Here is a 54,958-nt window from a genome sequence, read left to right as displayed (position 1 = left end):
GCGGCGGCGGCGGGATGGACATTGTCTCTCCGGTAGAAGATCCAGACCGGCAAGTTATCAGCGCAGATCAGGCTGCGCTCAACGAGGCCCTGAACGTCACGGCAGAGGTTCTGCAGAAAGCCGGTGTTGCGTCCGGCATCGCGACTGCCAGCGGCAACGACTACGGTTTGCTATCAACCTCGTTTGCGATCGGTGGCAATGGAGGAAAAGGCGGAAATGGCGGCAAGGTGAGCGTGATCGGCCGTGGCAGTCTCGCTACCACGGGAGACGGGTCCTTCGGAATTTTCGAGCAATCGATCGGCGGCGGAGGCGGCAACGGCGCCGTCGACCAAGCACGGCAGGCTGACATTCCGACCAACACGCACTTTATATTTGGCGGCCGGAACGGCGCGTCGGGTGATGGCGGCAGCGTCAACCTCGATTTCACCGACCTCAGCGTCACCACATCCGGACAGAGGGCCACTGGTATCATGCTGCAGTCGGTTGGCGGCGGCGGCGGTCAGGCAAACAGCGCTAAGGACACGACGGTCGCCGACGGAATTGCCTCCGGCAATGGAGGTGTCATCAAGGTGACCGGCAGCGGCCTCATATTGCGAACCAGCGGCGCAGAGGCATCCGGCCTTTTCGTGCAGAGCATCGGCGGCGGCGGTGGGATTGTATCCGGAACAACGATAGTCACACCCGGCACGGTACGCTACGGCGCCAGCGGAACCGGCGGGAAGATAGACATCGACGCAGGTGGCAGCATCGTCGTCAGCGGTGACGGATCCGATGGTATCCGGGCACAGAGCGGCACACAGACCACCACCGGTGCGCTTGACCCGAACCGCAAAGGCGGTGGCATCGCCATGACCTGGTCGGGTCAGGTGCAAGGCGGCGCTGGAACTGGCACGGGTATTCGAATGGACAGCGTCGCCGACAACACGCTGACGCTGAAATCTGGCTCAAGCATCAACGCGCTCTCAGGCAATGCCATCGTTGCCAGCTTCGGAAAGAACGAGGTCATGAACCATGGCACGGTGACCGGCAACGTCCTCCTGGCAGGCGAAGGCAGCACCTTCAACAACATGTCTGGCGGCGTCTTTCTTACGGGCTCAGCCGTTACTCTGTCAGGCGGCAATCTTTTGAACAGCGCGGGAACACTTGAGATTGGCGGCGCCGGAACAATCGCCTCGACACGTCTGGTCGGCAATCTCGCCAACAATGCAACCATGAACGTGGACGCCGACTTCGACAGGGGGGTGGCAGACCACATCACGGTCACCGGTGGTGCTGCCATTGGCGGCACGGTCAATGTTCGTCTCCTCGGGCTACCGGATACGTTCGACCCCAAGAACATGCCGATGCTCACCTTCGTCAGCGCCGATAGGCTCGACTTTGCCCAGCCCACACTCGGTTCGACGGTTGTCCTGAACTACCAAACGGCACGCGCCGGCAACGATCTATCGGTCGGCATCAAACGCGCCGATTTCGCCCCAGCCCGGGTCATGGACATGCCTGGGACCACCGACAACATGCGAAACGTTGCCGATTACTATCAGAAGGTTTGGGACTCCGGGCAGCTCGGTGGACAGGCCGAGCAGTTCCGCAATCTGGCGAGTTTCACTGATCCTGTTCAGTATCAAGCTGAATTGTCGGACGCAGCGGCCGACCAACAGGCTGTTCCCGGGGCCATTGAAGTCCTCGACGCCAACCATTTCCACAACACGCTGCATAGCTGTCCCGTCTTCATCGAGAACGGAACCCTGCTCGGCGAGCAAAGCTGCTTCTATCTTCGCACAATCGATACCGCCTCAAATTTCTCAGGCGGAGATGGCGGACCCGGTTTCAAACAGACCAGCGTGACGACTGAGATCGGCGGACAGATCATGGTAGCGCCGAACTGGTTCCTCGGTGGAGCGGTAGCACCAGGCAATAGCTGGACCCGGGGTTCCGAAAGCGGTGTCGCCATCAACAGCCGGTCGGTCGATATCGGCCTTGTCGTCAAGCATTTCGTCACCCCGCGCCTGCTCGTCGGCGCCTCTTTCAGCTATGGCCATGAACATTCCGACACCAGCCAGATCGTCGACGATATCGATACACCCGGGATAGCCAGAGCAAATCAGACGTTACACCGCGTGACCGGCCGCCTTCGTGCCGAATACGATATTCCACTCGGTCAAGCTTACGTGCGTCCGAAGGCTGACATCGATGTCAGCCACATCTCCATGCCCGCCTACAAGGAGACCGGTGCCAGCTTCATGGACATGGTATTCGACAAAACCAGCAAGACGGTCGTCGCTCTGACGCCAACACTCGAACTGGGTGGAAGGGTCGGACACGGCTCGACGATAGCCCGGCTCTACAGCGATGTCGGTCTCACCTACGTCGTCAATCCGACTTGGTCTCAGCAAGGACGTTTTGAAGGTGCCCCTGACGATGCCGTTTTCGCCACTGAATACCGAAGCCCGCAACTGGTCGGAAACCTTTCGATAGGCTCGGAGATCATCGCCTGGAAAAAGTTCGCTATTCAGGTCGAATATAATGGCACGTTCAACAGAAATTACGTCGAGCATGCAGGAACCGGACGTGTGAGCTACCGCTTCTGACGTCGCTCGAACGCATAGCACCCGAACGCAGCGTCATGCGCTCGGGTATGCTGCCGCATAACCAAGAAAATCCGTCTATCAACTTTCCTAAGGCGAAGGAATTTAGTTGACGACTTCCGTTGCAAAACCCTCCGCCAGGATTCTGAGAGTTGTTGAACCGCCGTATCCGCGCCGCGTCCGAGGGCAGGCAAAAGGCGAGAGATGTTACGAGCCAACCCGACACACGAATCATCGTCCCCTGCGATCCGAGGTACCAACAGGCTAGGCGTCCGGCACGAGGTCCAGATTAACCCATACCTCTATCACCTCCCCGGACTACCTCCTGACGTTGCTATCCGTTCTGCATGTAGACAGGACGTGCTATGGACATGGGGAGCGCTCTCCGTTCCGGTAGCGCGTTCCTCCAAAGTTCGGCGGTTCAAAGCGCTGGACGCTTCGGTGCGCGCTCGAACATCGGCCAACCCGCCGGTACCGCGCGGCGCTGCTTGATCGCCACGACGTAACCGGCCTCGTTGAGCGCATCGGCGATCAGTTCGGCGATCTCGCCTTGCAACGTGGCGTCCACCTTGTCCTGCACCGGGCCATGATGACGCATGCCCAAGGCCTGGCGCACGGCAAAGGCGGCATCGCGTCGGTCGAGCGGCAGAAGCGAACGGCGATCCTGAGTGGCGAACATGAGAAAGTTCCTTCCTGGAGTGGAAGGAACCCTAGCGGCCCTGAAGCGAACGAATCAAGAACAAAAGAACGTCGGTGTCCTCGTTAGTGCGCCAGCGACAGCTCCGATACGCGCCGGCTGGCAGCCAAGTCCCAGACCAGAATGCGATCCGGGCCGCCACCGGTGAGCGTGATGGACAGCATGGTGTCGGACTGGCGGGTGACGGCCTGGATATGCGTGCCGGCGGGCTCGTCCAGCGTGACCCTGCCCCCATCGGCCAAGCCTGGCACAGGAGTCGGGATCGCAGCCACCGCCTTGTGCGGCGTGCTCAGCCGATGCACGACCACACCGATCAGCCCCGCCGTGCCCGCCAGGATCAGCACACCCATGCCGATCACCAACCCCAACAGCGCTTTTTGTCCCTGCATTTCCACCACACGGTTTGAGCGTTAAGCCGGTCGGATGAACGAAGCACCCGAACCGATCGAGATCGTCGTTGGCCCGGAGCATGACGGACTCCGCACCGACCGATTCCTGGCCGAGACCACGGGTAGCCTGTCGCGCTCGCGCATCAAAGGCTTGATGGAAGCCGGGCACCTTCTGCGCGACGGCCAGGTGCTGCGCACCCCATCCGAACCGGTGCGCGCCGGAATGCGCTTCACCCTGGCGCCACCCGCTGCCGTGCCCGCACAGCCGCAGGCGCAGGCGATCCCGTTTCCGATCCTGTTCGAGGACGAACACCTTCTGGTTCTCGACAAACCCGCCGGCCTTGTCGTGCATCCGGCGCCCGGCAACGAGGACGGCACGCTGGTGAACGCGCTGCTGTCCCATTGCGGCGACAGCCTGCCCGGCATCGGCGGAGAGAAGCGGCCGGGGATCGTGCATCGTCTGGACAAGGACACTTCGGGCATCATGGTGGTGGCGAAGACCGAGCACGCATTGGCCACGCTGTCGGAGAACTTCGCCGCCCGCACGGTGGAGCGCTCCTATTTGGCCCTGTGCTGGGGAATGATCACCCCCTCTTCAGGCACGTTCGAGGGGCCGATCGGCCGCGATCCACGCGACCGCAAGCGCATGGCGGTGGTCGAACGCGGTGGCAAACCGGCTCTTTCGCATTACCGCACCCTGGCCGTGTCCTCGGGTTCGGTCAGTCTGGTGGAATGCCGTCTGGCCACCGGGCGGACGCACCAGATCCGGGTACATTTCTCCCAGGCAGGCCATCCCCTGCTGGGCGATCCGGTTTATCTTCGTCGCATTCCGGCAGCCGCCAAGCTATTATCCCCTGTAGCGAAAGGGGCGGCGCTGGATTTCCCGCGCCAAGCCCTGCATGCCGCGACACTCGGTTTCATCCATCCCGAAACCGGCGAAACGCTCAGGTTCGAGACCGCGCCCCCGGAGGATTTCGCGACACTGCGGCGCAGCTTGTTTGAATGAACGTTGTTTCATGACGGATTAAATTGACAGGACCGCAGCGGTCCTGTTACTGAATCGGGCAACAGCGAAGGGCGGGCGTGCCCTTCCGCCAGGACGTTCCGGGATGCTTCGCCGCCGGGCGGGAAGGGTCTCGGGGACGTGAAGTCCTTCCCCCGCGCCCATGCGCTGCGCTGCGAAACCCGCTTCGCACTGTGCCGTAAGGACAGTCGAATGCCTGCAGCTTCCAGGCGAAAGGAGCCGCTCACATGGTCTCTGCCGTCATCAATGTCAGTCCGGAGGGGAACCTTTCCCGCTATCTCCAGGACATCCGCAAATTCCCCATGCTGGCTCCGGAGGAGGAGCTGGCACTGTCCCGCGCCTGGCGCGACCACGAGGACAGCAAGGCCGCGCACAAGCTGGTCACTTCGCATCTGCGCCTCGTCGCCAAGATCGCCATGGGCTATCGCGGCTACGGACTTCCGATCGCCGAACTGATCAGCGAGGGCAATGTCGGCATGATGCAGGCCGTGCGCCGGTTCGACCCGGATCGCGGCTTCCGTCTGGCGACCTACGCGATGTGGTGGATCCGTGCCGCGATCCAGGAATACATCCTGCATTCCTGGTCTCTCGTGAAGATGGGCACGACCGCTGCGCAGAAGAAGCTCTTCTTCAACCTGCGCCGCTTGAAAGGCCAGATGCAGGCGATCGAGGACGGCGACATGCAGCCGGAACAGGTCGATCACATCGCCACCACCTTGGGCGTGTCCAGCACCGATGTGGTGAACATGAACCGACGCCTCGCTGCACCGGACCACAGCCTGAACGCCCCGGTGCGCGCCGACAGCGAGGGCGAGTGGCAGGACTGGCTGGTGGATGAGGCCGACAGCCAGGAAGAAACCCTGGCCGAAAGCGAGGAATTCAGCGGCCGAAAGGCTCTCCTCAGCAACGCGCTGAAGACGCTGAACGATCGCGAGCGGCATATCCTGACCGAGCGCCGGTTGAACGAAGAGCCGTCCACGCTTGAGGATCTGTCGCAGCACTACAACATCTCGCGCGAGCGCGTTCGCCAGATCGAAGTGCGCGCCTTCGAGAAACTGCAGAAGGCGATGAAGACCCAGGTGGCAACGCGGCGCCTGGAAGATCAGGCCGCCTGACGATCCCCGGCCCGGCATCGCGCCGGGTCGGGCGATAGGGTGCGATGTCTACCGACAGCCCGGTCGCAAGACGCGGCTGTTTTCGTTCGTGGTCCTTGCGAAGCTCCGAGACGGCGTCTCGGTCAAAGCGGCGGCAACGGCGCCGCCGCTGGCATCGGACCCCACTCGTCCTCGATTTCGCCGATTCGTGCCATCATGCGCCGTCTCTGCGACGCAGCGGCGATGTCGGACTGGATGCGTAAGGCCGCCGTTGCCAGTTCCGACACCAACCAGCCGGCCAGCAGCGCGATCCAGCCGACAGGCACCACCATGGGCTGGCGAAGGAGGACTATCGCCGCGGCCGGCGTGGTGTCGCCGCCCCACAGAACGTGAAGCGGGTGCACGCAACTGGCCAACCCGAACAGCAGCGACGCCTGGATGGTGCGGCCGCCGCCATTGCGGCTCATCGCCAAGGCGAGGCCGGCCAGGGGCAACAACAGGACTCCCACCAGAATCGCGCTGCCCGGCGTCAGCATCAGGATGACGCCACAGACCAGTCCTCCCCCCCAGAGTCCGGCGAAACCGGGCGTGTCGGCCTTCTCCTTCTTCGCCCGTTTCTCTTTTCTCTTGCCGGCAGCACCGCTCACAGGACGAGTTCCGTAATCACGGCGAGCAGCAGACCGATCACGCCGGCGGCGATGCCGAGATCCTGCCCACCGATACGGGCATTCCGCGCACGCTCCTGACCGGCATCGATGCTGGCCTGGTGCCCGGCACGCAACGCCTCGACCTGTCCGCGCGCGTCTCTAAGCGCCTGTTCGTCCAAGGCGCGCGCTTCGTTGTGCTCCACCAGGGCCAGTATCGCGGGCAGATCACCGGCTTCCGCAACGCGCTCGAGGCGCTCCAGGCGTCGAGCGCGCCGCCCTTTTCCGGGCCAGGACTTCAGCCGCTCACGGGCTGCCGGTAGCAGACGTGCGGCGAGACGGGGGCAGCCGCTGTTTTGCCCGGTCTTCTCCGATTTCTGTTTCTGCGCCCCCGCCAGAAGCGTGAGATCGAGCATGGCGGAATCCTTGTCCGCGATCGCTGGCAATGGACCCGAATGATCATCCGTCCCGACTCTGGCGGCGAGCAAAGCCAGCATATGCGTATCGAGCAGGCGACCAGACCCTGCCTGCTCGCCTTCCTGCGCCTCCAGCGCTGCCAGCAGCTGCTCGGCGCCCAGAACCCAGCTGCGCTGCAGAACCGGCGACAGGCATGGCAACAGCGGGTTCAACGCGTAGCACAGACCGGGCAGGCGCAACCCTGCGGCCAGTTCGGCCACCCGGCTATTGCGCCGCTCCACCTCCTCTACCGCAGCCGAAACGACGCGGCCGGACACGAAGCACCACCGCCGCAAGGCGCGGACTTTCAACATCTCCGCGACGGGTGCGAGATCACCGCCCTCGGAGACGAGGCGCGCCAGCATGGTCGGCACGGCGTCCGGCCAGATCCAGACGCCTTGCCAGAACATCGGCGCCAGCGGGTCCAGCATGGCGATCACCTGCATCAGCAGCATGGCATCGCTGCCTTCGAACGTTCGATCCCGCCCCGTTCGCAGCGTTTCCTCGATCCTCATCGCGATCGCCGGCTGCTCCAGCGCTCGTCTCAGCCACTGGTCCACGGTTCCAGCACGCAGAAACGCCAGTGCCTCCGTCGGCTGCCGGCTGAAGGCCTGGGCCAGCATGCGGGCGGTGTAGACCGGCGTCCTGCCCAGCATCAGCGGACGCGGCGCACGTGCATCCGGCCGCGCCGTCTTGGGACGCTCCGCACCGACACCCTGGTCGGCCAAACTCGACAGGGACGGACGCCCCACCGGATCGTCCGACAGCATGGTACGCAGCAGCGATGCCAAGGCCGGCGGCATGCGCTCGTTTCCGGCCAGCAGCTGGAACGAGCCGATTTCCAGCTTGCGTTGGACGATCTGGCCATCGGTCATGTCGGTCAGAAGCGGACGCCCGAGCAGCAGTTCGAGCAGAACCACGCCCAGCGCATAGACGTCATCGGCGGCCAGGCCGGGGCCGCGGCAATGCGGTGTGCACAAGCCGCTCGATGGCGGCTCGTAGAGCACCGGCTGGTCGAACGCGAATGGCACAAGGCAGCCCGGGCCGAGCAGGACCCGGCCGCTCTCGGACCGGAACAGATTGGCCGGGCGCACGGCGCGGTGCGTCAGCCCTGCGGAATGAAGCCGGCCCAGGGCCTGCGCGAGCGGCTTCATCACGGTATTGACCAGTTCCGCTTCACTCAGAGGCTGGGCGAACGGCGCATCCAACAAGGACGGCCCAAGCGGCGCATCGCAGACGATCCAATAGGCGCCGCCGCCGGTCCCATGCGCCACGGGCATCAGCAGGCCGGAATTGAAGGTGTGGATATAGTTCTGCAGATTGGCTGGCGGCGGGGCGTCGCGACGGGCCCGCACCGCCACCAGAGGCGGCGCCGTCACCTGATCGATGGCGGTCGCGGCATAGTCCACTGCGCATGAGAACAAGCCGCCGTAACCGTCCCGCGGCTGATCCGGCAGGACCCGGTAGCGCCCGCCGATCACGATGGAGCCCGACTCCGCGTCCCCGTTTTCCGTCATTCCCCGTCGCCGCCTTGCCTGGGCGCGAGAATGGACGCGGTGTGATGAAGAAACCGTAAACGGTGCCGGTCACGAGCCCGGCACCGCCCTCGTTCCGACCGGCGCTTCAGCCCTCGAACGGGTCGCGCATCAGAATGGTGTCGTCGCGCTCCGGGCTGGTGGAGAGCAGCGTCACCGGCGCTTCCACAAGCTCCTCGATCCGCTTCACGTATTTGATCGCCTGCGCCGGCAGTTCGGCCCAGGAGCGGGCGCCGCGCGTGCTGTCCTTCCAGCCTTCCAGCGTCTCGAAGATCGGCTCGACCCGGGTCTGCGCCATCGGCGCGGACGGGAAATGGCTCAGCTCCTTCCCGTCCAGGCGATAGCCGGTGCAGATGCGGATCTCGTCGAGCCCGTCCAGAACGTCGAGCTTGGTTAGAGCCAACCCGTTAATCCCGCCCACGCGCACGGCGCGACGCACCAGAGCGGCATCGAACCAGCCGCAACGGCGCGGACGGCCGGTGACGGTGCCGAATTCATGACCGCGACGGCCGAGTTCGGCACCGGTTTCGTCGAACAGCTCGCTCGGGAACGGTCCTGCGCCGACACGGGTGCAGTACGCCTTGGCGATGCCCAGAACGAAGCCCACCGCACCCGGCCCGACACCGGCGCCGGTACCGGCATTGGCGGCCACGGTGTTGGACGAAGTCACGAACGGATAGGTGCCGTGATCCACATCCAGCATCACCGCCTGCGCGCCCTCGAACAGGATGCGCGTGCCGGCACGACGCGCCTCGTCCAGACGGTCCCAGACCGGTTCCATGAACGGCAACAGCTTCGGGGCCAGGGACAGCAGATGCGACAGCAGCGCGCTCTTCTCGAAGGTCTCGGCGCCGAGACCGGCCAGCAGCGTGTTGTGATGGAGCAGGATCTCGTCGAGCTTCCAGTCCAGCGTTTCCGGCTCGGCCAGATCGCAGATCCGGATGGCGCGACGGGCCACCTTGTCCTCGTACGCCGGGCCGATGCCGCGCCCGGTGGTGCCGATCTTGCGATCGCCGCGCGCCGCCTCGCGGGCACGGTCGATGGCGCCGTGCACCGGCAGGATCAGCGTCGCGTTCTCGGCGATGCGCAGCGTGTCCGGCCCGACCGGCAGACCCTGCGCACGGACGCGGTCGATCTCGCCCAGCAGCGCCTCGGGGTCGACCACCACGCCGTTGCCGATGATGCCCATCTTGCCGCGCACCAGACCGCTCGGCAGCAGGCTCAGCTTGTAGGTCTGGTCGCCCACAACCAGCGTGTGACCGGCATTATGCCCGCCCTGGAAGCGCACGACGATCTCGGCGCGGCTGGCCAGCCAGTCGACGATCTTTCCCTTGCCCTCGTCGCCCCACTGGGCGCCGATCACGGTGACATTGGACATTGGGCGGCTCCGGAAACGAGGTTCAGAGGGCGACGGCGTCGTCGCCGCGAAGAAGATGGGTGCAATGGAGGCGGCGCGCTTCGGCCTCCTCCGCCACAGCGGCAGTCGCGACCGTGGCGTAGCCCTCGGCGCGCAAACGGGTCAGCAGCGCCGGATCGGCCCCGCGCGTCACCAGCAGCCGCGGACGCGACGGCTTCGGCGGAGCCGCACGCAGCAGCGCCTCGGTGCGCAGCGTCAGACCACAGGCCGGCTCGTTGTTTCCCCCCAGATACCGCCCGCCACGACCAAGCTCTTCATGGCGACCGGCGGCATACACCGTCACGCACACGCCCGTATGGTAGCGCCAGCCGCGGAACTCGATCGGGTCGATGGTCAGGCGCAAACCGGGTGCGGCGCGCTCGATCGCCGACACGGTCTCGGCCAGACGATCGCTCAGCGCCCGTGCGGCCGGCGGCAGAGGCTGGGCGCGCAAGACCTCCAGCGCCTTTGCAGCCGGACCGGCGGACAGCAGAAGCTCGGACAGAATCGGCGCCATGCGACCGCCCAGACGCGAAACGTCCGCGGCGTCCTTGCGGTCGAGCGCCCGCATCAGCACAACGCGATCCGCCTCCGCCACGCCGGCCTCGGCGATCAGGGCGGGTGCCAAAGGCGGCATGGTCAGGTCGAAGGAGATGCGCTCCAGCCCCAAGGCCGAAAGAGCCTCCGCGCCGATGGCGACGATCTCGGCATCGGCCTCAGGCGAATCCTCGCCCAGCAGTTCGATCCCAGCCTGACTCACCTGGCGGTCTGACGACAGCGAACCGCCCTTCACCTGCACGCAGGCGCCCGAATAGGACAGACGCAGCGGGCGCGGCGCGTTCACCAGACGGGTGGCGGCGATACGCGCCACCTGCGGCGTCATGTCCGGACGCAGACCCATCATCCGATGCGTGTCGGGATCCATCAGGCGGAAAGTCTGCTCGGCCACGGCGGCACCGGAACCGGACAGAAGGCTGTCCTCGAACTCCAGCAGCGGCGGCTTCACACGCTCGTAGCCGTGCGAGGAGAACACGCCCATCAGCGTTTCCACGCCCTGCGCCTCGATCTCGGCATCGGGCGCCAGCAGGTCGCGCAGGCCGGCAGGCAACAAGGCACGGCTGAAGCCGCTCGGCTCCTCGCTGCCGGGATGGGTGTCGTCGCTCATGAGGCGTCCTTACCATCGGCATCCGCGCGGATGAAGCACCGCGGCGTGGAAGCGGTCCTGCACCGAAACGATAGCGACTTAGCCGCCATGGGCGCGGCGCGTTTCCGCCCAGGCCCAGTCTAGCCACGGCAGTGCGGCCTGGAGATCACTCGTTTCCACCGTCGCCCCGCCCCAAAGGCGCAAACCGGGCGGCGCGTCGCGATAGGAGCCGGCGTCCAGAGCAGCCCCTTCTTTATGAAGAAGAGCAGCGAGCGATTTCGCCACCGCGGCCTGCTCGGCTGCAACAAGCCCCTCGAACCAGTCGCCGCTGAGACGCAGGCAGATGGAGGTGGACGAGCATGTCGCAGGATCGGCGGCCAGGAAGGACGCCCAGGGGCATGTAGCCTCCCATTCGGCGATCGCGGCGAGATTGGCCTGCGAGCGCCGGATCAGTGCCGGCAGGCCGCCGATGCTCTCCGCCCAGCGCAGCCCGTCCAGCGCATCTTCCACGCAGAGCATCGAGGGCGTGTTGATGGTGTCCCCGCGAAAGATCCCCTCGATGAGCTTGCCCTTGTTGGTCAGGCGGAAAATCTTCGGCAACGGACGCAGCTTCGGCGCAGCTTCCAGACGCTCGACGGCCCGCGGCGACAGAGCCAGCATACCGTGTGCGGCTTCCCCGCCCAGCACCTTCTGCCAGGACCAGGTCACCACATCGAGCCGGTCCCAGGGCAGATCCATGGCGAAGGCGGCGGAGGTGGCATCGCAAATCGCCAGACCGTCATGCTCGGCCGGGATCGCCTCTGCGCCCGGCATGCACACGCCCGAGGTGGTGCCGTTCCAGGCGAAGACGACGTCACGCGACCAGTCCACGGCGCCAAGATCGGGCAACGAGCCGTACTCGGCCGACAGCACGCGAGCCTCCGTCGGTTCGAGCTGGGCGGTGATGTCGTTAGCCCATTGGGCGGAAAAACTCTCGAACGCCAGCACGTCCACAGGGCGCGTACCGAGCAGCGACCAGAGCACCATCTCCACGGCGCCGGTGTCGGAGGCCGGAACGATGCCGAGACGCCAATCCTCCGGCATGCCGAGCAGAGCCCGCGACCGGTCGATCACCTCGCGAAGAGCGGCGGCGGTATCGGCGGCGCGATGCGACCGGCCGAGCACCGCTCCCCGGAGTGCATCGAGAGTCCACCCAGGACGTTTGGCACAGGGGCCGGAGGAGAAACGCGGATTGTCGGGCAGGCGCTGCGGCCGCTGGGTCGTGCTCATGGGAACGGGCCGTCTCGGTTGAACGGTGGGACACGGAACAACGCGGGCCGGGATGACGGCGCGCACTTTCGGCGGGTCCGCCGTCTATATCCTACGGTGCAGCACCATGTAACACGTCACAGCGCGAGGCGGCGGGTCGGGTCGGCCCCGTCCGGAAAGACTGGTGCGGGTGGTCGGGCTTGAACCGACACTCCTTGCGGAACCGGATTTTGAGTCCGGCGCGTCTACCAATTCCACCACACCCGCATGCAGTCGATCGGCTCCTAAACCATTTCGGGCAGTTCCGAAAGGGTTCCGGCACGGATCAGCCGCGCCGATGGATGCCACATTCCGTCTTGTTGCTGCCGGACCAGCGCCCGGCGCGAGCGTCCTCGCCCTCCCCTACCGCGCGGGTGCAAACGGCACACCCGATGGACGGAAAACCGCGTGCCACAAGAGGATGCGCCGGCAGATTTCTGCGAGCGAACTCGGCCTGGATACGCGGTCCGTCCCAATCGGCGATCGGGTTCAGCTTCAATTGATCGCCATCCAGTTCCACGAACGGGATCGCAGCGCGGGTACTGGCCTGATGGCGCTTGCGGCCGCTGATCCAGCCTTCGAACCCGCCCAGCGCATCGGCCAGTGGTTCCACCTTGCGCAGGGCGCAGCAGGCATCGGTATCGTATTGCCAGAGCTCACCGCCCGGATCGCGATCGGTCAGAGCCGCGCGATCGGGCGAAACGGAGCGCACATCGAGCAGGCCGAGTTCGCGCGTCAGGGTATCGCGATAGGCCAGCGTCTCCGGAAAATGCTTGCCGGTTTCCAGGAACAACACCGGCACGGTGTCGTCGATCTCGGCGATCAGGGCGAGCAGCACGGCGGATTCCGCCCCGAAAGAGGACACCGTGGCGATCCGGCCCGGCATCATCTGCAGCAACACATGACGTAACAGCATGCGCCCGTCCGCACCCTGCGCCTGCAGGGCATTCAGACGTTCGAACGCGTCGCGGACATCGCGCGCCTCTGCACGGGCCGGAATATCCGATTGCAGAGTGTGAAAATCGGATTGTAGGTCCATGGCCTGTGGAATCCTTCGGAACGCGCTCAGATATAAAGGACGCACCCGCGAAGGAAAGGTTTTATTTCACGTTGCAAAGCTGGATTGTATTCCCGACAGAGCAACGACGACGCAGCGTGAAAATAGCGTCAGCCGTGCAGGATCGCGGCGCAGAACCTTTTGGAAAGGGCGCCGGAATCCTCGTCCTCGGCCACCAGGCCGATCAGTTTCAGCTCGTCGACGTATTGTGCGATCTGTTCGCGTAGTTCCTGCCCGACCGGATGCACAGCATGGTTCTCGGCCTGCAGCATCTTGAGGATCGAGTCCTGCGGCATGTCCGGAAGCTGGTCGGCCATGACGCTGGCGGTCTCGGCCAAATGGCTGGCCACGGCACGCGCAGCATCCTGGAACGCCAGCACCAGCGACACCGCCGCGCGCGGATCGCGGTCCAGCAGGTCGTTCCGCGCGCCCAGGACGCGAACTACCCTGGTTCCGTAGCTGCCGGTCATGGAGGACGCCAGTTCGTTCAGATGCAGCGACTCCTTCGCCTCCCAGATCACCGGATCATGGCCGCCGACGGCCTGCGCCTCCCCGCTGGCCAAGGCCTCGCCGAACCGTTCCGGCGCGACCGAAACCCAGTTCACGTCCTTGTTCGGGTTCATGCCCTTGCGCCGCATGACGATGGAAAAGAACAGCCGATCCGCCCCTGCATCCGGACCGCCGGCCGCGTCAGGGAGAGCAATGGTGTGGCGGTAGAGATCCTCGATGCGCTTGAAGCGCGACTTGCGATCGACCAACAGGCGCGAACTGCCGCTTTGCAGGCCGCAGATCAGCTTGGCGTCGAGTCCGCCGAGCAACTCCGGCAGCCAGGATAAGGCCGGCGCGATCGCCACGTCGGCGGCCCCCTCATGCAGCTGGGCCAATGCCTGCCGCCCGGTATCGGCTCCGTCGAGAACGGTGATGTCGAGATTGTAGCGATCCATGAAACCGTCCCGCAGCGCCATGGCCAGCACCGGATCGTGCTGAGGATGCGGGCAGGCGAGCTTGAGCTTGCGGAACACGCCGTCCGGCTGCGCGTGCGGGGTTTTGCCCGCATGGTCGAGCCGGTCGCGCAGCAGGAACCCACCACCTGCCAGCACGCCGACACCGGCGAGACCGCCCAGAACCGCGCGGCGGCCGGGTCGGAGAAAGGGGCGCTGGCTCATGGAAACGGTGCTCCCGAGGATGGACAGGGGGCCGGTCGCGAAACTGACACGAATCCGCCGAGGGGGTCTTTACGTCCCCTCGAGAGCTCCGCTATAGGGTGCGCCGCCGGTCCCGGATAGCTCAGCGGTAGAGCAAGCGACTGTTAATCGCTCGGTCGTAGGTTCGATCCCTACTCCGGGAGCCAGGCATCTCTCCTTCTTCTATAAGTCTACCGCTGCCGCTCTGGTTGCGCTTGTGGGACGCCCGCGCCGTCGGCAAGATCGCGCGATGACAGAGCCACGCCCGACCGTCGGACTCGATCATTTCGAGGCGCTCGACATTCGCGTGGGCACCGTGACGGATGCCCAGCCCTTCCCCGAGGCCCGTAAGCCGGCGATCAAGCTGTGGATCGATTTCGGCGCGCCGATCGGAATCAAGCGCTCGTCAGCGCAGGTCACACGGCATTACAAGCCGGACCAGCTGATCGGACGGCAGGTCTGCGCGGTGGTGAACTTCCCGCCCCGGCAGATCGGATCGTTCATGAGCGAAGTGCTGACGCTGGGGCTGCCGGACCGAACCGGCGAGGTGGTTCTGGTGCGGCCCGATCATTCCGTGCCCGATGGGGGAAAATTGTTCTGATGGCCATCAACTACGCCACCGTCACCTGGGACCAGCTGCATCGCGACGCCCGTCTTCTGGCCGAGCAACTGATCGCGCATGGCCCATTCAAGGGAATCGTCGCCATCACCCGCGGCGGCCTGATCCCGGCCGCCATCATCGGTCGCGAGCTCGATTTGCGCCTGATCGAGAGCATCTCCGTGGTGTCCTACGATCAGGAGAATGCCGGCGAGCAGGCCCAGGGCGAGCCTCAGGTGATCAAGCCAGCGAGTGCGGCGGGCGACGGGGACGGGTTCCTGATCATCGACGATCTGGTGGATTCAGGCGTCACCGCGAAGCTGGTGCGCAAGCTGCTGCCCAAGGCCTATTTCGCCTGCCTCTACGCCAAGCCCTCCGGCCGCCCCTTCACCGACAAGTTCGTGGTGGAGGTGCCGCAGGACACATGGATCCTGTTCCCGTGGGACACGGCGCCGCTGTTCGTGCCGCCCCTGGCGCGCAAGACCGCCTGAACATGGCGATTCCTCCGGCGGCGACCGAACAGGTCAGCCGCCGCCATGCCGGGCTCGATTCGTGGACGGCGCGCGATCAGGTCGATTCGCTCTGGGAAGGACAGCTCGCCGCGGTCGCAGCGATCGGGCCGGCTCTGCCGGCGATCGCCGAAGCCGTGGACGCCGCCCTGCCCCGCCTGCGCGCGGGCGGACGGCTCTGTTATGCGGGCGCCGGTTCGTCCGGACGATTGGGTGCGCAAGACGGCGCCGAACTCGAGCCTACCTTCAACTGGCCGCGCGAGCGGCTGGTGCTGCTGATCGCGGGCGGTCTGCGCGCGCTCACCGAAGCGGTCGAGAACGCCGAAGACGACCGCGAGGCGGCGCTGTCGCAGGTGGCTGACGCAGCCATTGGCGCGAACGACGTGCTGATCGGCGTTGCGGCCAGCGGCGGCACGCCCTTCACGGTGACGGCGATCCGCGACGCACGCGTACGCGGCGCGCTCACCATCGGTCTCGCCAACAGTCCCCGTTGCGCCCTGCTCGACGCGTCGGAACACGCTTTGTTCGTACCCACCGGCGCGGAACCGATCGCCGGCTCCACACGCATGAAGGCGGGCACTTCGCAGAAGATCGTGCTGAATCTGCTGTCCACGGCGATGATGACCGGGCTCGGCCGGGTGCATCAGGGCCGCATGGTCGACATGCAGGCGCGCAACGAAAAGCTGCGCCGTCGCGCGGTGGCGATGGTGTCGGATCTGGCCGGGTGCGATCCCGAACATGCGTCGCAGGCGCTGGAACGCACCGGAGGCCAGGTGAAGCCGGCGATCCTGGTCGCATTGGGGCTGGAGGCCGATGCGGCGACAACGGCACTGGACCAGACCGGCGGCCATCTGCGTCCGGTGCTGGATGGGCTTGCCAGCGGGAAGCCAACTCCATAGCTTCTCCGGCGGTTCGGGGCGTGGCGCAGCCTGGTAGCGCGCGTGTTTTGGGTACACGAGGCCCCCGGTTCGAGTCCGGGCGCCCCGACCAGTTGAGGAAGGTGTTCGTCCATGCGTGCCCGGATCTATCAGCAGCCCAAGACCGCCATGCAGTCCGGCCAAGCCAACACGCATGACTGGATCCTGGAATACGGCCAGAGCGAGCAGCGCATCCAGGACCCGCTGATGGGCTGGTTCGGCTCGGGCGACACGCGCAGCCAGCTCACCCTTCGCTTCCCGACCCGCGACGACGCGATCGCCTATGCTGAGCGCGAGAACATCCCGTTCGACCTCGAACTCCCCACCGCGCGCGTGCGTCCGCCGAAGGCCTATGCCGACAATTTCCGGTTCGACCGTCGCGCGAACTGGACCCACTGATCCCAAACGGTTTCCCTGCGCGCCCTTAGCTCAGTTGGATAGAGCAACAGCCTTCTAAGCTGTGGGTCGGTGGTTCGAATCCACCAGGGCGCGCCACCTTCCCTCAGTCCGCCCGCCGACCGCCGGCACGCACGGCGGCGACAACCACCGCACTCTCGACGATCTCGGCGAACTCCTCGTTGAGATTGCTCAGCGACATGGCATGGATATCCTCGGCGCGATGCGGCGTTCCGTCCGGGCCGACGCGATCGAAGGTCCAGCACGCATCCTCGACCAAAACAGCATCGAAGCCGAGATTGCCGGCCATACGCGTGGTGGTCTCCACGCAATGATTGGTGGTGGCGCCGCAAATCAGCACCTGCTCGATACCGGCATCGCGCAGAAGCTGCTCCAGATCGGTGCCGATGAAGGCGCTGTTGACCGCCTTCACGATCACCGCCTCGCCAGGCTGCTCCCTGGCCATCTCGATCGGGGCGAAGAGCGCGCCGTCGGGATGGAAATCGGAACCCTCCGCCCGGTTGGCATGCCGGATATGGATGATCGGCCGATGCACGGCACGGAACGCCTCCAACAAAGCGGCAATCCGTTCAACGGCGCGGGGATTATTGCGATGTCGCCCACGCGACTCCCACGCCTCGAATGCCCGTTGCGCGTCGATCACCACCAGAACGGCCTTGTCGGACAGACGCATCGTCACACACTCCCTATCACCGGCCTTGCCCCGATGGTCACGCCTTGATCGGACGGTCGGCAACAGCGATCAACCGCAATGCTGGTCTCCACCTGCACCGCCCCCTAAACTCCGCGCCATGAAACCCTCGACCCCGCTCTGGATCGGCCTTGTCGTCGTCGCGCTCAACGGTCTCGTTTTCGGGCAGGAATTGCTGGAATGGCGCGCGGCACCGCACGGGACGGTCGCGTTTCCGGTCTGGACCGCCGTCACCCTCGCCGGGGCCATGGTCTATCTGCTGACCGCCGGCATCCTGTTCGACCGCGCCCGCCGCAAACGACGCTGAAGACCAACCGACGATACGATCGATCCCGACCGCTTTCGCGGCGGCCCGCGCAACCCCCCACCCACGAACGCTCCCTACCAGCCGCTCTGGGCTTTCGGCATACCGATACGACGAGCGAAGACCTGATCGTGAAGAGCCGCACCGGCTCGAAGGCCAGCGATGAGGGCTTATCACATGCCTCGTCAGTTCAGCACGAGGCGTTTCCCTGCGAACCGGCCTCGTCCGGCACGATAGCGATATCGCGCAAGCCGAGCCCCAGGCCGCGCCTGTCGGGATTCTCGGCGTCCGGCCGGGTGAGACGATCGCAACGCAACCGCACGTCCAGCAAGGTCCCTCCCAGCAGCATGTCCTGGGTGATCGCCAGGGCCAGCACCTGCTCGGTCCCGGGCAACATCTCCGCCCTGGTTTCGCTGCTGCCGGCGCACAGGGTGATCGTGACGGGCCCCGTTGCATGCGCCGGCACGCAGAGCCGCACCAGCAACGTGCGGCCGGCGCAGTGATTGGCGCGCAGATGCAACACGGCCTCCTCGGCGGACGACCAGTTGTAGTGCCCGTCGGCGCCCCACCAGTTCGCGACGAGGCTCGCCGCAGACAGGGAATCCGGCATGTCGGTATGCCGGGCCTGCAATGTCTCGCCGATCCGCAACTGCGACGGCAGCGACACGTGGTCCAGGCCCCACTGATGGTCGATCGCCTCGCGGAAAGGAGCGCCCACGGTCGGAATGACGTTGCCCGGGGTCGCCACGTCATGGTCGCCACGCACGAAGGCGGCCAGGGCACGCTGCAGCTGGTCCAGCGACAGCACCGACGCTTCATGACCGAGCGCGGCATAGCAGCGGCTCCTGTCGCTCTCGATCAGGCGATGGGCACGGGCACCGAACAAAGGCGCCTCCGTTAGTACGGAGGAGGACAGACTGATCACATCGGTGACGGATGCCGCGCTCAGGAGGTCGTAGGTGCCGATGGTGGTGAGGCAGGCACGCGGCAACGCGTCCGCAAGCCGATGCAATGGCGTGCGATCGGCTTCGTACGGGTGCGGGCTGATCAGCACGGCGTCGAGTCCGTCGGCGAGATGGCGGATCCGGTCAATATGATCGTCGAGACGGGCGAAGCGGCCATCGCTGATGAGCGAGGCGTCCACCGCCATCTGCCCGACCACCAGACCGAGCCGACCGGAATCGAACAATGGCAGATGGTGGCGGGCGCGGCGGGTGGCGCCGAAGCGGGCGGCGGCATGATCCAGTTCCGCCTGATCCACCGCCAGCCGGGCGGCCACACCGGCGAGCGCGACGGAAGAGGTCTGCAGTTCCACGAGCAGATCCGGCAGGAAGCGCTGTGCTGCCGGACCGATGCTGGCAAACGGGATCTGCCGGCGATGCGCCCATCGCGCCAGCCACGGCGGCAACTCGTAGCCGATCAACAGATCGGGCCATGGCTCTCCGAACTGCGCATCGAGGACGCGATCGAGAGTCTCGGCCTGCGGCGTGTCATCCCGGATTCCGGACAGGCTGGCCCAGCCGGCGGGGTCGCGCTCGAGGGACAGGGCGACGGCGACGGGCTCCGCATCGAAATCACCGCCCGCGGCGATCGGGGCAGCGAGGCTCACCGACCATCCGGCGCTCTCGAAGCCGGTACGAAGCAGCCCGTCGAGCCACTGATAGTTGAACCCGTTCGCGGTCATTCCGAAAACCGGTCCGCGGCACGGATCCTGGGTCAGCAGCAATTTCAAGGACGAATACCTGGCTTTCAGCTGAACCATGCGCGACGATGGTCAGCAATCCGGCCGGTCGGAGATCGGATCTTTCGACGAAACGGCCATGCTGTTGATCGCCGCATACGGACGAATTCAGCGAACTCTGTGGCGATCACGACCATGGCGCAATGTCGTGCCTGCCATTATTGCGTAGCGAAACATTGCAAACTGCCTAACGGCGGTCGCGTGGCGCACCCTCGCGAGCTCACCACGGACCGAGACTTTCGAGACTGCGGCTCATGCGTTGCTCACCCACGCAGCAGGCGCAACGTGTTCTGGTCCGCCCTGCCATCGAAGAACGCCGTCAGCGCCGAGCGAAAACCGTCCGGCTGCCCAGGCAGCGCCGCGAACAGCGTCATGCAGGAATGGAACTTCATGTCGTCCGGATAGCCGAACATATCGGTAATGGACGCCGGTCTGGCCGTCAGCACCAGATCGGTGCATGCCCGAAGACGCGGCCCCAGAACGGGATGGCGCAGAAACGCTTCCGCTTCCGCGCCGCCGTCCAGGGCGTAGAGCTGTGCCGTGGCGCTGTGGCCGAGCCCGCGTAGCTGCGGAAACACGAACCACATCCAGTGCGTGCGCTTGCGGCCCTCGGCCAGTTCGCGCTCCACCTGCTCGATCACCGGTTCCTGCGCTCGCACGAACCGGTCCAGATCGAAGTTTCCAGTCATGGCCTTTCCCCTTTCCCAGGGGATTTGGCTCACACCTCGAACACGACCCCCTGCGCCAACGGCAGGGAGGTGCCGTAGTTCACCGTGTTGGTCGCGCGACGCATATAAGCCCGCCAGCTGTCCGAACCGCTCTCGCGGCCGCCGCCGGTCTCCTTCTCACCGCCGAACGCCCCACCGATCTCGGCGCCGGACGGGCCGATATTGACGTTGGCGATGCCGCAATCCGACCCCTGCGCCGAGACGAACAGTTCGGCCTCGCGCAGATCCAGCGTGAAGATCGACGAGCTGAGCCCGGCGCCGACGTCGTTCTGCAGCGCGATCGCATCGGCCAGCGCGCCGTAGCGCATCACGTAGAGGATCGGCGCGAAGGTCTCGCGGCGCACCACCTCGGGTTGGCCAGCATTCGTCGGGATCTCCACCAGCGCCGGGCGGACATAGAACGAGTCCTCGCCTGACACCGGGACGCGCTCGCCGCCGCTCACGACACCCCCCGCCGCGCGTGCTTCGGCCAGCGCCGCCTGCATGCCGTCGAACGCGGCGCGGTCGATCAGCGGGCCGACCAGCGTGTCGCCCTCGCGCGGATCGCCCACCTTCACCGAGGCATAGGCCGCCTTCAGGCGCGCCACGAACGCGTCATGCACGCTGTCGTGCACGAACAAGCGGCGCAGCGTGGTGCAGCGCTGCCCGGCCGTGCCCATGGCGGCGAAGGCGACGCCGCGCAGCGCCAGATCGAGATCGGCGCTGGGGGCGACGATGGCGGCGTTGTTGCCGCCCAGTTCCAGGATCTGGCGGGCGAACCGCGCCGCCAGACGCGGCGCCACGGCACGGCCCATGGCGGTGGAGCCGGTGGCCGAGAGCAGCGCCACCTTCGGATGATCCACCAGCGCCTCGCCGATCTCGCGGCCGCCGATCAGAAGCTGCGACAGGCCGGCCGGCGCGTCGGCTCCGAACCGGGCTATCGCGCGCTCCACCAGGGCCTGCACGGCGATCGCGGTCAGCGGCGTCTTTTCAGACGGCTTCCACAGCACCGGGTCGCCGCAGACCAGCGCCAGCGCGGCGTTCCAGCACCACACCGCGACCGGGAAGTTGAAGGCGGAAATGATGCCGACCACGCCGAGCGGATGCCAGCTTTCCATCATCCGGTGCGAGGGACGCTCGGTGGCGATGGTCAGACCGTAGAGCTGGCGCGACAGGCCGACGGCGAAGTCGCAGATGTCGATCATCTCCTGCACTTCGCCGAGCCCCTCGGAGCCGATCTTGCCGGCTTCGAGCGTCACCAGACGGCCGAGCGCGTCCTTGTTCGCGCGCAGTTCCTCGCCCAGCAGACGCACCAGTTCGCCGCGTCGCGGGGCAGGCAGGACGCGCCATGCGAGGAACGCCTCGTGCGCACGCTCGATCTTCGCCGCTACCGTCTCGGCGGTCTCGGTCGCCAAGCGCGCGGTGATCTCGCCGGTCAGCGGCGAGCGCGCGTCGATCGTGCCGACGCCGTCGGCCTGCAGGATCGACGCAGCGATGCCGAACCCGCCGAGGATCGCGCCGGCCTCGGCCGCCATGCTGTCATGCTGTGCCATGGGAAAACCCTTTCGCTCGGTTCAGGCGGTGACGTAGTTGCGGCCGAAGCGGTTGCCGAGGAACGCGTCGAGCGCGATCTCCTCCTGACGGACGAAGCCCTTCTCCGGCAGGCTGCCCTCCATCAGCAGGTCGAGCACGGCGCAGATGCCGGACGCGGTGGTGATCTGGATCGCAGAGCACGGCACGCCATCGATCATGCCGGCGCGGACATGGTTGGCGTAGCTTTCCTGCATCAGGCGCCCGTCGCGCATGCCGGTGACGGTCACGAACACGATCACCACGTCCTGCATGGTCACCGGGATCGCGGTCTCGAAGATCTCCTTCAGCAGCGGACGCCGGTCGCGAAGACCGAGATCGTTCAGGAGGGTCTTCATGATCGCCGCATGACCCGGGTAGCGGATGGTGCGGTAGTTCAGGTTCCGCACCCGGCCCAGTAGCGTCTCGCACATCGAGCCGAGACCGCCGGAGGTGTTGAACGCCTCGTAGGCGATGCCGTCCAGCGCGAAATTCTCCAGCTCCTCGAGCGGCATGGTCTGCTGGATGCGCCCGTCGACGATCGCCTCGCAGGGTTCGCAATACTCGTTGATGACCCCGTCCGTGCTCCAGGTCAGGTTGTAGCCGAGCGCGTTGGTCGGGAATTGCGGCAGGGCGCCCACGCGCATGCGCACGTCGTGCAGCGTGTCGAAGCGCTGCGCCAGGTCGTGCGCGACGATGGTGATGAAGCCCGGCGCCAGGCCGCATTGCGGAATGAACGCGCTCGGCGCGCCGTCCGCCAGGCCGCGTACCACGCGGGTGCTGGCCACGTCCTCGGTCAGATCGAGGTAGTGCGCGCCGACCGCACGCGCCGCACGGGCGATGCGGGTGGTGAGCTGGAACGGGCCTGCATTCAGCACCGCCTTCATGCCGGAAAGCGCCGCCGCGAGCGCCGCCTCGTCATCGATGTCCACACGCACGCGGCTCACCGGATGGGCGCCGCGCAGCCGGTCGAGCTGGGCCTGATCGCGGTCGAGCACGGTGACGTCGTAGGACTGGCTGGCCGACAGCATGGCGGCGATCATGCCGCCGATCTTGCCTGCGCCGACGATGGCGATGCGCTGCATGAACCTGGAACTCCCTGAACTGTCGAGCGAAGGCGGGAGGATCGGTGCGGAACCGGACGAGTTCCAGCTGCGTATCGCCCAGGACGGACAAATCGGTTCAGCGTTTCGCCGATGGCATCGGCGAAACGCCGATGCGGGGAGATTTCGTTGCCACCCTCCCCGCTTTATGCTCCACCGGTGAGACCGAACGACGGAACCAGGGTGACCGAGCTTCCATCATCGACGACGCCCGACACGGTTTCCTTCCCGGAACCGTCCCCGTCGTCTTCCCCGCCGTCATCCCGCCATGCGGAGCCTTCCGCAGCGGCCGGCAGCTGGTCGAGCACGGATTTCCTGACGCCGCAGACAGAATGCGGGCGGCTCCTCCAGGCGATGGACTGGCGCGACAGCCCCCTCGGCACCCCGGAACACTGGCCGGAAGCGCTCAAGTCGACGCTCGGTCTGCTGCTCACCTCGCGCTCCCAGATCTGCCTGTTCTGGGGCGAGGAGCTGATCGCCTTCTACAACGACGCCTATCGCGCAGCGATCGGCGAGAACCATCCGCGCGCCCTGGGCCGGCCGGCGCGCGAAGGCTGGGCGGCGCTCTGGGGTTCGCTGGAGCCGTTGCTGCGCGGCGTGCAGCGCACCGGCCGCACCTACGACCGCGAAGCGATGCTGTTCCGCCAGCTCCGCCACGGCTTCCTGGAGGACACGTTCTTCGACGTGTCCTACAACCCCATCCGCACCAGCGACGGCCGGATCGAGGGCGTGTTCTGCATCGTCGTGGACCAGACCAGACGCGTGCTGGACGAGCGCCGTCTGATGATCCTGCGCGACCTGTCCCTGCGCGCCGGAATCGAGACCGCCGCCGATGCCGCGCGCGCCTTCGTGTCGGTTCTGACCGAGAAACGCGGACCGGACGTGCCTTACGCCCTGGTCTATCTTCAGAACAGGCAGGGCCATTTCCGTCTCGAAGCCACCCATGGCGGCAGACCCGATCCTGCGATCGCCGAGATCCCGTCCGGAACCGAACCGGCGGAGGATTCACGCCTCCAGGCCGTGGCACGCGTGGCCGCGGGCGGCCCGGTGGAAACGCTGCAAGCCGGCTTCCTGATCGATCCGCCGTCTTTCGCCAACCGGCTCACCGTGATCCTGCCGCTGCTGGCCGGCCATGACGTTGTCGGCGTGCTGGTGATGGCTAAGAACCGCCATATCGCCGTCGATGCCGACGCGCGGCGCTTCTCCGAACTGGTCGCGGGCCAGCTTTCCGCCCTTCTGTCCACCGCACGCGTGCTGGCCGAGGAGCGCCACCGCGCCCAGGCGCTGGAACAACAGGTCACCGCCGCCCTCGCCGAACGCGAGATCGCCGAGGCACGCCTGCGTCAGGCGCAGAAGATGGAGGCGATCGGCAAGCTCACCGGCGGCGTGGCGCACGATTTCAACAACCTGCTCCAGGTCATCGGCGGCAATCTCCACCTGTTGAGCCGCGACGTCGCCGGCATGCCGCGTGCGGAACGGCGCATCGCCAATGCGCTCGCCGGCGTCGCGCGCGGCGCCAAGCTCTCCTCGCAACTGCTCGCCTTCAGCCGGCGCCAGCCGCTGGAGCCGAAAGTGGTGCGGGTGGAACGGCTGATCGCCGGCATGGACGACATGTTCCGCCGCTCGCTCGGCGAGGCGGTCGAGATCGAGACGCGCGTCGGCGCCGGGCTGTGGTCCACCATGATCGACCCGACCCAACTTGAAAACGCGCTACTGAACCTCGCCATCAACGCCCGCGACGCCATGAACGGTCGCGGCCGCCTGTCGATCGACGCCACCAACGCGATCCTCGACGACAGCTATTGCCACCGTCACGGCGACGCCACGCCCGGCCACTACGTGGACGTGTCCGTGACCGATACCGGCCATGGAATGAGCCGCGAGATCATCGAGCAGGTGTTCGAGCCGTTCTTCTCGACCAAGCCGGAAGGCAAGGGCACCGGCCTCGGCCTGTCGATGGTCTACGGCTTCGTGCACCAGTCCGGCGGCCATATCCGCATCGACAGCGCACCGGCTCAGGGCACCACCATCCACCTGTTCCTGCCGCGCACGATGGAACACGAACCGCCGCTGCTGGAGCCGGAACACACACCCGTCGTCGCCGGCGGCAACGAGACGATCCTGGTCGCGGAAGACAACGAAGGCGTGCGCGACACGGTGGTCTCCATGCTGGTCGAGCTCGGCTACCGCGTGCTGAAGGCCAAGGACGCCGCCAGCGCGATGAACGTGCTGGAAAGCGGCGTGCGGATCGACCTGCTATTCACCGACGTGGTGATGCCGGGCGAAATGCGCGGCCCGGAACTCGCCGCCCGCGCCCGGGAGCGCATTCCCGGCCTCGCGGTCCTGTTCACCTCCGGCTACACCGAGGACGCGCTTCTGCACGGCGGCAAGCTGGAAGACGGCATCGACCTCCTGTCCAAGCCCTACACGGCGGAGTCTCTGGCCCGGAAGCTGCGCCAGGTGCTGAGCAATCGCGACCAGAACGGGAGCGATTCCGCCGGCGTCAGGCGCCGCCTGCGCGTGCTGCTGGTCGAGGACGACGTACTGATCCGCGACACCAGCGCCGAGTTGCTGACGTCGCACGGGCATGTCGTGGCCCAGGCCAGCAGCGCCGAAGCGGCGATCGATCTGCTGCGACGCGACCGGTTCGACGTGCTGGCGACCGATCTCGGCCTGCCCGGCGTCGGCGGCGCGACGCTGGCTCGCACGGCACTGGAAACCGACCCGTCGATCGGCCTCGTTTTCGCGACCGGCGACACCGCCTTCGAAGCCGAGCTGACGGGGCCGTTCGCCGGCGCCGTGCTGCTGGCCAAGCCCTATGACGAGCCGGCGCTGCTGGCGGCGATCCGGCGCGCGATCAACCCGCTCCGCTGAACCGCGCGCGCACTCGTTCGTTGTTCATCCGCAAGGGCCGAACCGGCCCGCAACGGAGAAACGACGTGCGATCCATTTTCAATGCTGCCTCGTTCAAGCCCGCTCATCTCGTGCTAGCGCTGCCGCTGGTCGCCGCGGCCTGCGGGCAGGCGGGCGCACCCACCAAGTCCGATATCCAGCAGGTCGTGACCGCGAAAATGGAGCAGGCCAACAAGAACGCGTCCGACAATTCGCTCGGCCTGCTCAAGGGCCCCTACGACGTCAACAACTTCGCCGTCACCGGCGCCGACTGCACGCCCAAGGAGAACGGCATCTATTCCTGCGCCGTAACGGCACAGAGCAAGGGCGGCACCAACACCGCCACCCTCGCCTTCAAGAAGACCAACGGTGTGTGGACGCTGGTGACGAACTAATCCGCGTCACGGGCCGGCGGAAACGCCGGTCCATTCCGAGACGTGATCGGACAGGGAGGGCCGGGCAACGACACGCTCGGCCTCTTTCGGCGTGCCGATGAAGAGGTAGCCGATCAGTCGCTCCGGCGCGCCGATCCCGAGAGCTGCAGGCATGGCCGGATCGTAGGCATTGGCACCGGTGATCCAGATCCCCGCGAATCCCTCCGCATGAATGGCATTGAGAATGTTCATGCTGGCCGCGGCCGCCGACATCAGCTGTTCATCCTCGGGAATCTTGTGGCCCGGCGTAATCCGCGCCACCAGGGCGACAAGCAGAGGCGCGCGCAGCATCTTGCCGCGCTGCTTCGAAACGGCGTCCGGCGATGCGTCCGGCTCGCGACGCCGAAACGCATCCGCCGAAATGTCCGCGAGCGTTTCGATGGCGTCGCCGCGCACCAGGATGAAGCGCCAGGGCCGAAGCTTGCCATGATCCGGTGCGCGGAGAGCACATCCGAGGATACGGTCCAGGACCTCGCCCGCCGGCGCAGGCTCGCGGAGCGCATTGGTCGAGCTGCGCTCCAGCAGGCAATCGGTCGCGTTCATGCCGAGAGCGCCTTCTCGATCGCACCGGCCAGCACGGGATCGTCCACGGTGATATCCGGGGCGAACCGTGCGACCACGCGTCCGTCGCGGCCGATCAGGAACTTCTCGAAATTCCACATGATCTCCGCCGAATCGACGGCGACGCCATGCTTCGCCAAGCGCACACGCATCCCGCCATCCTCGCTTTCGATTGGCTCCGGCGCCGCCGCCAGCAGGGCGCGATACAGAGGATGACGCCCCGGCCCGTTGACATCGATGCGCGAGAACATCGGAAACGTCACGCCATAGGTGGTCGAGCAGAACGCGGCGATCTCCGCGTCGCTGCCCGGTTCCTGCTCGCGGAACTGGTTGCAGGGAAAGCCAAGGATCACCAGCCCTCGATCGCGCTCACGGCGGTAGAGGTGTTCGAGCGCCTCGTACTGCGGCGTCAGCCCGCACTTGGACGCGACATTCACCACCAGCAGCACCTTGCCGGCATAATCCGACAAGGACGCGTCCCCGCCGTCGATGGTGGTCAGCGACGTCCGCATCAGATCCGGCATAAAGACTACCCCTCGTTCTGGCTCGAATACACCGTAGAGCCGCCGCCCCCTCAGTAGAAGTAGGGGCCGAAACCAGGGCCGAACCCGGGACCGAACGGACCGCCCCAGCCGCCGAAATCCCAAGCGGGATCGGAATAAAGCTGCGCCGTCATCTGCTGCTCGTCGGCCAGATGCTGCTGGAACATCATCTGCTTGTAGCGGCCGTAGGCCTGCTCGGAGCCGACATAGAGACAGCCGCAGACGAGCGGATCGGCATACAGATAGACGTAGTGGTCGCCCACCTGACGCATCTCGAACTTATGCGGCGGCAGCTTCTGCAGCATGGTCTGCCGCTGTGGCGTGTCGGCCGGGCGGGCGATGAACCCGGCGGCGACGAGCCGGTTCTCCTTGTCCTGCACCAGCTCCTGCGGGGTCGCGCAGGCGGACAGAACGAGTGGCAGGCTGACGGCGGCGCCAGCCAGAGCGATTCGAGCTTTGGATCGGAACATCGTGCGAACCCCGCGGGATGACCGGACATCGTCGTCCGGACCACCGAGGAAGACGCCGCGACCCGCCCTTCCGTTCCGGAAGGGCGAGGTTACAACGCAGACAGGGTCAGGACTGGCCAGCTTTCGGCAGGTGGCGCGCGATATAGGGAGGCAGATTGAACGAGCCGGCCTGGATTTCGGGAGTCCAATATTCGGTCCTGCCCGCGATCCCCGCCTCTTCGGCACGCGCGGCGATCGTCGCTGCCGGAACGGGACGCGCCAGCGCCTCGCCCTTGCCGGCGATGCCCAAGGTCATGAAACCACCGACATAGGTCGGCACGGCGGCGACATAGGCCGAAACACGCGGAAAGAAGCGTGCGCGACGCAGGCTGGTCTGGTGCAGCTCTTCCGCCTGCATGAACGGCACGCCGCACTGGTTCACGATCAGACCGTCGGTGGTCAGGATGCGCGCGCAGTTCTGGTAGAACTCGTCGGTGAAGAGAACGTCGCCCACGCCGATCGGATCGGTGCTGTCGACGATGATCACGTCGAACGACGCATCGGCCGCCTTGCGAACATAGTCGATACCGTCGCCGACGATCACCTCGGCGCGTGGATGGGTCCAGGCATCGCCGGCGATGTTCGGCAGGAACTCCTTGGACAGACGAATGACTTCGCCGTCGATCTCGACCATCACGGCGCGCTCGACGCCCTTGTGCTGCAGAACGCGCCGTAGCACGCCGCCATCGCCAGCGCCGATGATCAGCACGTTACGCGCAGCACCATGCGTCAGCAGAGGCACATGCGCCAGCATCTCCTGGTAAACGAATTCGTCGCCCTCGGTGATCTGGATGGCACCGTCGAGCACCAGGACACGGCCATGATGCTCGCTCTCGAACACCACGATGTCCTGGAAGTCGCTCGTCACGCGAGCGAGCTCCTGTTTCACGCTGAAGCGCTGGCCCCAGCCGGGATAAAGCGTCTCGTTGATCCAGGTCGGCTCGCTCATCGATCCCAATCCTCGTGCGTTCGGTATGGACCTAAACAAGAAAAAGGCCGGGACTGGCCCGGCCTCCCTCATAACGGCTCTGCGTCCGCAGCGTCAGAAGACGCGGCCGCGACGCTGCTCGTCGCACTCGACGCGCGCGGCTTTGAAGGTGCGCTGCATCACAGGGATCGCCAGATGCGGATCGCACGCGCCGCACATGAAGATGTCCACGGCCGCGAAATTGCGCTCCGGCCAGGTGTGGATCGAGATGTGGCTTTCGGCCAGCACGACGACGCCGGACACGCCACCATTCGGAGAGAAATGGTGGAAGTGGCTATGCAGGATCGTGGCGCCGGCAGTGACGGCCGCCTCGCACAGGGTGCGATCGATCAGATCGGGATCACCGAGATTCGTCGCGTCCCACAGGTCGACCAGAAGATGCGTTCCCGCAAACTTCATGCCGTCCTTCTCGACGAAATAATCCTTGGATTCCTCCGGCACGACAGCCGAAGAAGCGGAAGACATCTGGATATTGCTCGGAGAATCCGAAACCATCCCCAGTTGAGCAAGTGCGTTCATCACGTACCCCCAAACCAGTAGACAGCCTGTTGGGCAGGAGCGCCCCCTTGGGCCAAGGCGGCGGGTGATAGGTCCATCTCCCCCCCAACGCAAGCATAAATCGCAGTTTTGGCGAGAAAACTTTGCCAAAACCGAGCATGGCAGCCCGGCGCGGGTCGCTCCGTCATCAGCTCGCCCCACCCCCCAGCCCTTTCAATGCCGAGCGCGCCGCACTGAGATCGCCGGCGGAACGCGGCAGATCGGCGATCGAGGTGACGTCGGGCGCAGCGAGCAGACCCAGCATGTCGCGTTTCGGTTGATCGGCGAACGACGCCGACCACGTCTGGTCGAGTTGCTTCAAGGCATCGAGATGGCCGGCACGAGACAAGGCGCCGGCCAGACGCAGCACAAGGTCTTCGCCATCCGAATCCAGCACCTTTCCGTCCGGCCCCTTGGGCATCCTGAGGGACAGCAGCGCCGAAAGCGCATCGGCCTCTCCCTGCCAATCCTTGTTGTCGCCCAGCATGGACGCCTTCAACGTCAATGCATCCGCATCCTGGAGGCTCGTCAGAGCGGCGACCGCACCACCCCGATCGCCTTGTGCCTGCAGTATCCTGGCGTGCAGCATCGTGCGCCGCTCCTGCGCCGCTGCCGGCAGAGCATCATCCGGCACGGAGGACAGGATTGAAGCAGCCGCCTTGGGGTCGTCCTGCTCCAGCAAGGACTGGCTCAGCGCCAGCCCCAGCGTCGCCTTGTCCTTGCCGGGCGGAGACTGTTCGAACGCCTGCTGGAGGAAATGCGTCGCCTGGCCAGGCAGATCCAATGCGGCGAGGCGGTCCGCAAGCCGAGTCGTCAAGGCGACGCGGTCGAGATCCTGCGGCAACAAATCCTGGTTCTTCTGCAGAAGCGCCACTGCGCCGAGAACATCGCCCGCATCGCCTCCGCTCTTCCCGCCGGCGGCAGCGTCGCTTCCGGTGCCGGCACCGGCCGCCTGCACCATGATCTCTCCTGCCAACCGTTTGATCTGGGGCGAAACGTCGCCGGCATCCTGCTCGCGTAGGATCGCGATCGCTTTCGCGAATTCCCGGTTCTCCGCTCTCAACCGGGCAGCCCGAATGGCCACATCGGCTTCCCGCCCGGCCATGCGCCCGTCATAGATCAGGGCCTCGGTGCGTTTCGCTGCCTCGCCCGGACCGATCAGGTGGTCGTGCAGACGCAGATCGATCGCGTCCAGCGCCGCCGATAACGAGACATCCGGGTCGCGATCGGCGAACAACCTGTCCAGCGAAGCCAGGGCCGGCTTGTCGCCATCGACGCCTTCGCTCACGATCGCCCGCGCCAGCCCGATCTTGCCACCCTGATCGGGCAGTTCCGACACCAGTGTCCGCGCGGTCTCGTCACCACTTCGGGCGAGCGCGAGCGCCGCATCGCCCTGAACTCGCTGCCGCAAAGTCGCGGGATACGCCCCGAGAAGACGCCAGAAATCCCGGATCGAACGCAGCGCCGGCTTATCCGACGGCGTCTCCCGGGCAATCGCCAGCCCTCGCCACAAAGCGGCCTCGTCGCTGTTGCCGATCGCAGGATCGGCCAGCAAGCGCGCTGCATCCGGATCGCCCGCCAGAAATGCGCCCGCACCGATCAGGAACGCGCTGGTCGCCCGATCAGAAGCGCCCGGGGCATCCTGATCGGCGATGTCGGCGAGCCGTCGTGTCTCGATGCCGAAACCGAGTGCGAGGGCAGCACGTGCAGCATCCAGCCGCGCGCCACGACGCGCCGCGGCCGGGAGAGCCGCACTGGTGGCCAGAAAGGATTTGTAGCGCCGCCATTGTTCACCACGATCGACCTGCGCCAGCTCAACCGCACGGGAGAAGGACGACGCAGGATCGACCTGGTAACCACCCGCCGGAGCGAACGGATCGAACAAGTGAAGGCCCGCTGCATGCGGCCGTAACTCGACACGATCCGCCAGCCGCTCCACCACCACGCCCAAGAGGCTCGGAACCAGACGGTAACCCGGCGAACGTCCGATCGCCGTCACGGCATGGCTATCGCCGCGCACGGTTCCCACAAGCAGATCCCCACCCCCAGCCGGATCGGCGATGGTCAGCACGTCGCCTACATCGGAAAGAGCGAAATCCAACCCGTCCTGCATCGCCGCGGGTACAACCGGTTCGGCTTTGCCCGTGCGTCTGGTCAACAACCAGCCAGCTTCCACCTTGCGCAGGGAAATCGGACTGGATGCCTCGCACGGCATGTCGAGAAGCGTGCCGGCCGGCAACAGCGTCAGCCGCGCCTGCTGAAACACCGGATCACCGGACGAAGCCGACAGGTCGATCGGCTTCCGGCTGTCGAACACGACCTCCAATCGTCCGGCACGGCGAAACACAGCGGCACCGACCGTTCGGCCGAACGGAAGCAACAACTCGGCGGCTTCGTTCGACGCAGGCGGGATCAGCGCTGCCTCGATCGAAACCGGGCTGGTACCTACTGGCATCACAGCCGATACGCCCGGTGTCATCGCGGAGGAAGGCGACCTGACAAGGTTCGAGGACGGTATGCCCGGTCCCGGTTGATCCACGACGGCAATCATCGGTGACGGCAAGCCAGGCAGCACGCCGCCCGTCGCGGGAGATGCGGACACCGTCTCCGGCTGTTTCCCGGTAGCAAGGATCGGCTCGGTGTCGGGCGGCCTGATTTCCAGCACGTATCGCCCCGGCGATTGCACCGGTCGAACGACCGCCGCGCGACGCAGCCGTATCACCGTATGGCCCCGCGACGATCTGACCGTCAGCGCCCCGGATCCCGCCGCCGCTTTTCGGTCCAGCAAACCCAGTGCCGGCGTCAGCGTCAGTTCATCGCCGACCCGCGACAGGGAAACGGGTTCGTCGCTTCGGGTCACGAACACCAGCCGACCCGGCGGAACGGAAATATCCCCGGAGCCATGCGCGACGACGGGTTGATCCGTCCCCACCGCCGCGGAAGCACTTCCTACAGCACAGAACAAGCTGGCGAGGAGGATGCAGACGCGTCGCATCAATCGAAACTGGCCAGTAATCTGTCGATATCCGCCTGATCCATTGCGGCACCCGGAAGCTGCGGACCGTTCAACAAAGACACACCTTTCGGCTTGGAAGACAGTTCGACCTCGACGGTCGATTGCGGATGCCCGAACGTGCTGCTGATACGCGCGATCGTGCTTTCGATCGTCTTCAACGTCGCAACGACTTTCGTGATCCGCTGACCGGTGATGTCCTGGAAGCTGCAGGCTTCGTAGATCCGGCCGGTCGCCATCTGCAGATCTGCCCCTGCCTCGCCTTCCAGCCCGGCACCGAGCATATCGAGCGTCTCGCAGACCTCCAGGATTGACTCGGTGGCAGCTGCGGTATGCGCGACGATCGCGTCGAGCTCGTCCGTGGCACACGGAATGTGGCTGATCATGATGTCATCCACATGTAAGGCCGCGATCTCCTCACGCGCGGTAGCCACTGCCATGCCAAGCGTGTTGATTTCGTGCAGCAACGCCGCCTCGCGCGGGCCCATGTCGCCACTCATCGTGGACAGGACCGACATCACGATCTCTGCAACGGCGACGGATTCAGGGTCGGTATAGGCCGCTTTCCGCTCGGCCAGCCTGTCTGCCAGATTTGTCGAACCCATCTTGAGCCCTTCGCACGGGATCGTCGTTGCAGCGGCGGTGTTGATCCGCTGCCGCTGGATGTCTTTCCTATCCATGTTGACCGACCACCTGGGGAGCATCCGCATTCTCCTTGAGACGCTTGCGCGCCAGCATCTGCGTCGCCTGCCGGGCACGCTCCGGCAACATTGCCGCCAGCACCCCGGCTTCCTTGCGATCGTCCATGCGATCCAGAACTTCGAGCAGCACGTCCATATCGAGCACGTTGAAGATAGCGGCCGCATCGTCCGGCTTCATCGCCTCGTAGGTCTTCACCAAACCGGTCCAATTCGCATTGGCGCGCACCTTGCGCTGTTGTTCGGTTTGCTCGAGCCGCATCTGCAACGCCCCGAGCTGATCGAGCCGCGCCTGGAGTTTCTGCTCCGCCGCAGCCAGCAGTTCCGCCCGCTCGTCGAGGGCTGCCGAGCGCTTGTCCAGCGCCTCGCGGCGGCGCTTCAGATCGGCCAGGGCATTCGTTTCGTCCACGGCAGTCGGTGCGGTGGCAGCAGCGGAAACCTTGGCGCCCACGATCTTCGGAGCGGGATTTTGCGATAGCGGTGAGGCCAGCGCCGCCGGGGACGGCTTGGCTTCTGTCGCCGCCCTCGCCAAGGTCCCAGCGCGCTCTGTAAGCGCCACGAACATGACGGCGATGGTGGCGGGAAGCAGCGCACGCTGCCAGGACAGACGCGCCATGATCAACGCACTGCCCGAAGAGCCAGCAGCAGATCCTTTTCCGCCTGGCTGCGTGGCTTTGCTTCCGCCTCGGCTGCGCCCAAGGTGCTGGACAGGCTGAAGGACGGTTTTGGAGACAGACTATCCGTCGACGATCTCGCTTCCGCCGATGAAATCCGCTTGCTCGAGGTCAGACCGGCTTCTACCTGGTCGGCCATCTTTTCCGCCCGAGAGATCAGGAACTGCAAATCCGATTCCAGGCGCCGCGCCTGATCGATGTGACGCGCGATGTCCCGCCCCGTCGATTGCGCGGCAGCTTGCAGTTTCTCAATGCCGTTCTCGGCCTGCGCCGTGCTGTCGTTGAAGTTCTGAACCAGCTTCTCCAGGGATGCCCGATCCCGTCGGAGCACACCAAGTGCCCGCTCCAGCCTGAACGCCACCAGCATGGTCGCGAGCAGCATCACCATCAGCAGGACATCGACGGACAATTCCGTATTGTTCAACAAGAAGCCCATGTCAGCCTCGTTTCGAGCCGAGCGGTTCGTTGGGATGGGAAGGGTGACCCGTAACCTGATCGATCCGGACTGCGACGCGATTCTTCCGTCGTCCGACCCGCCCCTCGAACAGCACGACTTGGCCACATTTGAGTTGCACCGGCGCCTCGGGGCCCTGCCGGAGAATGAACTGGCTTCCTGGCTTCAGGTCCAGCACGTCCGATAAACGCATGTGCTGTTCATCAAGAACCACGTCGAGATCGATATCTGTGTTCCACAGCTCTTCAGCTAGGTGAGTCTCCCAGATGGCATCGCGGCCAAACTTCTCACCCATGAATTGCTGCAAAAGCAGCTCACGTACCGGCTCCAGTGTGGCGTAGGGCAGCACCAGATCCATCCGGCCGCCGCGATCCTCCATGTCCACATGCATGCGTGCGAGCACCGCCGCGTTCGACAACCGGGAAATCGCGGCGAAACGCGGATTCACCTCGAGCCGCTCGAAGCGGAACGTGATCGCGCAGAGTGGGTCAAAGCTGGTCGACAGATCCGCCAGCACGACACGAATGAGGCGTTCCACCAACGTACGCTCGATGGTCGTATACGGGCGCCCTTCGATCCGCATGGCCGCCGTGCCACGGCGGCCGCCAAGCAGAACATCGACGATCGAGTAGATCATTGCCGAGTCGATGACCATCAACCCGTAATTTTCCCACTCCTCCGCTTTGAAAACCGCGAACATCGCCGGTAGAGGAACCGAGTCGAGATAATCGCCGAAACGGAGCGATACAACGTTGTCGATCGACACTTCGACGTTGTCGTTGGTGAAATTACGCAGGCTGGTCGACATGATCCGCACTAGGCGATCGAAGACGATCTCCAGCATCGGCAGGCGTTCATAAGAGATCAGCCCGGAACTGATGATCCGCCTCATGCCGTCGCTGTCGACGTCATCCGATTGTCCCTGCTCGAAACCGAGCAGGCTGTCGATTTCGGCCTGATTCAGAATACGGGTCGAATCCGGCGCGACTTCCACTCCGGCCGGCGCGGCCTCTTCCTCAAGGGACGAGGCCCAGGCGGAGGCGAGATCCTCGTCGCTGTCGGTATCCGCGCCACTCATTGCACGAGCAACTGCGTAAACAGGAGGTCGGAGACCTGCACCGGCGCCAGCCGGGCATCCACACGGTTCATCAGGGCCTCGCGCAGCCTGTAGGTTCCCTCGCCGCCACGCAACTCCTCCGGACGCATCTCGCGGAGATAGGTCTGAAAAATATCGACCAGTTCGGGTTCAGCCGCGGTGATGGCGGCGACATCCGCAGCATGATCCACCTGCAATTTGACATGCAGTTTCACGAAGCTGGCCCGGCGGCCACCTGTGTCAAGGTTCGAGATCATGTCCGGCAGATCCACCAGGACCGGCTTTTCCGCGACGGCCTTCGCCTTGGCGGAATGGCCGCCATGGCCGATCAGACCGCCGAACCAGGCACCGGCACCGCCGCCACCGATGAGCAGCACCGCGGCGGCTGTGATGATGAGGCGCTTCTTGCCGCCCCCACCACTGCCAGCCTCATCCTTGTGTTCCGCTTCGCTCATCGATCCCACTCCGGCAGCAGCCCTTCTGGCTCCCGAACGAAGTGTGCACCGATGATCGTTAAGGCCCTCTTAAGAGCGGAAATGATTCGGCGTTAAGGGTTTGTTCAGCCCTCCACGCGACAATGACTCTCGTTACCGAGGGTCCGTGATGGAAAACACCACCTATATCGCCCTGTCCCGGATGGACGCCCAGCAACGCGCCATGGAAGTCGTCGCGAACAATATCGCCAACGCGAACACCGACGGCTTCAAAGCACAGCGCGTCTTGTTCAGCGACTTCCTGTCGCGTCAAAACGGCACCCTGCCATCGCATGGCGGCACCCCATACGCCTACACGCAGGATCGCGCGACCTATCTGGACCAGCGCGAAGGTACGATCTTACCCACCGGAAATCCGCTCGACGTGGCTTTGTCGGGCGATGGTTATTTCACGGTTTCTACCCCGCAAGGCACGAGACTGACGCGCGCCGGACGGTTCTCCCTCGGCCAAGACGGCGTTCTGTCCGACCCCGCCGGAAACGCGGTACTCGACACAGGCGGTCAGCCGATCCGACTTTCGCCGTCGGACACGCAGATCCGAATCGCCGGTGACGGCACCATTTCCACGGAGAACGGCCAAGTCGGCCAGATCGCCGTGGTCACAGCGGACACGCCGGCCGATGTCAGGCCCATCGGCGGTTCTCTTTATGCAACCAGCAGCGGCACCACGCCGGTGGCGCAGCCGAAAATCACCCAAGGAGCGACGGAAGGCAGCAACGTCCAGAGCATCGCCGAACTGACAACCATGCTGCAAACACAGCGGGAATTCGAATTCTCGTCTCAGTTCGTCGAGGCCGAAGCACAGCGTCGTCAGAACGCGATCGACAAGCTCGGCCAGACCCTGTCCTCCTGATCACGCCTCGCACGAGACATCGAGAAAGAAGCCATGCGCGCACTCGACATAGCCGGCACGGGCATGCAGGCCCAGCAAACCAACGTCGAAACCATCTCCAACAATATTGCCAACATGACCACCACTGGCTTCAAGCGGCGGCGCGCGGAGTTCCAGGATCTGATGTACCAGGACCTGCGCAGGGTCGGCTCCAACAGCTCGGATAGCGGAACTGTGGTTCCGTCTGGCGCACAGCTCGGCCTCGGCGTCAAAACCGCGGCGATCTACCGCATCAACGAACAGGGCAACCTGACACAGACCAGCAACACGCTGGACATGGCCATCCAAGGCAATGGCTACTTCCAGGTGACGATGCCCTCGGGCGACACGGCCTACACCCGCGACGGCACTTTCGCCCTCGCCGCGGACGGCACCATCGTCACCGCAGACGGCTACGCAGTGGCACCGGGCATTACCGTTCCGACCAATGCCGAGAACGTGTCGATCAACGCTTCTGGCCAGGTACAGGTGACACTGGCGGGGCAAACCGCCGCACAGACGGTAGGTCAGATCCAGCTGGCCGTATTTCCCAACGAAACCGGCCTGGATGCGAAAGGCGACAACCTCCTGACGCAGACGGCTGCATCCGGCGCCCCTACCACAGGCACTCCGGGAGCCGCCGGATTCGGCAGCGTGATGCAAGGCTTCGTCGAAAGCTCGAACGTCAACGTGGTGACGGAGATTACTGACCTGATCACCGCGCAGCGTGCCTATGAGATGAACAGCAAGGTGATCACCGCATCTGACGACATGATGCAGACCCTGACCAACCTCAAATGAAGCAGCGAAACCTTTCAGCCGCCATGATGGCGGTAATGGCGATGTTGTCCAACGTTCCGCTCACGGAGGCTGCAACGCTCCGGTCGGCGGCGACGCCACACGGGGCATCGGTCAAGTTGTCGGACCTTTTCTCCGGCCTGTTGCCCGGTCAGGACTGCGATATCGGCCCGTCGCCGACGCCGGGTCAGCGCCAGATCGTGCCTGCATCACAGGTCCAGGCCATCGCGTCGCAATTCGGCGTGCAGTTGCCCGATGGCACCACCATCCACGCCATTTCGATCCAACGCCCGGCACGAACGGTGCAGCGCGAAGAAATCGTTGCGGCGCTGAAACCTGCCCTGGCGGAGGCGGGGATGCCGCCGGACACCGATATAAGCCTGGGTGTCTTCGCTTCCATCGATCTTCCTGCAGACAACACGACGCCCCCGGCAGTCGCAGGGCTGAACTACGACCCCCAAAACGGCCGCTTTTCGGCCAGTCTTCAGTTCATGTCTTTGGACGAGGACACAAGAACGATCCGGGTAACCGGTCGCGCCGAGCAGATGATGCAATCGCTCGTTCTGCAGCACGCGCTCCCCGCCGGCTCTGTCGTGACCGCGTCGGACGTTGCCCCCGCCCGAGTTCGAAAGGCCGCCTTCCGTGGAACGCCGATCTCCGATATCGCGGAAATCGCCGGTCTGGTCACGCGCCAACCCATGCCAGCCGGTGCGTCATTGATGCAGGACGAGTTCCTGCGACCGATGCTCGTGACGCGCGGGCGACCGGTCGTGCTGCGTCTGTCCAGTGGCGGCCTGGCGCTCACCGCGGCCGGAACAGCATTGGAAGGCGGGGGCACCGGCGACCGAATTCATGTCATGAACAGTGCCACACGGGCGATCCTGATCGGAACGGTTGTCGCTGTGTCGGACGTCGCCATCGATCCCGGCACGGCCCCGGTCTTCTCCAACCAGCCCGGTCTGGGTGCTGGACAATTGCCGCGAATCGCCTCGAACACGTCGGTATCCGACTTGCCGCAACCGCCCACCCCCGCGCAGGAGGCGCGCTGATCGTGAACGCACGGCGACTGGTTCTCCTTCTGGTCTTATCGCCCGGGTTGGCAGGCTGCGGCTCGCTCTCACGCCTGTCCGATCTGGGGCGACCACCCAGTATGACGGCGATCTCCGATCCCACACAGGCGCGAGACTACCGCCCGGTCACGATGCCGACGCCGCCGCTTCAGCCCGCACCAGCAGAAATTGCCAGTTTGTGGCGCCCCGGCAGCCGGGCATTCTTCCGCGATCAGCGCGCGGCCCAGGTGGGCGACCTGATCACAGTGCTGGTCGATATCACCGACAACGCCGATTTCGAGAACAACAGCACCGGATCGCGCACCGGAACGGAGTCGATGGGCATCCCCAATCTGTTCGGCCTGAAGCAGAGGATCGTCCAGTCCGCCCTGGGCGCCGCATCATTGTCTACGAACAGCACCAACAGCAATGTCGCGACCGGAACGATCAAGCGGGCCGAAACCATGACCTTGCGCCTTGCCGGCACCATCACCCAGGTGCTTCCCAACGGCAATTTCGTCGTCAACGCCCGTCAGGAAGTTCGCGTCAACAGCGAGCTTCGCATCCTGGACGTCAATGGGATCGTCAGGCCGCAAGACATCACCGCCGACAACACGATCACCCATGACCGCATGGCGGAAGCACGGATTTCCTATGGCGGTCGCGGCCAGATGACCGATCTGCAGACCCCACGCTACGGTCAGCAGCTCATGGACATTCTTCTGCCGTTCTGATCAGACATATGCCCGGCTGAGTGATCCCTGCACCATTGGGCTCAGTCGTCGCGATGGACTTTCTCCATACGCTCGTGGCGCTCCTGCGCCTCGATCGACAAGGTCGCGATCGGCCGGGCTTCCAGACGCTTCAGACCGATCGGTTCGCCGGTTTCCTCGCAGAAACCGTAAGTTCCACTCTCGATACGCAGCAGTGCCTGACCGATCTTGGAGATCAGCTTGCGGGCCCGGTCTCGCGTGCGAAGCTCGAGCGCACGATCGGTCTCGACGCTTGCCCGATCGGTGATATCGGCTTCGTGAATGCCGCCCTCTGACAAGCTGGCCAACGTACCGTCCGCTTCCTTGAGCAGTTCCGCGCGCCATCTCAGCAGGCGCTGGCGGAAATACTCCACATGGAGCGGATTCATGAACTCCTCTTCGTCGGTGGGACGATAGTCCGGGGGCAGAGTGATCATGAGCGCCTTTCCTGGGGCAGCGTGCACCGCCATGGAGGAATGGCCGGGCTTATAGCGAGGGCCAAGCGACACGCCAAGCGCGAAGTCTGTTTGTCATCCGCCTGTCAAACGGCATCCCGGCCCTGCTTCCGGCGAGCCAACTCGATCCGGGCGCGCAACCGGATCGACGACACCACACCGGCCAGAACCGGATCGACATCTCCCGGCCCGATACGGCTCAGCGCCTCCAGCCGTTCGAGCGACCCCGAATCGCTTCCGTCCAGGAGCGCGCGCTGGAGCCCTGTCAATTCCTCCAGGAGAGCCCGACCATGGCGGCGCGCCTCCTCATCGGCCTGCTCGCGAGAGCCGCTCTCCTGAAGCGTCAGCATCATCGCGCTGCTGATTGCCCCGGCTGCCCCGGATTTTCCGACGCTCACCGATGCCCCCGGGGAGGCGGTCTGGTCCAGCACGGCGAAGCCGGAAGAACCGGGCCTCTGCACGGGCGAGGCCGCAACCGCCGCGATCGGCCCCGACCGCACGACGGTCACCACGAGGGCACCCCGAAAAAAAATGGGTCGAATGGGAGATTCTTGATCGCGCGTTCAGACATTCTTTGCCCTTTCCCGTCACACTGTAGACCGAAATCCTTGACGACCCTTGAAGGGCACGATGCGAGCGCCGCTTTTTCTCCTCCTTTTCGCACTTTCCGTTCTGCTCCCCGTCCGGGAGTCGATCGCGGAATCGGTGCGGATCAAGGATATCGCCGATGTGGAGGGAATCAGAAGCAACCAGCTCATCGGCTACGGGCTGGTGGTCGGGTTGAACGGCAGCGGCGACCGGCTGAACAACTCCGTCTTCACCCGAGAAACGCTGATCAGCATGCTCGAGCGTCTCGGGGTCAACATCCGCGATCAGGAAACCAAGCTACAGACGCGCGATATTGCCGCGGTCATGGTCACTGCCGAACTTCCGGCCTTTTCCCATAATGGAAGCCATATCGACGTCACGGTCTCCGCTGCCGGCGACGCCACAGACCTTTCTGGCGGGACCCTGCTGGTCACGCCCCTGATGGCTGCGGACGGCGACGTTTATGCGGTGGCGCAGGGCCAGCTCGTCAGCAGCGCGTTCAGCGCCAAGGGCGCCGCAGCCTCCATCACCCGCAATATCCCCACCAGTGCGCATATCGCCAACGGCGCCATCGTCGAGAAGGAGGTGCCGGTTTCGCTCGGCGCACAGAACGTACTGCATCTGTCGCTGCGCAACCCGGATCTCACCACGGCCGAACGGATGGCCAGCGTGATCAACGCCAATCTCGGCGACATGGCCTCGGTCGAAGACCCTCGCACGGTCGCCTTGTCCCTGCATGGCGGCGACGTCATGGGAACGCTCGGTCGGATCGAGGACCTCCTGATCCAGCCCGACACCCGAGCGACCGTCGTGGTGGACGAAGCGAGCGGCACCATCGTCATGGGCGATAACGTACGCATCAGCACGGTGGCGATCGCGCAGGGCAATCTCACCGTGCAGGTCAGCGAAACACCGGTCGCCTCCCAGCCGGGCCCGTTCTCGAACGGTCAGACCGCCGTGCTTCCGCGCACCTCCATCAAGGTGGATACGGGCGCCGGTAAGCGTCTCGGCATTCTTCCAGCTGGCCCGAGCCTTCGCGATCTGGTCGGGGGCTTGAATGCGTTGGGCGTCGGACCGCGCGACATGATCAGCATCCTGCAAACCATCAAGGCTGCGGGAGCATTGCAAGCGGATCTGGTGGTACGATGAAACTTTCAGCCATCCCCGCCTCCCAGCCGGGCGCATCCGCGACCGCCGATCAGGCCGCACCCATCGATCAGAAGACGATGAAGGCCGCGCAGGACTTCGAGGCCATGGCGATCGGTCAGTTGCTGGAACCGATGTTCGCGACGGTGGACACGTCGAAAAGCATGTTCGGTGGGGGCGAGGGCGAGCAAAGCTTCAAACCGATGCTGGTGACCGAGATGGCGAAACAGGTCGAGCAGCATGGCGGCCTTGGGCTTGCCGACGACATCTACAAACAGATGCTTAGGATGCAGGAAAGCCGAAAATGAATGCATCCCGACGCGACGCCGCCAGGCGTCTATGCGCGCTCCTGGAGCAGGAAAACGCATTTCTGGCCGATCAACATTATGCTGGCATCGAACGGCTTCTCGCAGGGAAACAGGCTGCGCTCCAGGCGCTCGAGGCCAGCAGAACGATCGCCGACGAACCGGACACGGATGAAGACAAGGAACTGGCACATACGCTGTGCCTTCTGGCTGACCAGAACAAGGATGCTCTCGCGCGCGCCCTGCGCGTGCAGGACCGGATTATGGGCATCATGGCCGATGCGGCACGAAAGATGATGGAGACACCGCTGTATGGCGGTGGCGGCCGGCACGCAATGCAGAAAGCCGGGATGGCAGTCGCAATGATCAGGCAGGCATAAAGAAAACCGGACCGGTTCGCACCGGTCCGGCTCTGACGTCACCGTGCGTTTAACGGATCAGTCGGTTTCCGTCTCGTTCGTATGCTCGTCATGCTCCACGGGAGCGCCGGACTCCAACGCCTCCATCTCGGTCACGATCGGATCGGCAATCTTCTTGCGACGCGGCGCGCGGGTCTTCGGCGCGTCGATCCCGGACAGATCGAACACCTCCGACGCGATCTCACGCTTGGCGCGCGGTTTGCGCGTCGCCGTGGTCGCGGTCTTGCGTGCGGTCGTCCGCGCCGTGGTGACCGCTGGCGTCTTGCGCGTTGCCGCAGCGCGGGTCGCGGCCGGTTTCGTCGCACGGGTCGCGCGAGTCGCAGGCTTCGCTGTCGTAGCGGTCTTGCGCGCCGCCGTGCCGGTCGCGCGCTTGGTGGCGGTACGCGCCGTGCTCGTGGTCGCCGTGGTCCGCTTCGCCGCCGTTGCGCGCGTCGTGCGCTTCGGGGCGGCAGCGGCGGTGCGCTTGGTAGCGGCCGTGCTGCGCGCCGGCGTCTTGCGCGTGCTGGTCGCGGCCTTGGCGCGCGTCGCAGGCGCTCGCGTCGTGCGGGTCGCAGTCGTCGTACGGGCAGCTGGCGTCCGCGTCGACGTCGCACGCTTGGTGGTGGCGGCCGTCCGCGTCGCCGGCTTGCGCGTCGCCGTGGCGCGCGTGGTCTTCGCAGGCGCCTTGGTCGCGCGCGTGGTCTTCGCAGCGGTGCTCCGACCGGTCGTCGCCGTGCGCGTCGTCGCGGCGCGTGTGCCGGTGCTGCGGGTGGCCGTGGCGCGGGTCGTCGTCGCACGCGTGGTCTTGGCCGGAGCCTTGGTGGCGCGCGTGGTCTTTGCGGCTACAGTGCGCGAGCCCGACTTCGGACCCGGCTTTGCGCCGGTGCGGGCCGGAGCCTTCGTCGCCGACTTCGCAGCGCCACGCACGGGAGTCTTGGTCGCCTTGGCCGGAGCCTTGGTCACCGTCTTTTTCGCGGTGGCGGCGGTGCGGCCCGTAGCCGTGCGCGTGGTGCGCGTGGCGCTACTGCGCGCAGTGGTCCCCGCCGTGCGGCGTCCGCCGGCGCGAACGGCCATCGCGCGGGTGCGGCGACGGTCTGTCTTCTCGTCGTTACTCATGGGCGTTCCTCTGGTTCACGTAGATCATTAGCCGGGGGATTCGGGACGGTCGCCTGATCCACTCCTCGGGGAGCAATTCCGAAATCCGGGCCGCGCCGATTCGCGTCGATACGGCGTACGCCTGACACGCTCATCCTCACTCGATCAGCCAATGTCAACCAAAAGCAACCGTTACGATAAAGTTCCGTGACGCAACACAGCGAAAACAACGTCGCAGAACTTGCCCGAACCGTATCGCATACTCGTCATGCCGCGTCAGCGATGATCGCCAACGGGAAGGATGCTATGCGAGTGCCGAACAGTCCCGGTTCGGGCGCGAACGCCCGCGAAGCGCGACACGGAGAAGCGAACATGAAGATCGGCGGCGAGTCCTTCCGCAGCGTTTGGGTCGACACCGAAGACGGTTACGCCGTCCACATCTTCGATCAGACCAGGCTGCCCTGGTCGCTCGACATCCTGCGTCTCGAAACACCCGAGCAGGTGGCGGAAGCGATCGTCACCATGCAGGTGCGCGGCGCGCCGCTGATCGGCGCCGTCGCAGCATACGGCCTTGCCCTCGCGCTACGCATCGACAACAGCACGGACGCGATGGAGCGCGATGCGGCGATGCTGGCGGAAACGCGTCCTACCGCCATCAATCTGCGCTGGGCGATCGAGCGCATGCTCACGCGCCTGCGCAACACCGTCCCCGCCGATCGCGTCCGCGTCGCCTACGAGGAAGCCGCCGCCATCTGCGACGAGGATGTCGCGCAGAACGAGGCGATCGGCCGTCACGGTCTCGCCCTCATCCAACAGATCGCCGACGCCAAGCGTGTGCGCGGCGATGACGCGCCGGTGCGCATCCTCACCCATTGCAACGCCGGATGGATCGCCACCGTGGACTGGGGAACGGCGCTGGCGCCGATCTACATGGCGCACGATCAGGGAATCGCCCTGCAGGTCTGGGTCGACGAAACGCGCCCACGAAATCAGGGCGCGGCCCTCACCGCCTGGGAACTCGGCAGTCACGGCGTCGACCACACGGTTGTCTCGGACAATGCCGGCGGCCACCTCATGCAGCACGGCAAGGTCGACATGGTCATCGTCGGCACCGACCGCGTCACGCGCAACGGCGACGTCGCCAACAAGATCGGCACTTATCTCAAGGCGCTCGCCGCGCACGACAACGACGTGCCGTTCTACGTCGCCCTCCCCTCCACCACGATCGACTGGACCGTCGGCGACGGGGTGCGGGAGATCCCGATCGAAGAGCGCTCTGCCCGTGAAGTCACGCATATCGTCGGCCGTGATTCCGACGGAAAGGTCGCTGCCATACAGATCACGCCGGACGGCACCGGCGCCGCCAACCCGGCCTTCGACGTTACTCCGGCGCGCCTCGTCACCGGACTTCTCACCGAGCGCGGCGTCTGCGACGCATCGCAACAGGGGCTTCTGACGTTGTTCCCCGAACGGAACACCGGCAAAACGGACTGAGAAACGGAATGGGCATGGCGATGGTGAGAATGTCGGCGCGTCTGGCAGCGGGTGGAATGGTTCTGGGCCTGCTCGCGGCCTGCGCCGACGAGCCGACGCCGAAACCCACCCCCGCACCGGTGCAGACCCCCGTGGCGCAATATCGCACCACGCAGGGTCCGGCCGGGCCGGACGATCACGTGCCCGATTTCGCCACGCGCGGTTTCGCACCATTCGCGCGGCAGAACGCCGTCGCCATCGCGCTGCGCGAATGGCGCTTGTTCGGTCAGCCCGTGGATGACGACGATCCGGAACAGCGCCCGGACGCCTCCACCACCGCGGTGAAGCCGGAACGCCTGCCCGGACTCTGGGAACGCGTCGGCGAATATTGGTGGATCGGTCAGGATCCTTACGAGAGCGAGGTCGCCTGGACCGGCAAGCACGACGCCAACGGTGCGCCGTTCGATTACGTGCATGACGGACGCTTCGCCTGGTCGGCCGCGTTCATTTCCTATGTCATGCGGATCGCCGGAGCCAGCGAGCGTTTTCCGTACTCGCCCAACCATTCCACCTATATCAATGCAGCCGTCTCCGGCACCGCCGCCGCCCTGCGCGCTCAGGACCCGGCCAACTACGCGCCGCAGGTCGGCGACCTGATCTGCGCCGGGCGCGGCCATGCGCGTTCGCTACGCTACGCCAACCTGCCGACAAGCAACGGCTTCCCCGCCCATTGCGGCATCGTCGTCGCGCGCACAGCGAACGGCATCAACATCATCGGCGGCAATGTCGACGATGCGGTGGCGCTCACCCATGTTCCCGTCGGCCCCACAGGGCTGCTCACAGGGCCGGACGGAAGGTCGCTCGACAGCCGCTATGCGTGGCTGGTCGTGCTCCAGGTTCTCTATGACGCCAACGCGGAATCCCCGGCGCAGGACTGAACCCGCGCCGGACCGGGATCAGCCCTGGCGCCAGGGCAGACCCGACATCTTCCACCCGGCCACCTGGCCGCGATGCCCATACGAATCCGGTGGACCCTCGAATCCGTCGGCGACGTTGAACACGCTGCCATAGCCGTTCTGCTGCGCCCGCTCCGCCGCATACAGGCTGCGTGCGCCGCTGCGGCAGATGAAGAACACCGGCTGCTCCGGCGTCACACCGGCCTCCCGCAACTGCTCCAGGAACGCCCCGTTCGGCGCACCGGTCGGAAAGGACTGCCACTGCACCAGATGCACGCGACGGCCCAGCGGAGACAGATCGGGCACACCGACATAGGCCCACTCCGCGTCCGTCCGAACATCGACCAATTGCGCGTCCGCGCGTTCCGTCAGAATGCGCCAGACATCCGCAGGCGCCACATCCTCGACCATGCCAACCATCCCTGCTTTCCTGTTCGACCCGTTTGGAGGTGAACCGCGATGCCCAGAACCATAGAAGCGACAGCAGCCGATCGCGAGACGGGCTGGCGCGAAACCTCCGCCGATCTCGACGCGGCGATCGGCGGCACCCCGCTCATCCTGCTGCGCGGCCCGTCAGAACTCACAGGCTGCCGCATCTACGGCAAGGCCGAGTTCATGAATCCCGGCGGTTCGGTCAAGGATCGCGCCGCAGCCGCCATCATCGACGCGGCGGAACGGGACGGCACGCTCAAGCCTGGCGGCACCATCGTCGAGGGCACCGCCGGCAATACCGGCATCGGCCTCACGCTGGTCGGCAATGCACGCGGCTACAAGAGCGTGATCGTCATGCCGGAAACGCAGAGCCGCGAGAAGATCGATTTCCTGCGCATGATCGGCGCCGATCTGCGTCTGGTGCCGGCCAAGCCGTTCAAGGATCCCGGCAACTACGTGCACGTCTCGCGCCGTCTCGCAGAAGAAACCGGCGCGGTCTGGGCCAACCAGTTCGACAATCTCGCCAACCGCGAAGGCCATCGTCGCACCACCGCCGCCGAACTCTGGCGGCAGACGAACGGCCGGCTCGACGCCTTCACCTGCGCCTGCGGCACCGGCGGCACGCTGGCCGGCGTGGCGCTCGGCCTGCGCGCTCTGGCCGAGCAGGACGGCAAGACTCCGCCGCGCATCGTGCTCGCCGATCCGGATGGCTCCGCGCTCTACAGCTGGGTCAAGACCGGCGAACTCGTGATGGAGGGCAACTCCATCACCGAGGGCATCGGACAGTCGCGCGTGCCGGGCAATCTGGACGGCATCCGCATCGACGACGCCGAGAAGATCCCCGACACCGAAGCGCTGCAGCAGGTGTTCGATCTGCTGATCAAGGAAGGACTGTCGATCGGCGGCTCGGCCGGTATCAACGTCGCGGCGGCGATCCGGGTCGCACGCGCCATGGGCCCCGGCCACACGATCGCGACCATCCTGTGCGACGGCGGCGCGCGCTATCAAAGCAAGCTGTTCAATCCGGACTTCCTGCGCGAACGCAACCTGCCCACACCGCCCTGGCTCGACTGACGCATACCTGAACGACGCCCGGCACAATCACGCCGGGCGTTTTCTCCGCCTCAGCCCTTGCGCAGCCGCCGCCGGATCGGCTGCAACGGCCCCGGCGCCGTTTCCCGGAACAGCACCGCCACGGCCGTCACGCACAGCGCGCCCGACGCCGCCAGCACCAGAAACCCCGCCCGCAGCGAGTGATCCGCGACGAGACCGGCAAGACTGGTGCTGAAGCTCGCCCCGATCCCCATCGCCAGTCCCAGCAGCCCCATGCACAGGTTGAACCGCCCGGTGCCGCGGCTCAGATCCGCCGCCACCAGCGGCATCATAACCCCGAACGCCGCCGAACTCACCGCATCCAGCATCTGCACCGCCACGATCAGAACGGGCGATGGCGACACGGCCAACAGAAGCCCGCGCAAGGGCACCGCGGCGAAGGCCACCATCATCACCGGACGCCGCCCGAAAATCCCCGCCCAGCGACCGATCTTCGGCGACAGATACGCCCCCAGAATCTGCGGCAGCAAGATGCACGCCGCGATCACCAGCTCGGCCAGATGCCCCGCATTGCGCGTTACCTCGCCCGCCGCCAGCGTCAGCATGCCGCCGTTGCCGAGATGGTACAGCACCACGCACACCGCGAACGCCGCCAAACGCCGGTCGCGCAGCAGAGCACGCACGCCGCCCTTCGGCTTGGCCGCGATCATCTCCTCCGAGGACGCGCCCTTGACCGCCTTGTCCCCCTTGTCCCCTTGCGCCGCCGGCTCCGGCACGCGTGCGATCATGCGCAGCGCGATCAGCCCCGGCAGCGCCAGAAGCGCGCCCAGAAAGAAGGTCGCACGCGCCGACACCAGATAGCCCACACCACCCATCAATCCCGCCGCCACGGCGTTGCCGATGGAGCCGAACGACGCGTTGCGCCCGAACCGCTCGCCCAGGGCGGCATGCGCGGGCGCCGCCGCTTCCGCCGCCGCCCGCGCCTCGACGTCCTGCGCGATGGCGATGTTGGCTGGCAGCGCACGCGTGTCCGCGCCGGTCCGCTCCGGCGCCACTTCGCCGGACGCGACCGCACCCGCATCGCCCTCCACCGTCGCGACCATTCCCGCGAGCCCGGCTTCCGCCGCCGCGCGGGCCGTGCTGGCGCGCAGCTCCGCCTCCTGTGCCGCCACGCCCGCCGCCACGACGGACAAGGTGATCGCCGCAATGGCAGGGTTCAGCATGCAGCTGGCGAAGCCATGCAGAATCTCCGCCGCCGTCACCGGCAGGCGATCGGGAAACACCGCCAGCAGCAGACAGGACAGAACGATGGCGATGATCGCCAGCGACGCCGCGGCATGCTTGTTGCGCAGCATGTCGACGGCGGCGCCGGCCGGCACCTGGCTCGCCATCGCCGTCACCGAGCCCACCGTCAGCACAAGCCCGATCTGGCCCTGCGTCCAATGCGCGCTGGTCAGATACACCGCGATGAACGGTCCGAACGCGGTCTGCAGATTGGCGACAAAGAAGTTCAGCCAGTCCAGACCGCGCTGGCTGCGCCGGTCCACAGGCGAGCGGCGCGCCGTCTTCGAGGTGGAAGGGGCCGTCATTCCGGACGGAACGCCGATCAGAACCGTGGTTCCCCGTTTCCATCCCGAGGGGACGCATCCCGGGCGCCACGATGCGCGGCATCCTCATGTGCGGGATCCGCCGTTTCGGCCGGATGCGCCGCCGGTTTCTTGTCCCCTGTCGCACCGTGCGCGTCCGAAGACGGATGCGCCGCTTCCCGGGGCGCCCCGGGCTTCGCAACCGGCGCCGTTCCGTCCTGCTTCGGCGTCGCGCCGCGCGGTTGCGTCGGCTTTGCGGGTTCGGCCGGCGAACCCTGTTGCTGGCCGCCCGGAACGCCCACCCCTGCCGGAGCCGGAGCCGCAGAACCGGACGCGGCCGTGCCGGGGGCAGTTGCGCCAGGGACGGTCGTGACAGGAGCGGACGTTGCAGGCACCGCTTTCGCCGGTCCCCCCGGTGCCGGCACGGCCGATCCGGGGGCACTCGCCCCCGCCCCCTGCGACGCATCCGGTTTCGCGTCCTTGGCCGGCGCCGGCCCGCCGATCGGCTCCGCACCGGTCACCACCTGGGTTTCGCCCGACTCGTCCATCGCCGGCGCGGACCGCACCTGCGCCGCGCTCAGCGCCACGCGCAGCGGATCGTTCTGCCCGGTGCGGGTCAGATCGAACAGGTTCCACGCCACGGCGATGCGCCGGTTGCCGACCCCCAGGAACCCGCCCACGTCCAGCTCTAGCGCCGCGGGCTTGCCGTCGTCGCCGGTCATCACGTCGATGACGCGACCGACCTCGTTGTTCTCCAGGCTGTGCACGCTGCGATCCAGCAGCCCGCCCAGCTTCATCTTCGCCGTCCGCAGATGCGACGGATCGCGTGAGGCGATCGCCGTCTGCGGGGGATGCTGCGCCACGTCCTGATCGATCAGCGCCGTGCGATCGCCTTCCGTCGGATTCGGCGCAACGGACGGCGAGGCAGGCGGCACGCTCGCCACCCCCTGACCGGCCGCCATCGGAGCGGCCGCCCCGGCCGCAGTCGCGGTTGCCGCCGCCGTGGCCTTGTCCGCCGGTTCCTTGCCGTCGGGCGCTTTCTGCTCCGAAGCCTGCTTCCCCGCTCTCGCCTCGGCACCCCGTCCCACGACGTTCTTCCCCGGATCGGCCTTTCCGGCGTTGGCCTTTTCCGGCTTGGCTTTTTCCGGATCGACCTGTCCCGCGTCGGCCGTCGCGGCGCCATTCTTCGCCGCGTCGGGCCGGGTGGTCTGCGTGCCCGCCGCGACGGCCGTGTTCGCCTCGGGCACCTCCGTCCCGCTCTTGGTCTGCGCCCGTGCGGACGCGTCGCCCACGGCGAGCGACAACAACGTCCATCCCAGAACAGCGCCGCAGCGCAGCGTCGAACCCGTCATCCAGCCTCCCGAACCCGGCCTGGTGCATCCCGCCCGGCGAAACGCGCGTTCAGCCACACGGGTTCGGACCGGGAGGCAACAGTGCCACAGCACGACGACGCAGACGATACGCACGCACCGCAACGCAGCCGGATCGCCCTCGTCACCGGCAGCGCGCACGGAATCGGACGAGCGATCGCCGATCGGCTCCTGCAGGACGGATGGACCGTGCACGCTCTCGATCGCGACGCGCAGCAGGCGGCCGCCCGCTTCCACCCGCATCGCCTCGATCTCGCCGACCCGGACGCGATCGAGCGCACCGTCGCCGCGATCGGCGACGCGCACGGCCGGCTCGACGCGCTGGTCAGCAATGCCGGCATCATGATCCGCAAACCGATGCGCGATCTCTCGGTCGCGGAATGGAACACGGTGCTGAACACCAACCTGTCCGCGTTGTTCCTGCTCGCCCGCGCGACACAGCCCTTGCTCGAACGCAGCGACGCAGCCGCCATCGTCGCCATCGCCTCCACACGCGCGCACATGTCGGAACCCGACACCGAAGCCTACGCCGCCAGCAAAGGCGGGATCGTCGCCCTCACCCACGCGCTCGCGATCAGCCTCGGCCCGCGCGTACGTTGCAACTGCATCAGCCCGGGCTGGATCGACGTCGCCGGGGAAACCCTCACGCAGCAGGACCACGCCCAACATCCCGCAGGACGCGTCGGCACGCCGTCGGACGTCGCCGCCATGGCGGCCTGGCTGCTCGGCCCCGAAAGCGGCTTCGTCACCGGCGCAGAGTTCGTGATCGACGGCGGCATGACCCGCAAGATGATCTATACATAAGGACTCCTCCGACACGCCGCGGCGTCCGCGTTCCCCGCGCGGAACGTTGCAACCAATTGCAACGGCCAGTGCACAGCCCGATTGTAACAGGCTATGCTGCGACTGATGGAAACGCTGCCTCACATCCTCATCGTCGACGACGATCGCGAGATCCGAGACCTGCTCGCCCGCTTTCTGGAACGCAACCGGTTCCGTGTCACGGCGGCGCGCGACGGACGCGAAGCGCGCAAGGCCTGGATCAACGGCCACTACCAGCTGGTCGTGCTCGATCTCATGCTACCGGGCGAAAGCGGACTCGATCTGGCGCGCTGGATGCGCTCGCAAGGCAACGTGCCGATCATCATGCTCACCGCCATGGGCGACGAGACCGACCGCATCATCGGACTTGAACTCGGCGCCGACGATTACCTGCCCAAACCGTTCAACCCGCGCGAACTGATGGCCCGCATGCGCGCCGTGATGCGACGCACGGCGGAACGCGACGAACGCAAGACCGACGGCGATGCGCGGCTTCTGCGTTTCGCAGGCTGGGTGCTGGAACCGTTGCGACGCCGCCTGCTGAATCCCGACGGCGTCGAAGTGCCCCTGACCGGCGGCGAATACGAACTCCTGGTCGCCCTGCTGGATCGCGCCAATCGCGTTCTCACGCGCGACATGCTGCTCGATCTGCTGCGCGGCCGTCAGGCCGGACCGTTCGACCGCGCGATCGACGTCGCCATCTCCCGCCTGCGACGCAAGCTGGAAGACGACGGGCGCAACGCGCAGGTGATCAAGACCGTGCGCGGCGGCGGCTACGTGCTGGCAGCCGACGTCGAACGCGTTTGAGGGTGTCCTGACGCTGCTGTCGACCGGCGACGTGCCGAACGCCGAACCCGTCGCGCGCAAACGGCGCCGGCATATCCTGCCGCGCAGTCTCGCCGCACGCACCGCCCTCGTGCTTCTGCTCGGCCTCATCGTGGTGCAGACGATGGGGCTGCTGATCCACGCGCTGGATCGCATCGACTTCGCCAGGCTCAACAACGAACGCGAAGTCGGCGGACAGGTCGCCGGCATCTACCGGACGGTCGCCGAAAGCGATCCGCTGGCCCGAAACGCCGAACTCGGCCGTCTGCATCTGCCGCCCGGCTTCCACGCCTTCGTCGCCGACACCCCCGTGCTCGGACAGCTGCATCCGGCCCCGTTCGCGGTGCAGGGATTCATGCGACACAACGTCGCCTCATATCCGCTGCCGCCACGTCTGCGCCCCACACGGATCCTGATCGCCAACAACTACGACAACCCGCACAATACCGGCTTCTTCGGGCCCAATACCCGTCCGGGCGCCGACAACGCGCCGCCGGTCTGGCATCCGTTCCGGCCCGGCGAACCGCCGCCCGACTGGCTGAACGGCGGCCCGCCGCCCGGCGGCGACATCCCGCCAGTGGAAGGCCGGCACGCATCGCCCTTCGCCCATCTCGGCCGCCTCTACGCCGTCGCCATGCAGTTCCCGGACGATCAGCGCTGGCTCACCGTGCGCTTCGTCATGCCGCTGGCCGACCCGTTCCTGTCGCCCACGCTGCCGCTCGCCTTTCTGCTGATGACCACCGCCGCCGGCCTGCTCAGCATCTGGGCGGTGCGACGTCTCACCGCCCCCCTGCGCACGCTGGCCGTCGCCGCCGAACGCCTCGGGCGCAACGTCAATTCCGAACCGCTGCCGGAGGACGGCCCGACCGAAGTCGCCACCGCCGCCATCGCCTTCAACACCATGGCCTCACGCATCCGGCGCTTCGTCACCGACCGCACGCTGATGCTCACCGCCATCGGCCACGATCTGCGCACGCCGATCACACGCATGAAGCTGCGCGCCGAATTCATCGACGACGAAGAGCTGCAGGCCAAGTTCCTGGCCGATCTCGACGAGCTCGAAGCCATGGTCTCCGCCACGCTCGCCTTCGGACGCGACAGCGCCGATCGCGAACCGATGGTGCCGCTCGACCTCAACGCCCTGCTCAGCACCATCCTCGACGACGCCACGGACGGACGCCCGGACCTCGCCGATCGCGTCGGCTTCGCCGCCCCGCCGCCCGCCGTCACCATCCATGCACGACCGCTCGCCCTCAAGCGCGCCCTCGCCAATCTGGTCGGCAACAGCGTCAAATACGGCGGCGGCGCACGCGTCACGCTGCATCCGCCCCGGGACGGCCATGTCTGCGTGCTGATCGAGGACGATGGCCCCGGCATCCCCGCCGAGATGCTGGAGCGCGTGTTCGAACCCTTCGTGCGCATGGAAACCAGCCGCAACCGCGAAACCGGCGGCACAGGCCTCGGCCTGTCCATCGCCCGCAACATCGTCCGCGCCCAGGGCGGCGACATCGCGCTGGCCAACCGCCCGCCGCACGGGCTCAAGGCCACCATCACCCTGGTCGCCTGAGCGCACCCATCTTTCCAGCGGGCCGATGACCGGCTAGTGGGCGCGCAGTTCTTGCCGGATCGGACCCCCCTTCATGCTGCAGCGCCTCTACGCCTCCGTTCTGGCGCTGTCCGCACGCCCCTCCGCACCGCTCTGGCTCGCGCTGATCGCGTTCGCCGAAGGCAGCGTGTTCCCGATCCCGCCAGACCTGCTGCTGATCCCGATGGTGCTGGCACGACGCGACCGCGCCTGGCTGCTTGCCGGCATCTGCACGATCGCCAGCCTCTGCGGCGGCACGGTCGGCTGGCTGCTCGGCGACCTGCTGATCGGCCTCGCCGACAGGGTGATCCATCTCTATCACGCCGAACACGCGCTCGCGGTGTATCGCGACAGCTTCGCCCGATACGGCTTCACCGTGATCCTGCTCAAGGGCCTCACCCCGGTCCCCTACAAGGTCGTCGCCATCGCCGCGGGCGTCGCCCATTACAGCCTGCCGCTGTTCCTGCTCGCCAGCCTGATCACGCGCGGCGCCCGCTTCTTCCTGGTCGCAGCCCTGCTCCGGCGCTTCGGCCCCGCCGCCCAGGTCTTCATCGAGAAGCGCCTCACCCTGCTCGCCCTGGCCGCCTTCGTGCTGGTCGTCGGCGGGCTGCTGGTCGCTCTCAAGGTCTGAACCACCCAGCCGGTCCCGATGGCGCCCTCCGCCGAACCGCGCCTATGCTGGCGCGGCCTGCAGGAGGAGCACGCGCCATGCTGCCGCCCGACCGTCCGCTCCAGATCGGCTCGCTGATCTTCGAAGGGCTGGACCAGATCGACCTCACCGGCCCGTTCGAGGTGCTGTCCCGTATCCCGAACGCCACCTACCGGCTCTACGGCAAGACCACAGACCCGGTCCGCGACCATCGCGGCCTGCGCATCCTGCCCGACGCGACCCTGTCCGACGCGCCCCCGCTGGACGTGCTGCACATCCCCGGCGGCTACGGCCAGGAGGCGCTGATGGAGGACGAACCGGTGCTCGACTGGGTCCGCCGGCAGGCATCCGGCGCGCTCCAAATCTTCTCCGTCTGCACCGGCGCACTGATCTGCGGCGCGGCCGGGCTGCTCCGAGGCCGGCGCGCCACCACCCACTGGACCGCGTTCGAGCTGCTGCCCCTGTTCGGCGCCATCCCGGTCGACGAACGCGTGGTCCGCGACGGTCCCTTCCTGTTCGCCGCGGGCGTCACCTCCGGCATCGACGGCGCACTGCATCTCGCCGCCGCCCTGTGCGGCGAGGCGGTCGCCCAGACCATCCAGCTCTACATGCAATACGCGCCCGAACCGCCTTTCGATTGCGGCACGCCGGACCGCGCCCCGCCGGATGTCCTGCGGGCCGCGCGCGCCAGCGCTGCCGCCATCACCGAAACACGCCGGGCGACGGCTCTGCGTTTGGCGCAAAAGAAGAAGTGAAAAGGGTCTTCTTTTTCTGAAGAAAAAGAAGCAAAAAGACTTCTGTCCGTTTAGG

At 66.1% G+C, this 54,958-nt stretch carries 56 protein-coding genes and 4 tRNA genes (1 of these 60 cut by a window edge); 28 read left to right on the top strand and 32 right to left on the bottom strand.

Translation table 11 applies throughout. From position 1 onward, the window contains the following. On the top strand, nt 1–2,588 hold the end of the coding sequence (locus ACZ5BM_RS14900; RefSeq protein WP_498908900.1) for a hypothetical protein. 3,352 nt of this gene lie to the left of the window's left edge; 2,588 of the gene's 5,940 nt are visible here — the last part of the coding sequence; the start codon falls outside the window, past its left edge; it ends in the stop codon at nt 2,586–2,588. 418 nt (nt 2,589–3,006) lie between these two features. Here ACZ5BM_RS14900 and ACZ5BM_RS14895 read toward each other — a convergent pair whose 3' ends face one another. Both ACZ5BM_RS14895 and ACZ5BM_RS14890 read right to left on the bottom strand, forming a co-directional pair. Beyond that, nucleotides 3,007–3,264, bottom strand: a complete 258-nt coding sequence (locus ACZ5BM_RS14895; protein ID WP_498908899.1) for a hypothetical protein — start codon at nt 3,262–3,264, stop codon at nt 3,007–3,009. 83 nt (nt 3,265–3,347) lie between these two features. Then, nucleotides 3,348–3,671 (bottom strand): hypothetical protein, encoded by a 324-nt coding sequence (locus ACZ5BM_RS14890; RefSeq protein ID WP_498908898.1) that lies wholly within the window; start codon nt 3,669–3,671, stop codon nt 3,348–3,350. A gap of 34 nt (nt 3,672–3,705) precedes the next feature. On the opposite strand from ACZ5BM_RS14890, the gene ACZ5BM_RS14885 reads away from it, so the two are divergent. Together ACZ5BM_RS14885 and rpoH are read left to right on the top strand one after the other, a co-directional pair. Then, nucleotides 3,706–4,677 (top strand): RluA family pseudouridine synthase, encoded by a 972-nt coding sequence (locus ACZ5BM_RS14885; RefSeq protein ID WP_498908897.1) that lies wholly within the window; start codon nt 3,706–3,708, stop codon nt 4,675–4,677. 245 nt (nt 4,678–4,922) lie between these two features. Further along, the gene (gene rpoH, locus ACZ5BM_RS14880; protein WP_498908896.1) at nt 4,923–5,810 is read left to right on the top strand and encodes an RNA polymerase sigma factor RpoH; all 888 of its coding nucleotides are present in this window, start codon (nt 4,923–4,925) and stop codon (nt 5,808–5,810) included. 122 nt (nt 5,811–5,932) lie between these two features. On the opposite strand, the gene ACZ5BM_RS14875 is transcribed toward rpoH, so the two are convergent. The 8 genes from ACZ5BM_RS14875 to ACZ5BM_RS14840 all read right to left on the bottom strand — a co-directional run bounded on the left by ACZ5BM_RS14875 (nt 5,933) and on the right by ACZ5BM_RS14840 (nt 14,474). Then, complete coding sequence (locus tag ACZ5BM_RS14875; protein WP_498908895.1) at nt 5,933–6,436, bottom strand: hypothetical protein; 504 nt, start codon at nt 6,434–6,436, stop codon at nt 5,933–5,935. Next, nucleotides 6,433–8,406, bottom strand: coding sequence for a serine/threonine-protein kinase (locus ACZ5BM_RS14870; RefSeq protein WP_498908893.1), 1,974 nt, complete (start codon nt 8,404–8,406; stop codon nt 6,433–6,435). The genes ACZ5BM_RS14875 and ACZ5BM_RS14870 overlap by 4 nt, the downstream gene beginning before the upstream one ends. Nucleotides 8,407–8,512: 106 nt before the next feature. Beyond that, complete coding sequence (locus ACZ5BM_RS14865) at nt 8,513–9,802, bottom strand: adenylosuccinate synthetase (protein WP_498908892.1); 1,290 nt, start codon at nt 9,800–9,802, stop codon at nt 8,513–8,515. Nucleotides 9,803–9,824: 22 nt separating this feature from the next. Next, complete coding sequence (locus ACZ5BM_RS14860; RefSeq protein WP_498908891.1) at nt 9,825–10,985, bottom strand: ATP phosphoribosyltransferase regulatory subunit; 1,161 nt, start codon at nt 10,983–10,985, stop codon at nt 9,825–9,827. Nucleotides 10,986–11,063: 78 nt separating this feature from the next. Then, nucleotides 11,064–12,233, bottom strand: a complete 1,170-nt coding sequence (locus tag ACZ5BM_RS14855) for a phosphoserine transaminase (RefSeq protein ID WP_498908890.1) — start codon at nt 12,231–12,233, stop codon at nt 11,064–11,066. A gap of 161 nt (nt 12,234–12,394) precedes the next feature. Then, a tRNA-Leu gene (locus ACZ5BM_RS14850) sits at nt 12,395–12,479 on the bottom strand. A 58-nt stretch (nt 12,480–12,537) separates the two neighbouring features. Continuing rightward, nucleotides 12,538–13,290, bottom strand: coding sequence for an adenylyl/phosphoadenylyl-sulfate reductase (locus tag ACZ5BM_RS14845; protein ID WP_498908889.1), 753 nt, complete (start codon nt 13,288–13,290; stop codon nt 12,538–12,540). A gap of 128 nt (nt 13,291–13,418) precedes the next feature. Further along, nucleotides 13,419–14,474 carry an ABC transporter substrate-binding protein gene (locus ACZ5BM_RS14840; RefSeq protein ID WP_498908887.1) on the bottom strand — a complete coding sequence of 352 codons (1,056 nt, stop codon included), beginning with the start codon at nt 14,472–14,474 and terminating at the stop codon, nt 13,419–13,421. Between the two features lie 110 nt (nt 14,475–14,584). Between ACZ5BM_RS14840 and ACZ5BM_RS14835 the strand changes: the two genes are divergently transcribed. From ACZ5BM_RS14835 to ACZ5BM_RS14805, 7 genes are all read left to right on the top strand, one after another. After that, nucleotides 14,585–14,659, top strand: a tRNA-Asn gene (locus ACZ5BM_RS14835). A gap of 83 nt (nt 14,660–14,742) precedes the next feature. Next, on the top strand, nt 14,743–15,093 hold the full coding sequence (locus tag ACZ5BM_RS14830) for a tRNA-binding protein (protein ID WP_498908886.1): 351 nt from the start codon (nt 14,743–14,745) through the stop codon (nt 15,091–15,093). Beyond that, nucleotides 15,093–15,581 (top strand): xanthine phosphoribosyltransferase, encoded by a 489-nt coding sequence (gpt, locus tag ACZ5BM_RS14825; RefSeq protein WP_498908885.1) that lies wholly within the window; start codon nt 15,093–15,095, stop codon nt 15,579–15,581. The genes ACZ5BM_RS14830 and gpt overlap by 1 nt, the downstream gene beginning before the upstream one ends. A gap of 2 nt (nt 15,582–15,583) precedes the next feature. Beyond that, nucleotides 15,584–16,498 carry an N-acetylmuramic acid 6-phosphate etherase gene (locus ACZ5BM_RS14820; protein ID WP_498908884.1) on the top strand — a complete coding sequence of 305 codons (915 nt, stop codon included), beginning with the start codon at nt 15,584–15,586 and terminating at the stop codon, nt 16,496–16,498. A 14-nt stretch (nt 16,499–16,512) separates the two neighbouring features. Next, nucleotides 16,513–16,589: transfer RNA gene (locus ACZ5BM_RS14815), tRNA-Pro, on the top strand. A 20-nt stretch (nt 16,590–16,609) separates the two neighbouring features. After that, complete coding sequence (locus tag ACZ5BM_RS14810) at nt 16,610–16,915, top strand: ETC complex I subunit (RefSeq protein WP_498908883.1); 306 nt, start codon at nt 16,610–16,612, stop codon at nt 16,913–16,915. 19 nt (nt 16,916–16,934) lie between these two features. Then, nucleotides 16,935–17,011 (top strand) — tRNA-Arg (locus ACZ5BM_RS14805). A 7-nt stretch (nt 17,012–17,018) separates the two neighbouring features. Here the strand turns inward: ACZ5BM_RS14805 and ACZ5BM_RS14800 are convergent. Next, nucleotides 17,019–17,606: a cysteine hydrolase family protein gene (locus tag ACZ5BM_RS14800; RefSeq protein WP_498908882.1), complete on the bottom strand. Its 588-nt coding sequence runs from the start codon at nt 17,604–17,606 to the stop codon at nt 17,019–17,021. A gap of 118 nt (nt 17,607–17,724) precedes the next feature. Here ACZ5BM_RS14800 and ACZ5BM_RS14795 point away from each other — a divergent pair, with 118 nt between their 5' ends. After that, nucleotides 17,725–17,931, top strand: coding sequence for a hypothetical protein (locus ACZ5BM_RS14795; RefSeq protein WP_498908881.1), 207 nt, complete (start codon nt 17,725–17,727; stop codon nt 17,929–17,931). A gap of 187 nt (nt 17,932–18,118) precedes the next feature. Here the strand turns inward: ACZ5BM_RS14795 and ACZ5BM_RS14790 are convergent, their stop codons facing one another. From ACZ5BM_RS14790 to ACZ5BM_RS14775, 4 genes are all read right to left on the bottom strand, one after another. Continuing rightward, nucleotides 18,119–19,612, bottom strand: coding sequence for a hypothetical protein (locus tag ACZ5BM_RS14790; RefSeq protein ID WP_498908880.1), 1,494 nt, complete (start codon nt 19,610–19,612; stop codon nt 18,119–18,121). Nucleotides 19,613–19,932: 320 nt separating this feature from the next. Further along, nucleotides 19,933–20,358, bottom strand: coding sequence for a DUF1810 domain-containing protein (locus ACZ5BM_RS14785; protein WP_498908879.1), 426 nt, complete (start codon nt 20,356–20,358; stop codon nt 19,933–19,935). A 29-nt stretch (nt 20,359–20,387) separates the two neighbouring features. Beyond that, on the bottom strand, nt 20,388–21,929 hold the full coding sequence (gene amaB, locus ACZ5BM_RS14780) for an aldehyde dehydrogenase family protein (protein WP_498908878.1): 1,542 nt from the start codon (nt 21,927–21,929) through the stop codon (nt 20,388–20,390). A gap of 21 nt (nt 21,930–21,950) precedes the next feature. Then, nucleotides 21,951–23,030 carry a saccharopine dehydrogenase family protein gene (locus ACZ5BM_RS14775; RefSeq protein WP_498908877.1) on the bottom strand — a complete coding sequence of 360 codons (1,080 nt, stop codon included), beginning with the start codon at nt 23,028–23,030 and terminating at the stop codon, nt 21,951–21,953. Nucleotides 23,031–23,231: 201 nt separating this feature from the next. Here ACZ5BM_RS14775 and ACZ5BM_RS14770 point away from each other — a divergent pair, with 201 nt between their 5' ends. Together ACZ5BM_RS14770 and ACZ5BM_RS14765 are read left to right on the top strand one after the other, a co-directional pair. Continuing rightward, entirely contained in the window at nt 23,232–25,922 is a 2,691-nt protein-coding gene (locus ACZ5BM_RS14770) for a response regulator (RefSeq protein ID WP_498908876.1), read from the top strand. Nucleotides 25,923–25,987: 65 nt separating this feature from the next. Continuing rightward, on the top strand, nt 25,988–26,335 hold the full coding sequence (locus ACZ5BM_RS14765; protein ID WP_498908875.1) for a hypothetical protein: 348 nt from the start codon (nt 25,988–25,990) through the stop codon (nt 26,333–26,335). Nucleotides 26,336–26,341: 6 nt separating this feature from the next. On the opposite strand, the gene ACZ5BM_RS14760 is transcribed toward ACZ5BM_RS14765, so the two are convergent. The 11 genes from ACZ5BM_RS14760 to ACZ5BM_RS14710 all read right to left on the bottom strand — a co-directional run bounded on the left by ACZ5BM_RS14760 (nt 26,342) and on the right by ACZ5BM_RS14710 (nt 35,901). Further along, a complete protein-coding gene (locus ACZ5BM_RS14760; protein WP_498908874.1) occupies nt 26,342–26,917 on the bottom strand; it encodes a nitroreductase family protein in 576 nt (191 codons plus the stop codon). Beyond that, the gene (locus ACZ5BM_RS14755) at nt 26,914–27,459 is read right to left on the bottom strand and encodes a glutathione peroxidase (RefSeq protein WP_498908873.1); all 546 of its coding nucleotides are present in this window, start codon (nt 27,457–27,459) and stop codon (nt 26,914–26,916) included. The genes ACZ5BM_RS14760 and ACZ5BM_RS14755 overlap by 4 nt, the downstream gene beginning before the upstream one ends. 50 nt (nt 27,460–27,509) lie before the next feature. Further along, nucleotides 27,510–27,947, bottom strand: a complete 438-nt coding sequence (locus ACZ5BM_RS14750; RefSeq protein ID WP_498908872.1) for a hypothetical protein — start codon at nt 27,945–27,947, stop codon at nt 27,510–27,512. A gap of 106 nt (nt 27,948–28,053) precedes the next feature. Further along, the gene (speE, locus tag ACZ5BM_RS14745) at nt 28,054–28,935 is read right to left on the bottom strand and encodes a spermidine synthase (RefSeq protein WP_498908871.1); all 882 of its coding nucleotides are present in this window, start codon (nt 28,933–28,935) and stop codon (nt 28,054–28,056) included. Between the two features lie 93 nt (nt 28,936–29,028). Beyond that, entirely contained in the window at nt 29,029–29,493 is a 465-nt protein-coding gene (gene speD, locus ACZ5BM_RS14740) for an S-adenosylmethionine decarboxylase (RefSeq protein WP_498908870.1), read from the bottom strand. A 166-nt stretch (nt 29,494–29,659) separates the two neighbouring features. Beyond that, nucleotides 29,660–32,371 (bottom strand): hypothetical protein, encoded by a 2,712-nt coding sequence (locus ACZ5BM_RS14735; protein WP_498908869.1) that lies wholly within the window; start codon nt 32,369–32,371, stop codon nt 29,660–29,662. A 134-nt stretch (nt 32,372–32,505) separates the two neighbouring features. Continuing rightward, a complete protein-coding gene (locus tag ACZ5BM_RS14730; RefSeq protein ID WP_498908868.1) occupies nt 32,506–33,204 on the bottom strand; it encodes a protein phosphatase CheZ in 699 nt (232 codons plus the stop codon). After that, nucleotides 33,197–33,838 (bottom strand): MotE family protein, encoded by a 642-nt coding sequence (locus ACZ5BM_RS14725; RefSeq protein ID WP_498908866.1) that lies wholly within the window; start codon nt 33,836–33,838, stop codon nt 33,197–33,199. The genes ACZ5BM_RS14730 and ACZ5BM_RS14725 overlap by 8 nt, the downstream gene beginning before the upstream one ends. A gap of 2 nt (nt 33,839–33,840) precedes the next feature. Beyond that, nucleotides 33,841–34,284, bottom strand: coding sequence for a DUF6468 domain-containing protein (locus tag ACZ5BM_RS14720; protein ID WP_498908865.1), 444 nt, complete (start codon nt 34,282–34,284; stop codon nt 33,841–33,843). A gap of 49 nt (nt 34,285–34,333) precedes the next feature. Continuing rightward, nucleotides 34,334–35,428, bottom strand: coding sequence for a flagellar motor switch protein FliM (gene fliM / locus ACZ5BM_RS14715; RefSeq protein ID WP_498908864.1), 1,095 nt, complete (start codon nt 35,426–35,428; stop codon nt 34,334–34,336). Then, the gene (locus tag ACZ5BM_RS14710) at nt 35,425–35,901 is read right to left on the bottom strand and encodes a flagellar basal body-associated FliL family protein (protein ID WP_498908862.1); all 477 of its coding nucleotides are present in this window, start codon (nt 35,899–35,901) and stop codon (nt 35,425–35,427) included. Before ACZ5BM_RS14710 ends, fliM begins: the two co-directional genes overlap by 4 nt. Before the next feature lie 148 nt (nt 35,902–36,049). Here ACZ5BM_RS14710 and flgF point away from each other — a divergent pair, with 148 nt between their 5' ends. Genes flgF through flgH form a run of 4 tightly spaced genes read left to right on the top strand, consistent with a single transcriptional unit; the run spans nt 36,050 to nt 39,392 of the window. Continuing rightward, complete coding sequence (flgF, locus tag ACZ5BM_RS14705) at nt 36,050–36,793, top strand: flagellar basal-body rod protein FlgF (RefSeq protein ID WP_498908861.1); 744 nt, start codon at nt 36,050–36,052, stop codon at nt 36,791–36,793. 33 nt (nt 36,794–36,826) lie between these two features. Continuing rightward, the gene (gene flgG / locus ACZ5BM_RS14700; protein ID WP_498908860.1) at nt 36,827–37,612 is read left to right on the top strand and encodes a flagellar hook-basal body protein; all 786 of its coding nucleotides are present in this window, start codon (nt 36,827–36,829) and stop codon (nt 37,610–37,612) included. Next, on the top strand, nt 37,609–38,658 hold the full coding sequence (gene flgA, locus ACZ5BM_RS14695) for a flagellar basal body P-ring formation chaperone FlgA (RefSeq protein WP_498908859.1): 1,050 nt from the start codon (nt 37,609–37,611) through the stop codon (nt 38,656–38,658). Before flgG ends, flgA begins: the two co-directional genes overlap by 4 nt. Before the next feature lie 2 nt (nt 38,659–38,660). Next, complete coding sequence (gene flgH, locus ACZ5BM_RS14690) at nt 38,661–39,392, top strand: flagellar basal body L-ring protein FlgH (protein ID WP_498908858.1); 732 nt, start codon at nt 38,661–38,663, stop codon at nt 39,390–39,392. Between the two features lie 41 nt (nt 39,393–39,433). Here the strand turns inward: flgH and dksA are convergent, their stop codons facing one another. Both dksA and ACZ5BM_RS14680 read right to left on the bottom strand, forming a co-directional pair. Then, on the bottom strand, nt 39,434–39,847 hold the full coding sequence (gene dksA, locus ACZ5BM_RS14685; protein WP_498908857.1) for an RNA polymerase-binding protein DksA: 414 nt from the start codon (nt 39,845–39,847) through the stop codon (nt 39,434–39,436). Between the two features lie 104 nt (nt 39,848–39,951). Further along, nucleotides 39,952–40,374 (bottom strand): flagellar assembly protein FliX, encoded by a 423-nt coding sequence (locus tag ACZ5BM_RS14680; RefSeq protein ID WP_498908856.1) that lies wholly within the window; start codon nt 40,372–40,374, stop codon nt 39,952–39,954. 121 nt (nt 40,375–40,495) lie between these two features. On the opposite strand from ACZ5BM_RS14680, the gene ACZ5BM_RS14675 reads away from it, so the two are divergent. From ACZ5BM_RS14675 to ACZ5BM_RS14665, 3 genes are all read left to right on the top strand, one after another. Beyond that, a complete protein-coding gene (locus ACZ5BM_RS14675) occupies nt 40,496–41,602 on the top strand; it encodes a flagellar basal body P-ring protein FlgI (protein ID WP_498908855.1) in 1,107 nt (368 codons plus the stop codon). Nucleotides 41,603–41,679: 77 nt separating this feature from the next. Beyond that, on the top strand, nt 41,680–41,907 hold the full coding sequence (locus ACZ5BM_RS14670) for a rod-binding protein (RefSeq protein WP_498908854.1): 228 nt from the start codon (nt 41,680–41,682) through the stop codon (nt 41,905–41,907). Next, nucleotides 41,904–42,284 carry a hypothetical protein gene (locus ACZ5BM_RS14665; protein ID WP_498908853.1) on the top strand — a complete coding sequence of 127 codons (381 nt, stop codon included), beginning with the start codon at nt 41,904–41,906 and terminating at the stop codon, nt 42,282–42,284. Before ACZ5BM_RS14670 ends, ACZ5BM_RS14665 begins: the two co-directional genes overlap by 4 nt. 57 nt (nt 42,285–42,341) lie before the next feature. On the opposite strand, the gene ACZ5BM_RS14660 is transcribed toward ACZ5BM_RS14665, so the two are convergent. Continuing rightward, nucleotides 42,342–43,418 (bottom strand): hypothetical protein, encoded by a 1,077-nt coding sequence (locus ACZ5BM_RS14660; protein ID WP_498908852.1) that lies wholly within the window; start codon nt 43,416–43,418, stop codon nt 42,342–42,344. Between the two features lie 351 nt (nt 43,419–43,769). Here ACZ5BM_RS14660 and mtnA point away from each other — a divergent pair, with 351 nt between their 5' ends. After that, entirely contained in the window at nt 43,770–44,891 is a 1,122-nt protein-coding gene (gene mtnA, locus ACZ5BM_RS14655; protein WP_498908851.1) for an S-methyl-5-thioribose-1-phosphate isomerase, read from the top strand. A 20-nt stretch (nt 44,892–44,911) separates the two neighbouring features. Next, nucleotides 44,912–45,808 carry a DUF2272 domain-containing protein gene (locus tag ACZ5BM_RS14650; protein WP_498911662.1) on the top strand — a complete coding sequence of 299 codons (897 nt, stop codon included), beginning with the start codon at nt 44,912–44,914 and terminating at the stop codon, nt 45,806–45,808. An 18-nt stretch (nt 45,809–45,826) separates the two neighbouring features. On the opposite strand, the gene ACZ5BM_RS14645 is transcribed toward ACZ5BM_RS14650, so the two are convergent. Next, nucleotides 45,827–46,246 (bottom strand): rhodanese-like domain-containing protein, encoded by a 420-nt coding sequence (locus ACZ5BM_RS14645; protein ID WP_498908850.1) that lies wholly within the window; start codon nt 46,244–46,246, stop codon nt 45,827–45,829. A gap of 39 nt (nt 46,247–46,285) precedes the next feature. Between ACZ5BM_RS14645 and ACZ5BM_RS14640 the strand changes: the two genes are divergently transcribed. Further along, nucleotides 46,286–47,332, top strand: coding sequence for a cysteine synthase A (locus ACZ5BM_RS14640; RefSeq protein WP_498908848.1), 1,047 nt, complete (start codon nt 46,286–46,288; stop codon nt 47,330–47,332). Between the two features lie 50 nt (nt 47,333–47,382). Here ACZ5BM_RS14640 and ACZ5BM_RS14635 read toward each other — a convergent pair whose 3' ends face one another. Further along, on the bottom strand, nt 47,383–48,900 hold the full coding sequence (locus ACZ5BM_RS14635) for an MFS transporter (RefSeq protein ID WP_498908847.1): 1,518 nt from the start codon (nt 48,898–48,900) through the stop codon (nt 47,383–47,385). Nucleotides 48,901–48,917: 17 nt separating this feature from the next. Further along, the gene (locus tag ACZ5BM_RS14630) at nt 48,918–50,249 is read right to left on the bottom strand and encodes a PRC-barrel domain-containing protein (RefSeq protein ID WP_498908846.1); all 1,332 of its coding nucleotides are present in this window, start codon (nt 50,247–50,249) and stop codon (nt 48,918–48,920) included. Between the two features lie 81 nt (nt 50,250–50,330). On the opposite strand from ACZ5BM_RS14630, the gene ACZ5BM_RS14625 reads away from it, so the two are divergent. The 5 genes from ACZ5BM_RS14625 to ACZ5BM_RS14605 all read left to right on the top strand — a co-directional run bounded on the left by ACZ5BM_RS14625 (nt 50,331) and on the right by ACZ5BM_RS14605 (nt 54,903). Then, nucleotides 50,331–51,071, top strand: a complete 741-nt coding sequence (locus ACZ5BM_RS14625) for an SDR family oxidoreductase (RefSeq protein ID WP_498908845.1) — start codon at nt 50,331–50,333, stop codon at nt 51,069–51,071. Nucleotides 51,072–51,176: 105 nt separating this feature from the next. Then, a complete protein-coding gene (locus ACZ5BM_RS14620) occupies nt 51,177–51,896 on the top strand; it encodes a response regulator (RefSeq protein ID WP_498911660.1) in 720 nt (239 codons plus the stop codon). A 142-nt stretch (nt 51,897–52,038) separates the two neighbouring features. Next, nucleotides 52,039–53,481: an ATP-binding protein gene (locus ACZ5BM_RS14615; protein ID WP_498911658.1), complete on the top strand. Its 1,443-nt coding sequence runs from the start codon at nt 52,039–52,041 to the stop codon at nt 53,479–53,481. 73 nt (nt 53,482–53,554) lie between these two features. Then, the gene (locus ACZ5BM_RS14610; protein WP_498908843.1) at nt 53,555–54,130 is read left to right on the top strand and encodes a YqaA family protein; all 576 of its coding nucleotides are present in this window, start codon (nt 53,555–53,557) and stop codon (nt 54,128–54,130) included. A gap of 77 nt (nt 54,131–54,207) precedes the next feature. Beyond that, entirely contained in the window at nt 54,208–54,903 is a 696-nt protein-coding gene (locus tag ACZ5BM_RS14605) for a DJ-1/PfpI family protein (protein ID WP_498908842.1), read from the top strand. Nucleotides 54,904–54,958 lie beyond the last annotated feature (55 nt).

This window comes from Lichenicola sp. GTC18331 (genome assembly GCF_055386855.1).
Note: the sequence above shows the minus strand (reverse complement) of the source record. Positions and strands in the feature narration are given on the sequence as shown.

What these genes read in the sequence shown, in the direction of transcription:
- ACZ5BM_RS14895 (WP_498908899.1), bottom strand. Translation starts at nt 3,264, where the DNA reads ATGTTCGCCACTCAGGATCGCCGTTCGCTTCTGCCGCTCGACCGACGC.
- ACZ5BM_RS14890 (WP_498908898.1), bottom strand. Translation starts at nt 3,671, where the DNA reads ATGCAGGGACAAAAAGCGCTGTTGGGGTTGGTGATCGGCATGGGTGTG.
- ACZ5BM_RS14885 (WP_498908897.1), top strand. Translation starts at nt 3,706, where the DNA reads ATGAACGAAGCACCCGAACCGATCGAGATCGTCGTTGGCCCGGAGCAT.
- rpoH (WP_498908896.1), top strand. Translation starts at nt 4,923, where the DNA reads ATGGTCTCTGCCGTCATCAATGTCAGTCCGGAGGGGAACCTTTCCCGC.
- ACZ5BM_RS14870 (WP_498908893.1), bottom strand. Translation starts at nt 8,406, where the DNA reads ATGACGGAAAACGGGGACGCGGAGTCGGGCTCCATCGTGATCGGCGGG.
- ACZ5BM_RS14865 (WP_498908892.1), bottom strand. Translation starts at nt 9,802, where the DNA reads ATGTCCAATGTCACCGTGATCGGCGCCCAGTGGGGCGACGAGGGCAAG.
- ACZ5BM_RS14860 (WP_498908891.1), bottom strand. Translation starts at nt 10,985, where the DNA reads ATGAGCGACGACACCCATCCCGGCAGCGAGGAGCCGAGCGGCTTCAGC.
- ACZ5BM_RS14855 (WP_498908890.1), bottom strand. Translation starts at nt 12,233, where the DNA reads ATGAGCACGACCCAGCGGCCGCAGCGCCTGCCCGACAATCCGCGTTTC.
- ACZ5BM_RS14845 (WP_498908889.1), bottom strand. Translation starts at nt 13,290, where the DNA reads ATGGACCTACAATCCGATTTTCACACTCTGCAATCGGATATTCCGGCC.
- ACZ5BM_RS14840 (WP_498908887.1), bottom strand. Translation starts at nt 14,474, where the DNA reads ATGAGCCAGCGCCCCTTTCTCCGACCCGGCCGCCGCGCGGTTCTGGGC.
- ACZ5BM_RS14830 (WP_498908886.1), top strand. Translation starts at nt 14,743, where the DNA reads ATGACAGAGCCACGCCCGACCGTCGGACTCGATCATTTCGAGGCGCTC.
- gpt (WP_498908885.1), top strand. Translation starts at nt 15,093, where the DNA reads ATGGCCATCAACTACGCCACCGTCACCTGGGACCAGCTGCATCGCGAC.
- ACZ5BM_RS14820 (WP_498908884.1), top strand. Translation starts at nt 15,584, where the DNA reads ATGGCGATTCCTCCGGCGGCGACCGAACAGGTCAGCCGCCGCCATGCC.
- ACZ5BM_RS14810 (WP_498908883.1), top strand. Translation starts at nt 16,610, where the DNA reads ATGCGTGCCCGGATCTATCAGCAGCCCAAGACCGCCATGCAGTCCGGC.
- ACZ5BM_RS14800 (WP_498908882.1), bottom strand. Translation starts at nt 17,606, where the DNA reads ATGCGTCTGTCCGACAAGGCCGTTCTGGTGGTGATCGACGCGCAACGG.
- ACZ5BM_RS14795 (WP_498908881.1), top strand. Translation starts at nt 17,725, where the DNA reads ATGAAACCCTCGACCCCGCTCTGGATCGGCCTTGTCGTCGTCGCGCTC.
- ACZ5BM_RS14790 (WP_498908880.1), bottom strand. Translation starts at nt 19,612, where the DNA reads ATGACCGCGAACGGGTTCAACTATCAGTGGCTCGACGGGCTGCTTCGT.
- ACZ5BM_RS14785 (WP_498908879.1), bottom strand. Translation starts at nt 20,358, where the DNA reads ATGACTGGAAACTTCGATCTGGACCGGTTCGTGCGAGCGCAGGAACCG.
- amaB (WP_498908878.1), bottom strand. Translation starts at nt 21,929, where the DNA reads ATGGCACAGCATGACAGCATGGCGGCCGAGGCCGGCGCGATCCTCGGC.
- ACZ5BM_RS14775 (WP_498908877.1), bottom strand. Translation starts at nt 23,030, where the DNA reads ATGCAGCGCATCGCCATCGTCGGCGCAGGCAAGATCGGCGGCATGATC.
- ACZ5BM_RS14760 (WP_498908874.1), bottom strand. Translation starts at nt 26,917, where the DNA reads ATGAACGCGACCGATTGCCTGCTGGAGCGCAGCTCGACCAATGCGCTC.
- ACZ5BM_RS14755 (WP_498908873.1), bottom strand. Translation starts at nt 27,459, where the DNA reads ATGCCGGATCTGATGCGGACGTCGCTGACCACCATCGACGGCGGGGAC.
- ACZ5BM_RS14750 (WP_498908872.1), bottom strand. Translation starts at nt 27,947, where the DNA reads ATGTTCCGATCCAAAGCTCGAATCGCTCTGGCTGGCGCCGCCGTCAGC.
- speE (WP_498908871.1), bottom strand. Translation starts at nt 28,935, where the DNA reads ATGAGCGAGCCGACCTGGATCAACGAGACGCTTTATCCCGGCTGGGGC.
- speD (WP_498908870.1), bottom strand. Translation starts at nt 29,493, where the DNA reads ATGAACGCACTTGCTCAACTGGGGATGGTTTCGGATTCTCCGAGCAAT.
- ACZ5BM_RS14730 (WP_498908868.1), bottom strand. Translation starts at nt 33,204, where the DNA reads ATGGATAGGAAAGACATCCAGCGGCAGCGGATCAACACCGCCGCTGCA.
- ACZ5BM_RS14725 (WP_498908866.1), bottom strand. Translation starts at nt 33,838, where the DNA reads ATGGCGCGTCTGTCCTGGCAGCGTGCGCTGCTTCCCGCCACCATCGCC.
- ACZ5BM_RS14720 (WP_498908865.1), bottom strand. Translation starts at nt 34,284, where the DNA reads ATGGTGATGCTGCTCGCGACCATGCTGGTGGCGTTCAGGCTGGAGCGG.
- fliM (WP_498908864.1), bottom strand. Translation starts at nt 35,428, where the DNA reads ATGAGTGGCGCGGATACCGACAGCGACGAGGATCTCGCCTCCGCCTGG.
- ACZ5BM_RS14710 (WP_498908862.1), bottom strand. Translation starts at nt 35,901, where the DNA reads ATGAGCGAAGCGGAACACAAGGATGAGGCTGGCAGTGGTGGGGGCGGC.
- flgF (WP_498908861.1), top strand. Translation starts at nt 36,050, where the DNA reads ATGGAAAACACCACCTATATCGCCCTGTCCCGGATGGACGCCCAGCAA.
- flgG (WP_498908860.1), top strand. Translation starts at nt 36,827, where the DNA reads ATGCGCGCACTCGACATAGCCGGCACGGGCATGCAGGCCCAGCAAACC.
- flgA (WP_498908859.1), top strand. Translation starts at nt 37,609, where the DNA reads ATGAAGCAGCGAAACCTTTCAGCCGCCATGATGGCGGTAATGGCGATG.
- dksA (WP_498908857.1), bottom strand. Translation starts at nt 39,847, where the DNA reads ATGATCACTCTGCCCCCGGACTATCGTCCCACCGACGAAGAGGAGTTC.
- ACZ5BM_RS14675 (WP_498908855.1), top strand. Translation starts at nt 40,496, where the DNA reads ATGCGAGCGCCGCTTTTTCTCCTCCTTTTCGCACTTTCCGTTCTGCTC.
- ACZ5BM_RS14670 (WP_498908854.1), top strand. Translation starts at nt 41,680, where the DNA reads ATGAAGGCCGCGCAGGACTTCGAGGCCATGGCGATCGGTCAGTTGCTG.
- ACZ5BM_RS14665 (WP_498908853.1), top strand. Translation starts at nt 41,904, where the DNA reads ATGAATGCATCCCGACGCGACGCCGCCAGGCGTCTATGCGCGCTCCTG.
- ACZ5BM_RS14660 (WP_498908852.1), bottom strand. Translation starts at nt 43,418, where the DNA reads ATGAGTAACGACGAGAAGACAGACCGTCGCCGCACCCGCGCGATGGCC.
- mtnA (WP_498908851.1), top strand. Translation starts at nt 43,770, where the DNA reads ATGAAGATCGGCGGCGAGTCCTTCCGCAGCGTTTGGGTCGACACCGAA.
- ACZ5BM_RS14650 (WP_498911662.1), top strand. Translation starts at nt 44,912, where the DNA reads ATGGTGAGAATGTCGGCGCGTCTGGCAGCGGGTGGAATGGTTCTGGGC.
- ACZ5BM_RS14645 (WP_498908850.1), bottom strand. Translation starts at nt 46,246, where the DNA reads ATGGTTGGCATGGTCGAGGATGTGGCGCCTGCGGATGTCTGGCGCATT.
- ACZ5BM_RS14640 (WP_498908848.1), top strand. Translation starts at nt 46,286, where the DNA reads ATGCCCAGAACCATAGAAGCGACAGCAGCCGATCGCGAGACGGGCTGG.
- ACZ5BM_RS14635 (WP_498908847.1), bottom strand. Translation starts at nt 48,900, where the DNA reads ATGACGGCCCCTTCCACCTCGAAGACGGCGCGCCGCTCGCCTGTGGAC.
- ACZ5BM_RS14630 (WP_498908846.1), bottom strand. Translation starts at nt 50,249, where the DNA reads ATGACGGGTTCGACGCTGCGCTGCGGCGCTGTTCTGGGATGGACGTTG.
- ACZ5BM_RS14620 (WP_498911660.1), top strand. Translation starts at nt 51,177, where the DNA reads ATGGAAACGCTGCCTCACATCCTCATCGTCGACGACGATCGCGAGATC.
- ACZ5BM_RS14615 (WP_498911658.1), top strand. Translation starts at nt 52,039, where the DNA reads ATGGGGCTGCTGATCCACGCGCTGGATCGCATCGACTTCGCCAGGCTC.
- ACZ5BM_RS14610 (WP_498908843.1), top strand. Translation starts at nt 53,555, where the DNA reads ATGCTGCAGCGCCTCTACGCCTCCGTTCTGGCGCTGTCCGCACGCCCC.
- ACZ5BM_RS14605 (WP_498908842.1), top strand. Translation starts at nt 54,208, where the DNA reads ATGCTGCCGCCCGACCGTCCGCTCCAGATCGGCTCGCTGATCTTCGAA.